Source organism: Tabrizicola sp. (genome assembly GCF_022842145.1).
Classification (GTDB): domain Bacteria; phylum Pseudomonadota; class Alphaproteobacteria; order Rhodobacterales; family Rhodobacteraceae; genus Tabrizicola.
Genome location: NZ_JALHQD010000004.1, coordinates 1 through 56925, shown reverse-complemented (window position 1 = coordinate 56925; position 56925 = coordinate 1). Strand labels below are relative to the sequence as shown.

49 protein-coding genes and 1 pseudogene (1 of these 50 only partly in view) are annotated in these 56925 nt (G+C 65.4%); 26 read left to right on the top strand and 24 right to left on the bottom strand.

Features of this window, described 5'->3' with window-relative positions; genetic code table 11:
- The 4 genes from Q0C42_RS11330 to Q0C42_RS11315 form a co-directional block, all read right to left on the bottom strand.
- Positions 1-196, bottom strand: partial view of an alpha-E domain-containing protein gene (locus tag Q0C42_RS11330; protein WP_295075495.1) — the 5' portion only. 755 nt of this gene lie to the left of the window's left edge; only the first 196 of its 951 coding nucleotides appear in the window; its start codon is at positions 194-196; its stop codon lies beyond the left edge, outside the window.
- A 4-nt stretch (positions 197-200) separates the two neighbouring features.
- Positions 201-1592: a circularly permuted type 2 ATP-grasp protein gene (locus Q0C42_RS11325; protein WP_295076282.1), complete on the bottom strand. Its 1392-nt coding sequence runs from the start codon at positions 1590-1592 to the stop codon at positions 201-203.
- A 140-nt stretch (positions 1593-1732) separates the two neighbouring features.
- On the bottom strand, positions 1733-2464 hold the full coding sequence (locus Q0C42_RS11320) for an SDR family NAD(P)-dependent oxidoreductase (RefSeq protein ID WP_295075492.1): 732 nt from the start codon (positions 2462-2464) through the stop codon (positions 1733-1735).
- A gap of 17 nt (positions 2465-2481) precedes the next feature.
- Positions 2482-4113 (bottom strand): GMC family oxidoreductase, encoded by a 1632-nt coding sequence (locus tag Q0C42_RS11315; RefSeq protein ID WP_295075489.1) that lies wholly within the window; start codon positions 4111-4113, stop codon positions 2482-2484.
- Positions 4114-4612: 499 nt separating this feature from the next.
- Here Q0C42_RS11315 and Q0C42_RS11310 point away from each other — a divergent pair, with 499 nt between their 5' ends.
- Both Q0C42_RS11310 and chrA read left to right on the top strand, forming a co-directional pair.
- A complete protein-coding gene (locus Q0C42_RS11310) occupies positions 4613-5446 on the top strand; it encodes a sulfurtransferase/chromate resistance protein (protein WP_295075486.1) in 834 nt (277 codons plus the stop codon).
- Positions 5443-6807 (top strand): chromate efflux transporter, encoded by a 1365-nt coding sequence (gene chrA / locus Q0C42_RS11305; protein WP_295075483.1) that lies wholly within the window; start codon positions 5443-5445, stop codon positions 6805-6807. Before Q0C42_RS11310 ends, chrA begins: the two co-directional genes overlap by 4 nt.
- Before the next feature lie 35 nt (positions 6808-6842).
- Here the strand turns inward: chrA and Q0C42_RS11300 are convergent, their stop codons facing one another.
- From Q0C42_RS11300 to Q0C42_RS11275, 6 genes are all read right to left on the bottom strand, one after another.
- Entirely contained in the window at positions 6843-9221 is a 2379-nt protein-coding gene (locus Q0C42_RS11300) for a Hint domain-containing protein (RefSeq protein WP_295075480.1), read from the bottom strand.
- Between the two features lie 258 nt (positions 9222-9479).
- On the bottom strand, positions 9480-10985 hold the full coding sequence (locus Q0C42_RS11295; RefSeq protein ID WP_295075477.1) for a tripartite tricarboxylate transporter permease: 1506 nt from the start codon (positions 10983-10985) through the stop codon (positions 9480-9482).
- Between the two features lie 9 nt (positions 10986-10994).
- Positions 10995-11459: a tripartite tricarboxylate transporter TctB family protein gene (locus Q0C42_RS11290; RefSeq protein ID WP_295075474.1), complete on the bottom strand. Its 465-nt coding sequence runs from the start codon at positions 11457-11459 to the stop codon at positions 10995-10997.
- Between the two features lie 60 nt (positions 11460-11519).
- The gene (locus Q0C42_RS11285; protein WP_295075471.1) at positions 11520-12497 is read right to left on the bottom strand and encodes a tripartite tricarboxylate transporter substrate-binding protein; all 978 of its coding nucleotides are present in this window, start codon (positions 12495-12497) and stop codon (positions 11520-11522) included.
- A 203-nt stretch (positions 12498-12700) separates the two neighbouring features.
- Positions 12701-14044, bottom strand: a complete 1344-nt coding sequence (locus Q0C42_RS11280; protein WP_295075468.1) for a sigma-54 dependent transcriptional regulator — start codon at positions 14042-14044, stop codon at positions 12701-12703.
- A complete protein-coding gene (locus tag Q0C42_RS11275) occupies positions 14041-15831 on the bottom strand; it encodes an ATP-binding protein (protein ID WP_295075465.1) in 1791 nt (596 codons plus the stop codon). The genes Q0C42_RS11280 and Q0C42_RS11275 overlap by 4 nt, the downstream gene beginning before the upstream one ends.
- Positions 15832-16019: 188 nt before the next feature.
- On the opposite strand from Q0C42_RS11275, the gene Q0C42_RS11270 reads away from it, so the two are divergent.
- Positions 16020-17015 carry a LacI family DNA-binding transcriptional regulator gene (locus Q0C42_RS11270; protein WP_295076279.1) on the top strand — a complete coding sequence of 332 codons (996 nt, stop codon included), beginning with the start codon at positions 16020-16022 and terminating at the stop codon, positions 17013-17015.
- Here the strand turns inward: Q0C42_RS11270 and Q0C42_RS11265 are convergent.
- From Q0C42_RS11265 to Q0C42_RS11255, 3 genes are read right to left on the bottom strand one after another with little or no spacing between them, the layout of a single operon-like run.
- Positions 17012-18145, bottom strand: coding sequence for a Gfo/Idh/MocA family oxidoreductase (locus Q0C42_RS11265; protein ID WP_295075463.1), 1134 nt, complete (start codon positions 18143-18145; stop codon positions 17012-17014). The genes Q0C42_RS11270 and Q0C42_RS11265 overlap by 4 nt on opposite strands.
- A 7-nt stretch (positions 18146-18152) precedes the next feature.
- The gene (locus Q0C42_RS11260; RefSeq protein ID WP_295075460.1) at positions 18153-19043 is read right to left on the bottom strand and encodes a TIM barrel protein; all 891 of its coding nucleotides are present in this window, start codon (positions 19041-19043) and stop codon (positions 18153-18155) included.
- Positions 19044-19065: 22 nt separating this feature from the next.
- Complete coding sequence (locus Q0C42_RS11255; protein ID WP_295075457.1) at positions 19066-20178, bottom strand: Gfo/Idh/MocA family oxidoreductase; 1113 nt, start codon at positions 20176-20178, stop codon at positions 19066-19068.
- A 107-nt stretch (positions 20179-20285) separates the two neighbouring features.
- Here Q0C42_RS11255 and iolD point away from each other — a divergent pair, with 107 nt between their 5' ends.
- The 4 genes from iolD to Q0C42_RS11235 are packed head-to-tail and all read left to right on the top strand — an operon-like array spanning position 20286 to position 24840.
- The gene (gene iolD / locus Q0C42_RS11250) at positions 20286-22169 is read left to right on the top strand and encodes a 3D-(3,5/4)-trihydroxycyclohexane-1,2-dione acylhydrolase (decyclizing) (protein WP_295075454.1); all 1884 of its coding nucleotides are present in this window, start codon (positions 20286-20288) and stop codon (positions 22167-22169) included.
- A complete protein-coding gene (iolC, locus tag Q0C42_RS11245; RefSeq protein ID WP_295075451.1) occupies positions 22169-23146 on the top strand; it encodes a 5-dehydro-2-deoxygluconokinase in 978 nt (325 codons plus the stop codon). Before iolD ends, iolC begins: the two co-directional genes overlap by 1 nt.
- 12 nt (positions 23147-23158) lie before the next feature.
- Positions 23159-23998 (top strand): 5-deoxy-glucuronate isomerase, encoded by an 840-nt coding sequence (locus tag Q0C42_RS11240; RefSeq protein ID WP_295075448.1) that lies wholly within the window; start codon positions 23159-23161, stop codon positions 23996-23998.
- Positions 23995-24840, top strand: a complete 846-nt coding sequence (locus tag Q0C42_RS11235) for a class II fructose-bisphosphate aldolase (protein WP_295075445.1) — start codon at positions 23995-23997, stop codon at positions 24838-24840. The genes Q0C42_RS11240 and Q0C42_RS11235 overlap by 4 nt, the downstream gene beginning before the upstream one ends.
- A gap of 79 nt (positions 24841-24919) precedes the next feature.
- Here the strand turns inward: Q0C42_RS11235 and Q0C42_RS11230 are convergent, their stop codons facing one another.
- The 6 genes from Q0C42_RS11230 to Q0C42_RS11205 all read right to left on the bottom strand — a co-directional run bounded on the left by Q0C42_RS11230 (position 24920) and on the right by Q0C42_RS11205 (position 31885).
- Positions 24920-25927 (bottom strand): ABC transporter ATP-binding protein, encoded by a 1008-nt coding sequence (locus Q0C42_RS11230; protein WP_295075442.1) that lies wholly within the window; start codon positions 25925-25927, stop codon positions 24920-24922.
- Between the two features lie 3 nt (positions 25928-25930).
- A complete protein-coding gene (locus Q0C42_RS11225; protein ID WP_295075440.1) occupies positions 25931-27817 on the bottom strand; it encodes a beta-L-arabinofuranosidase domain-containing protein in 1887 nt (628 codons plus the stop codon).
- 11 nt (positions 27818-27828) lie between these two features.
- A complete protein-coding gene (locus Q0C42_RS11220; RefSeq protein ID WP_295075437.1) occupies positions 27829-28839 on the bottom strand; it encodes a LacI family DNA-binding transcriptional regulator in 1011 nt (336 codons plus the stop codon).
- Complete coding sequence (locus tag Q0C42_RS11215; RefSeq protein WP_295075434.1) at positions 28836-29705, bottom strand: carbohydrate ABC transporter permease; 870 nt, start codon at positions 29703-29705, stop codon at positions 28836-28838. Before Q0C42_RS11215 ends, Q0C42_RS11220 begins: the two co-directional genes overlap by 4 nt.
- On the bottom strand, positions 29702-30571 hold the full coding sequence (locus tag Q0C42_RS11210; RefSeq protein ID WP_295075430.1) for a carbohydrate ABC transporter permease: 870 nt from the start codon (positions 30569-30571) through the stop codon (positions 29702-29704). The genes Q0C42_RS11215 and Q0C42_RS11210 overlap by 4 nt, the downstream gene beginning before the upstream one ends.
- Positions 30572-30634: 63 nt before the next feature.
- On the bottom strand, positions 30635-31885 hold the full coding sequence (locus Q0C42_RS11205; RefSeq protein ID WP_295075427.1) for a sugar ABC transporter substrate-binding protein: 1251 nt from the start codon (positions 31883-31885) through the stop codon (positions 30635-30637).
- A gap of 606 nt (positions 31886-32491) precedes the next feature.
- On the opposite strand from Q0C42_RS11205, the gene Q0C42_RS11200 reads away from it, so the two are divergent.
- The 8 genes from Q0C42_RS11200 to Q0C42_RS11165 all read left to right on the top strand — a co-directional run bounded on the left by Q0C42_RS11200 (position 32492) and on the right by Q0C42_RS11165 (position 40752).
- On the top strand, positions 32492-33658 hold the full coding sequence (locus tag Q0C42_RS11200) for an ester cyclase (protein ID WP_295075424.1): 1167 nt from the start codon (positions 32492-32494) through the stop codon (positions 33656-33658).
- A 203-nt stretch (positions 33659-33861) separates the two neighbouring features.
- Entirely contained in the window at positions 33862-35109 is a 1248-nt protein-coding gene (locus Q0C42_RS11195; protein ID WP_295075421.1) for an ABC transporter substrate-binding protein, read from the top strand.
- Positions 35110-35221: 112 nt separating this feature from the next.
- On the top strand, positions 35222-36253 hold the full coding sequence (locus tag Q0C42_RS11190; protein ID WP_295075418.1) for a carbohydrate ABC transporter permease: 1032 nt from the start codon (positions 35222-35224) through the stop codon (positions 36251-36253).
- A gap of 1 nt (position 36254) precedes the next feature.
- Entirely contained in the window at positions 36255-37133 is an 879-nt protein-coding gene (locus Q0C42_RS11185) for a carbohydrate ABC transporter permease (RefSeq protein WP_295075415.1), read from the top strand.
- A 3-nt stretch (positions 37134-37136) separates the two neighbouring features.
- A complete protein-coding gene (locus tag Q0C42_RS11180) occupies positions 37137-38177 on the top strand; it encodes an ABC transporter ATP-binding protein (RefSeq protein ID WP_295075412.1) in 1041 nt (346 codons plus the stop codon).
- Positions 38178-38234: 57 nt separating this feature from the next.
- The gene (locus Q0C42_RS11175) at positions 38235-39251 is read left to right on the top strand and encodes a LacI family DNA-binding transcriptional regulator (RefSeq protein ID WP_295075408.1); all 1017 of its coding nucleotides are present in this window, start codon (positions 38235-38237) and stop codon (positions 39249-39251) included.
- A complete protein-coding gene (locus Q0C42_RS11170) occupies positions 39248-39397 on the top strand; it encodes a hypothetical protein (protein ID WP_295075405.1) in 150 nt (49 codons plus the stop codon). Before Q0C42_RS11175 ends, Q0C42_RS11170 begins: the two co-directional genes overlap by 4 nt.
- The gene (locus Q0C42_RS11165) at positions 39394-40752 is read left to right on the top strand and encodes an amidase (RefSeq protein WP_295075402.1); all 1359 of its coding nucleotides are present in this window, start codon (positions 39394-39396) and stop codon (positions 40750-40752) included. The genes Q0C42_RS11170 and Q0C42_RS11165 overlap by 4 nt, the downstream gene beginning before the upstream one ends.
- A gap of 180 nt (positions 40753-40932) precedes the next feature.
- Here Q0C42_RS11165 and hisD (Q0C42_RS11160) read toward each other — a convergent pair whose 3' ends face one another.
- Complete coding sequence (gene hisD, locus Q0C42_RS11160) at positions 40933-42228, bottom strand: histidinol dehydrogenase (RefSeq protein ID WP_295075399.1); 1296 nt, start codon at positions 42226-42228, stop codon at positions 40933-40935.
- Positions 42229-42434: 206 nt separating this feature from the next.
- On the opposite strand from hisD (Q0C42_RS11160), the gene hisD (Q0C42_RS11155) reads away from it, so the two are divergent.
- From hisD (Q0C42_RS11155) to Q0C42_RS11120, 8 genes are all read left to right on the top strand, one after another.
- Positions 42435-43745: a histidinol dehydrogenase gene (gene hisD, locus Q0C42_RS11155; protein WP_295075396.1), complete on the top strand. Its 1311-nt coding sequence runs from the start codon at positions 42435-42437 to the stop codon at positions 43743-43745.
- On the top strand, positions 43742-44506 hold the full coding sequence (locus Q0C42_RS11150; protein ID WP_295075393.1) for an SDR family oxidoreductase: 765 nt from the start codon (positions 43742-43744) through the stop codon (positions 44504-44506). The genes hisD (Q0C42_RS11155) and Q0C42_RS11150 overlap by 4 nt, the downstream gene beginning before the upstream one ends.
- A gap of 11 nt (positions 44507-44517) precedes the next feature.
- Complete coding sequence (locus Q0C42_RS11145) at positions 44518-45486, top strand: cupin domain-containing protein (RefSeq protein WP_295075389.1); 969 nt, start codon at positions 44518-44520, stop codon at positions 45484-45486.
- Between the two features lie 37 nt (positions 45487-45523).
- Complete coding sequence (locus tag Q0C42_RS11140; protein ID WP_295075386.1) at positions 45524-46645, top strand: cobalamin-independent methionine synthase II family protein; 1122 nt, start codon at positions 45524-45526, stop codon at positions 46643-46645.
- Between the two features lie 54 nt (positions 46646-46699).
- Positions 46700-47383: an alpha/beta fold hydrolase gene (locus Q0C42_RS11135; RefSeq protein WP_295075383.1), complete on the top strand. Its 684-nt coding sequence runs from the start codon at positions 46700-46702 to the stop codon at positions 47381-47383.
- A gap of 10 nt (positions 47384-47393) precedes the next feature.
- Positions 47394-48179 (top strand): aldolase/citrate lyase family protein, encoded by a 786-nt coding sequence (locus tag Q0C42_RS11130; protein ID WP_295075380.1) that lies wholly within the window; start codon positions 47394-47396, stop codon positions 48177-48179.
- A 223-nt stretch (positions 48180-48402) separates the two neighbouring features.
- Positions 48403-49101, top strand: coding sequence for a cytochrome c oxidase assembly protein (locus tag Q0C42_RS11125; RefSeq protein WP_295075377.1), 699 nt, complete (start codon positions 48403-48405; stop codon positions 49099-49101).
- Positions 49098-49607, top strand: coding sequence for a CopD family protein (locus tag Q0C42_RS11120; protein ID WP_295075374.1), 510 nt, complete (start codon positions 49098-49100; stop codon positions 49605-49607). The genes Q0C42_RS11125 and Q0C42_RS11120 overlap by 4 nt, the downstream gene beginning before the upstream one ends.
- Here the strand turns inward: Q0C42_RS11120 and Q0C42_RS11115 are convergent.
- Positions 49577-50089 (bottom strand): DUF2231 domain-containing protein, encoded by a 513-nt coding sequence (locus Q0C42_RS11115; RefSeq protein ID WP_295075371.1) that lies wholly within the window; start codon positions 50087-50089, stop codon positions 49577-49579. The two genes, Q0C42_RS11120 and Q0C42_RS11115, sit on opposite strands and share 31 nt — an antisense overlap.
- Between Q0C42_RS11115 and Q0C42_RS11110 the strand changes: the two genes are divergently transcribed.
- From Q0C42_RS11110 to Q0C42_RS11100, 3 genes are read left to right on the top strand one after another with little or no spacing between them, the layout of a single operon-like run.
- Entirely contained in the window at positions 50069-50767 is a 699-nt protein-coding gene (locus Q0C42_RS11110; RefSeq protein WP_295075368.1) for a cytochrome B, read from the top strand. The genes Q0C42_RS11115 and Q0C42_RS11110 overlap by 21 nt on opposite strands.
- Positions 50764-53259 (top strand): cbb3-type cytochrome c oxidase subunit I, encoded by a 2496-nt coding sequence (locus Q0C42_RS11105; RefSeq protein WP_295075365.1) that lies wholly within the window; start codon positions 50764-50766, stop codon positions 53257-53259. Before Q0C42_RS11110 ends, Q0C42_RS11105 begins: the two co-directional genes overlap by 4 nt.
- Positions 53256-53558 (top strand): hypothetical protein, encoded by a 303-nt coding sequence (locus tag Q0C42_RS11100; RefSeq protein ID WP_295075362.1) that lies wholly within the window; start codon positions 53256-53258, stop codon positions 53556-53558. Before Q0C42_RS11105 ends, Q0C42_RS11100 begins: the two co-directional genes overlap by 4 nt.
- On the opposite strand, the gene Q0C42_RS11095 is transcribed toward Q0C42_RS11100, so the two are convergent.
- The 3 genes and pseudogenes from Q0C42_RS11095 to Q0C42_RS21635 all read right to left on the bottom strand — a co-directional run.
- Positions 53555-55120: a sorbosone dehydrogenase family protein gene (locus Q0C42_RS11095; protein ID WP_295075359.1), complete on the bottom strand. Its 1566-nt coding sequence runs from the start codon at positions 55118-55120 to the stop codon at positions 53555-53557. The genes Q0C42_RS11100 and Q0C42_RS11095 overlap by 4 nt on opposite strands.
- A 12-nt stretch (positions 55121-55132) precedes the next feature.
- Entirely contained in the window at positions 55133-55567 is a 435-nt protein-coding gene (locus tag Q0C42_RS11090; protein WP_295075356.1) for a DUF2231 domain-containing protein, read from the bottom strand.
- Between the two features lie 1031 nt (positions 55568-56598).
- Positions 56599-56793, bottom strand: a pseudogene (locus Q0C42_RS21635) (DUF6538 domain-containing protein); the annotation flags it as partial.
- Positions 56794-56925: the final 132 nt, after the last annotated feature.

The following is a 56925-nucleotide window of genomic DNA, read 5'->3' as shown; positions in this document are numbered from 1 at the left end:
CCGGGTCGCCGTATTTATGCGCGAAGGATTCTGCCATGCCCGTCGCGTGCAGAAGACTGTCCCATTCGCTGCGGTAGCCCTGCGCACTGGGCAGCAGGCTGATGCGGGAGCCGACCTCCAGCAGGCGCGCGACGGTGTCGGCGCGCTCCATGTAGCGGGCGATCCAGTAGAGATTGTCGGCGGTCCGGCTCAACATGACATCACTCCGCCAGAACCCAGGTGTCCTTGACCCCACCGCCCTGCGACGAGTTCACCACCAGCGAACCTTCCTTCAGCGCGACACGGGTCAACCCGCCCGGAACGAGTTCGATCCGCTCCCCGACCAGGCAATAGGGCCGCAGGTCGACGTGTCGGGGGGCGACCCCCTCATCGACGAAGGTCGGGACGCTGGAAAGCGCCAGCGTCGGCTGGGCGATGTAGTTCGACGGGTCCTCGATGATCTTGTGGCGGAAGGCCTCGACCTCGGCCTTGCTGCATTTCGGCCCGACCAGCATCCCGTAGCCGCCCGAGCCGTGGACCTCTTTCACGACGAGTTCCGGCAGCTTGTCCAGCACATAGCTCAGGTCATCCGGTTTGCCGCATTGCCAGGTGGGTACGTTGTTCAGGATCGGCTCTTCGCCAAGGTAGAAGCGCACCATGTCGGGGACATAGGTGTAGACGGCCTTGTCGTCTGCCACCCCTGCCCCGGGTGCCGAGCAGATTGAGACGCCGCCCGAGCGGTAGACGTCCATCAGGCCGGGGATGCCCAGCATGCTGTCGGGCCGGAAACAGAGCGGATCAAGGTAGGCGTCGTCGATCCGGCGGTAGATGACGTCCACCCGCTGCGGACCTTCGGTCGTGCGCATGTAGACGTATTCACCGTCGACAAAGAGGTCCTGCCCCTCGACCAGCTCCACTCCCATCAGGTCGGCGAGAAGCGAGTGTTCGTAGTAGGCGCTGTTGAAGTGACCGGGAGTCAGGATCACCACGGTGGGTTCGCCCCTGCACTTCGCCGGGGCCACGCTGGCCAGAGTCCGGCGCAGTTTTTCCGAGTAGTTGTCGACGGGTTCGATCCGGTTCTCGCGGAAAAGGTCGGGGAACATCCGCATCATGATCTCGCGGCTTTCCAGCATGTAGCTGACCCCGCTGGGCGTGCGGCAGTTGTCCTCCAGCACGTAGAATTCGTCCGGCCCGGTGCGGACGATGTCGACGCCGACGATGTGGGAGTAGACGCCCTTCGGGGGCACGAAACCGGCGACGGCCTTTTCATAGGCCTCGTTCTGGTAGACCAGACGCGCGGGGATGCGGCCGGCACGGATGATCTCGCCCCGGCCATAGACGTCGACGAGAAACGCGTTCAGCGCACGGGCCCGCTGCTTGATGCCACGTTCCAGTTTGGCCCATTCAGCGCCTGAGAAGACGCGGGGGAACATGTCGAAGGGGATAAGCCGGTCAGGATCGCCCCCTTCGCCGTAGACGGCAAAGGTGATGCCGATGCGGCGGAACAGGGCCTCGGCCTCGGCCTGCTTGAGGCTGCGCAGTTCCTGCGGCATCTGCGAGACCCAGTTCTGCAGGCGCGCATAGGGCGGGCGGACTTCGACCCCTTGATACATCTCGTTGAACTGGGTCACTGGTTCCCCCGGACTGCCTTCCGGATGACTAGAGCAGAGCCCCGGGGCGTCGAAAAGGCCCGCGATGCGAAATCCGCCATGCCCGTGATCAACTGCACAAGTTTTGTGCAGACCCGGCGTGATCAGAGCCGGATGCGCACCCGTCCCCGGCCCAGCACCCGGTCCTTGACGCGGCCCTTGAGCGAACGGTGCACCAGATGCTCGTGGTCCCGCAGGAACACCCGGCCGTTGATCTCGGGATCGCGCATCAGCGCGAGGGTGGCGCCCCATTCGGCGGCGACGGCGGGATCGACACCGTCCGGGATGCCCTTGCGGGGCCGGTGGGTGCCCGGAACCCAGTCGTTCACGACGATACCGGGAAAGCGGTCGCCAAGGTCTGCGACCAGCGCCCGCGTCAGGATGCGCAGCGCCCCTTTCGAGACGGAATAGCCGGCGGCAAGCGGCGCGGGACTGACATCGGCGAAGGTGACGACATTGATGATCCGGCCCGTGCCCTTCTGCACCATCGCGGGCAGCACCTCGTGGCAGCAGTTGAAGGCTCCGCCAAGGTTCAGTTGCACGGTGTCCATGAAGGAGGCCGGGGTTTCGTCCAGGATGTCGCGGTCGGGATAGGTCTCGGCGTTGTTGACCAGGATCGTCGGTGAGCCGAGCCGGTCGCGGATCACACCGAAGGCGCGGGCGACCTCTTCGGGCTGGCGGACATCGGCGGCGATGGACAAAACCCCCTCGGTCTCGAACGGCTCACGCGCGATACCGGCGACAGCGATGCCCCTTCGCACCAGCGCCAGGGCCAGTTCCTTGCCCAGGCCCCAGCTGGCCTCGGTTATCACGGCGATTTCGGCGAGTTCATGCATTGAATGTCCGTTCTGCATCAGCTCGCTTTGCGCCGGGAGGCGATGAGCCGCGCTGCCACGATGTCCCCGACCCGGAGCGCATTCGCAGCAATGGTAAGGCTGGGGTTAACCCCCATCGAGGTTGGCATGAAGGACGCATCCGCGACGTAGAGGTTGTCGAGGTCATGCGCCTTGCAGTCGGCATCCAGGACCGAGGTCGCGGGATCCGATCCGAAACGCAAGGTGCCGCTGGGATGGCCGAAATTCAGCGCCGGACCGAAGTTGAGAAACATCAGCCGATGCTGGGCCAGCTTCTGCCGCATCAACTGCCGGAACAGCGCCCGGCGGGCCTTCAGCTCGGTCGAGACCTGGTAATGGATCAGCGGAATTTCCGGATCCTCGGGATGCGGCTCGACCCGGTTGTCGGCATAGGGAAGATCCTCAAGCAGCCCGACAAGAACGGTGGCCGATCCGAAGACATCAGCGCCGATCCTGGCCGCAAGCGTTGCCAGGCGAGAGGCCCCCGGAATGCGGCGGAGCCTGCTGCGCGACAGGATCCCCTTGAGGTGCCCCGCGATCTGTCCGGCATCCGCCGCGACGCCCATCGACTGGACCAGACCCAGGCGCTGGTCCTCATGCGTGTAAAGATCGCGGAACGAAAGCGTCCGGGTGGCGCCGACTGCCGGGCTGCCGCGACGGGGCCAGAACGCCACCATCTCGGACAGGTGGAACATCAACCCGCGACCCACCATTCCGCTGGAATTGGCGCATCCCGCGGCATGGCTGCCGGTCGACCGCAGCAGGAGGTTGGGCGAATTCAGCGCGCCGGCAGCCAGCACGACGACATCCGCCACCAGCCGGTATTCGTGCCCGTCGACCCTGACGCGCACGGCGGTGATCCGGCCATTGGCCTCGATCAACTCCTCGACCGTGCAGTCGGCAAGCAGGGTCGCATTGCCGGTTTCGAGTGCTGGCTCCACCCCGGCCGAGCGGCCATCCATCTTGCACAGGCGCGGGCATTTGCGGCCCAGACAGTCGGTGCAACCGGGCAGCCGCCGCAGCGCCTCATGCGCGCGGTACGGGTTCAGGCCCGCGGCGCGCAAGTCGGTGAACATGCGCGCTTCGGCGGCAGTCAGCGGCGGAGCGGGCAGTTGCGGCCCCGGCAGGTCCGAGAGCGGGTCCTTCTCGCCCCGGACGGACAGCAGGTCCTGGGCCTGGGAGAAGTAGGCCCGGAACGCGTCAAACCCCACCGGCCAGCCGCCCGTCGGGTGCGGTATGGTGTTGGTCGCTTCCAGATCATGGCGTTCGGGCGCTTCGGCTGCAGCAGCGTAGAAGACCGAGGACCCCCCGACACCGCTGCCCAGCGGGCCGAAAAAGCGTTGCGGTCGCCCGCCGTCGATCCGCGTCTCGATCGGGGTTGGCCAGTAACCCCAGGCCTGACGGGTCGCATAGTCGGTCAGATCACCCCGCAGGTCCTGGCCTTCGGTCCGGTGGCCGACGGGACCCTTTTCCAGGAAAAGCACAGACAGTCCGCGCTCGGCCATCTTGCGACCGATGATGCCACCACCCACGCCGGTGCCGATGACGATGACGTCCCAGGTGCGGCCTGCGGCCCAGGCTGCGGGAGCCTGTCCGGCAGAGATCGCCCTTTGTGCAGGCGCCAACGCCATTACGAGACACCCAACCTGTACCAACCTACATGCCTGTCGGCCATGCCTGCCATCCTGCCCTTGGGCTCGGATCAACCCGTCCGTTACAGCGCGGGCCGCAGCTTGCCCGACGCCTCTTATATCCGGATCGGGGGTGAAGCCGCCCGACCGTGCAAATCAGAATTCGTTGGCCAAGACTGCCAGCGCCCAGCCCAATGAGTGTTCCAACCCGTCTTCGTCGTCGGCGGACCCTTGCCTGTTTTCCTGTCTCCAGCAAGCGTTTTATCTGAAGTTTTCCACAGTCCGGCAACGATCCGCGGGGTTCAGGTCACTTGTTTTGCAATGTGCTGCCTGCAAGCCACAAGAGATAAACTTCGTGCAAAACCGGACTGTTCGTCCGCATTGACAAATTGTCGGACCCACGCGAGACATTGTCCATGGGGACTTCGCGCTCCCCACGAGGCGACAGCCGAAGTTCGCGTTTCACAGTCCTGATACACTCTTAGCCCAAGGACCGCGGATGCCTGCGCCTGATGCCATCTCCTGCGAGAAGCTTGTCAAACTGATTGGAACCTCCAAGGCCCCGGTCATTCTGGATGTCAGACGCCATGCGTTGCGCCAGTCGGATCCGCGCGCCATTCCAGCCGCGCGGCTTCTGGAGGAAGCCGCCTTGCACCCTGCCGGCGCTGCCGCTCTGGCACCGGGGCTTGCGGGACAGTCGATCGTTGTCGTCTGCGCTGCAGGACACGGGCGCAGTCAGGGTCTTGCGGCAGTTCTGCGCGCCGAGGGACTTTCGGCGGAGTATCTGGAGGGTGGGCAGGAGGCCTGGATTGCAGCAGGTCTGCCAACCATGGACACCACCAAGCTTGGCGGGCGCGATCACCAGGGACGCAGTCTTTGGATCACCCGGTCGCGGCCGAAGATCGACCGCATCGCCTGCCCCTGGCTGATCCGCCGCTTCATCGATCCGCGGGCGGTCTTCCTGTTCGTGGCCCCCGCCGAGGTCCAGTCGGTTGCCGAGGCGATGGGCGCGGCCGCTTTCGACATCGAGGATGTGTTCTGGAGCCACCGGGGCGAGCTTTGCACCTTCGACACGCTGATTGCCGAGTTCGGCCTGCGGCTTCCGGCGCTGGACCGGCTGGCGACCATCGTCCGGGGGGCCGATACGGACCGGCCCGAACTTGCACCGGAATGTGCGGGGCTGCTTGCGGTCTCGCTGGGGCTTTCGCGGATGTTCACCGACGACCAGGCACAACTGGAGGCGGGGCTGTCGCTTTACGATGCCTTCTATCGCTGGGCCCGAGATGCCACGGACGAGACGCATGGCTGGCCCAAGAACGGGAAGACGAAATGAAGGAAAGACCCGAACATCCCTCACTGGCCGAGGCCACGCGGGTCTGGGCGAAGATTGCAGCGCTTTCCTTCGGCGGTCCCGCCGGCCAGATCGCGGTGATGCACCGCGTGCTGGTCGAGGAAAAGCGCTGGCTTGGCGACGGGCGGTTTCTGCATGCGCTGAACTTCTGCATGCTGCTTCCCGGACCCGAGGCGCAGCAGCTTGCGACCTATATCGGCTGGCTCATGCATGGCGTGCGCGGCGCTCTGGTGGCGGGCCTTCTGTTCATCCTGCCCGGCGTCGTGTCGATCATGGCGCTGTCATGGATCTATGCGGCCTATGGACAGGTGGGCTTCGTCGCGGCTCTGTTCTTCGGGCTGAAGGCGGCCGTGCTGGCGATCGTCCTGCAGGCGGTGGTGCGGGTCGGGCGACGGGCGCTGCGCAACGGGGCGATGCGCGCCATCGCGGCGGCCTCGTTCCTGGCGATCTTCGCGCTGCAGGTGCCTTTCCCGCTGATCATCGCCGTCGCCGCGCTGATCGGCTGGGCGGGGGCCAAGGCCGGGCTTGCCGCCTTTCGGCCCGGCGGCGGGCATGCCGCGGTGGGCAATACCCATGTCGACGATGCCGCCACGCTTCTGGGCGAGGAAGCCGCCCTGCCCCCGACCGCCCGCCGCGACGCGCTGCGTGCCGGGCTTGCCGCGCTTGCTCTTTGGCTGCTGCCGGTCGCAGCCATTCTTCTGTTGGCGCCTGGCAGCGTCTTTGCCGACATCGCCACCTATTTCTCGAAGCTTGCGGTGCTGACCTTCGGCGGGGCCTATGCCGTGCTGGCCTGGGTCGCGCAGGAGGCGGTCGGGACCTATGGCTGGCTGGAGCCGGGCGAGATGCTGGATGGTCTGGGCATGGCGGAAACCACGCCGGGGCCGCTGATCATGGTGTTGCAGTTCGTCGGCTTCATGGGTGCCCTGCGCGAGGCGGGCTGGGCGCAGCCCTACCTGGCCGGCACGCTGGGCGGTCTGCTGACAACCTGGGTGACCTTTGCACCCTGCTTTGCCTGGATCTTCCTGGGCGCCCCCTTCATGGAAGGCCTCCGCCGGAACGTGGCCCTGTCTGCCGCACTGTCCGCGGTCACCGCGGCGGTGGTGGGGGTGATCCTGAACCTGGCGATCTGGTTTGCGATCCACGTGGTCTGGAGCGAGGTGACCCGCGTCACGCTTGGCCCGCTGGCGATGGAACTGCCGGTGCCGGGGTCGATCAACTGGATTGCGGCGGCCCTGTCGGCGCTGGCTATCCTTGCCGTGTTCCGGCTGAAGCTGGGCATGGCGACCGTGCTGCTTGGGGCCGCCGGTCTGGGACTTGGACTGCATCTAGTCGGGCTGGCCTGACCCCTGCGGCGAGGATCGGCGAGGCGTCTCAGTGGTCAGCCAGCAACCAGGATCCGGGCTTCGTGGGCCTTGAGCGAGACGCGGGCGCTGGGGAAGGCCGCGGTGTCGGCTGCCAGCTGGGGGAATAGTTCCAGCACTTCCGCACGCGCCGCGCTTTCCAGGGCGTCGATCGTCCGCTCGGCGGGCTGGAAGCTTTCGGTCCATGCGCCGTTGGACAAAAGGATTTCATGCCGGTCGAACAGGACGTGGACATAGGTGACGCCGTCCTCGGGACATTCCCGGGTCACGCCGGCCAGCCCGACCAAGTGCTTGGCCGGTACCAGGACCTCGTCCTCGGCGAAGTAAAGCTCGGCCGCGGCGCCCTCGACCAGCAGCCGGTGCTGTGGCGAGACCAGAAGCGCGGTTGCGGGACCGGACCCGAACAGCGCCCCCGGTGCGATCCGGATCGGTTGCAGGGCGGGCCTGGCGATGAGTTCGCGCCGCGAAAGCTGCCGCTGACCGACCCAACGCAAGGGTTGCAAGCCATGATCCCGGGTCTGGACCAGATCGCCCGGCCGCAACACCTCGACCGCCACGTCGCCCCGGTCGGTCAGGATCCGGGTGCCGAGGGTGAAGCAGACGATGACCAGGTTTTCGATGTCCGAGAAGGACAAGGTGCCAAGAACCGTGACCCCGTCGGCCGCGAAGAAGGTGATCACTCCGTTCTCGGCGTTCAGCGGGTCGTAGGCGATGTCCAGCCGATCCCAGCCGAAGCCGGTGATGTCGATGGTCTGGCTGTCGTTGTCCGAGCCGCCAAGACCGCCGTCGATCGTTTCGGCCCCCACGACATCCGAGAAGGCGAAGAAGAACTGGTCCTCGTCGTCTCCGCCGAACAGGCGGTCGGTGCCGGCCCCGCCATAGATGGTGTCCTGGCCCGTTCCACCAGAGATGATGTCGTCGCCGGTGCCGCCCGCCAGGATGTCGCGCCCCACGCCGCCGTCGACCGTGTCATTCCCACCGTCGCCGGAGATCGTGTCGTCGTCTGCCCCGCCGAACAGACTGTCGCCACCGTCAAGGCCCGCGATGCTGTCGTTGCCGAGGCCACCGTAAAGGACGTTGGTATAGGCATCCGCCGGGTCGGTGCTTGATCCGTCGAAGCCCACCAGCGTGTCGTTGAACACCGACCCCAGAATACCGTCCACACCGGCTCCGGAGTCGCCGACCGCAAAACCGCCGGAAAAGCCCCCGGTCGCAAGGTTGACTGAAACGGCGGCATTGGAATCGCTGTAGTCCAGGAAATCCAGCCCGGTGCCGCCTTCGAAACGGTCGCCGCCGTCGCCCCCGCGCAGGGTGTCGTCGCCGTTTCCGCCGATCAGGCTGTCGGTGCCGTCCTCGCCCAAAAGGAAGTCGGAGCCGTCGCCGCCGTCCAGCGTATCCGCGCCGGCCCCGCCGTAGATCGTGTCGGTTCCGGCGTCACCGAAGGCGTTGTCATTCTCGGTTCCGGCGTAGACCAGATCGTCGTTGTCGCCGCCGCGCAGCGAGTCCACCCCCGCCCCGCCGTACAGCGTGTCCAATCCCGTGCCGCCGAAAAGGGTGTCCGCCTCGGAGCCGCCGTCAAGAATGTCGTTCCCGGCGTCGCCGTACAGCGTGTCGGTCCCGGCATCACCGAAAAGGGCGTCGAGGCCGTCGTTGCCGAAGATCAGGTCGCCGTCGTTGCCGCCGTAAAGCGTGTCGGCATCCGCACCACCGTAAAGCGTGTCGATGCCGGCCTCGCCGAACAGGCTGTCGGTTCCGGCGTCGCCCCAGAGAAGATCGCCATCGCCGCCGCCAAAAAGCTGGTCGGCATCGTTGCCGCCATAAAGCCGGTCGAGACCTGCTTCACCGTAAAGCGTGTCGATGCCATCATTTCCGGCAAGAGTGTCCGCTTCGATCCCGCCGAACAGAAGGTCGGCGTCGGCCCCGCCATAAAGGACATCCAGCCCCGCACCGCCGTAAAGGCTATCAAGGCCCGCAGCCCCCGAAATCAGGTCTCCGCCACCTTCGCCCTGCAGGTTGTTGCCAAGAGTGTCTCCGGTGATGGTGTCGGCACTGGTGCCGCCAATGACGCCCTCGATTCCCGAGAGGGTATCGCTGCCCTCGCCCGTGGCCGTGTTGGTCCCGAGATTCACAGTGACCGAGGCGCCAACGCCCAGATAGCTGGCGAAATCAAACCCGTCGCCGCCGATCAAGCTGTCGTCGTTGGACCCGCCGTAGAGCGTGTCGTTGCCGGTCCCGCCGTCGATCAGGTCAGAGCCGGTGCCTCCGTAAAGGATGTCATCGGCCGTCAGCCCGCGCAGCGTGTCGCTACCGCCGCCACCATAGATGATGTCGTTGAAGTTTCCGTCGTTGTCACCGACCAGGCTGTTGCTGCCCGACCCGCCGTAGATCGTCGCCATGCACGCTCCGGTCCTGCGTCGCGTCCGGCCTCGACCTCGGTTGCAGCCGTGGCGCATTCAAGGCCGGGGAAGCGGAATATGAACGGAAGGTTAACAAATCGTCGGAATATCACCACTGCGGATAGCAGATTTACGCCAATTAGTCACCACATCTATGCAACTGGGCAACAGATCGCTCAAAAGGTTAGCACTCGCCCATTCATTCGGCTGCACTCCGATCTGACCTCGGTCAGTTGCAGTCGCTGCGGGGCCTCCAGGTCATTCGGCTTCAACGAAGACCTCGTTCCGCTTCTTGCGGATGGCCGGCAAGAGCATCACCACCAGCACCGCGACCGTCAGAAGCAAAAGCGTTAGGCTTATGGGACGGGTCACGAAGGTCGAAGGATCGCCACGCCCCAGGATCATCGCCCGGCGCAGGTTCTCTTCCAGCATCGGGCCAAGGACGAAGCCCAGCAGCAACGGTGCCGGCTCGCAGCGCAGTTTCAACAGCGCGTAGCCCATGAGGCCGAAGAAGGCGACAGTGTAAAGGTCGTAGACGTTCGAATTGACGGAGTAGACCCCGATGGAACAGAAGGCCATGATGATGGGGAAAAGGACGTGGTAGGGCACCTTCAGAAGCTTCACCCAAAGCCCGATCAAGGGCAGGTTCAGGATCACCAGCATCAGGTTGCCGATCCACATGCTGGCGATGATGCCCCAGAAAAGCTCGGGCTGCTCGGAGGCGACGTTTGGTCCGGGCACGATGCCCTGGATGATCATCGCGCCGACCATGAGCGCCATCACCGGGTTGGCGGGGATGCCAAGGGTCAGAAGCGGAATGAAGCTGGTCTGCGCGCCGGCGTTATTGGCTGATTCCGGTCCCGCGACCCCGGCGATCGCGCCATGGCCGAATTCCTCGGGGTGGTTGGAGAGGCGCTTTTCCACCGTGTAGGACGCGAAAGAGGCAAGGACCGCCCCGCCCCCCGGCAGGATGCCCAGGACCGAGCCGATTGCCGTGCCGCGCAGCATGGGGGCAACCATGCGTTTCAGATCCTCGCGCGACGGAAAGAGACCGCCCAGTTTCGTACCAAGGACGGTGCGGCCCTGCTCGCCTTCCAGATTGCGCAGGATTTCGGCGATGCCGAAGACCCCTACCGCCAGCGCCACGAAAGACAGTCCGTCGGCGTATTCGGTGACACCGAAGGTGAAACGCGGCGCGCCGGTGTAGATGTCGGTGCCGACAAGGCCTAGGATCAGACCCAGGACGACCATCGCCAGGGCCTTCAGGATTGACCCGTGCGCCAGCGCGATGGCCGACACAAGGCCGAGGACCATCAGGCTGAAATACTCCGCCGCGCCGAATTTCAGGGCGATGGCGGTCAGAGGCGGAGCGAAGAGGGCGACCAGAAGCGTGGCCACGGTCCCTGCGAAGAAGGACCCCAAGGCGGCCACGGCCAGCGCGGTGCCCGCCTTGCCTTTGCGCGCCATCTGGTAGCCGTCGATGGCGGTCACGGCGGATGAGCTTTCTCCCGGCATGTTGATCAGGATCGCCGTCGTCGAACCGCCATACTGCGCGCCGTAGTAGATGCCGGCCAGCATGATCAGCGAAGAGACGGGTTCCAGCTGGAAGGTGATCGGCAGCAGCATCGCGATGGTCGCGGTGGCCCCGATCCCCGGCAGGACGCCGATCAGGGTGCCCAGGATGACACCGATCAGGCAGAAGAACAGGTTTTCCGGCGAAGCGGCGGTCGCGAAGCCGAGCGAGAGGTTGGAGATCAGGTCCATTGGATCGCCTTAGAATGGAAGCCAGGGGCCGAAGCGCCGGAACGGCAGGCCGAGACCATAGGAAAAGACCACGGTGGCAAAGACCGTGACGCCCGCCGCAAGCAGCAGCGCCCAGTGCAGGCGCATCTTGAACGACGCCAGCGCCGCGATCAGCGTGGTCAGGAAGATGGCGGGCACGAAGCCAAGGCCGCGGACCGTCAGCCCGAAGAAGATCGGGGCGGGCAGGATGAAGAAGACCCCGCGCCAGGCCAGCGTGCCGATCCCCTCGCTGCCGCGGTCATGGACGGACTTCGCGACAATCGCCAGACCCAAGAGGATCAGGATGCCCGACAGCACCAGCGGGAAATAGCCCGGGCCCATTCGGAAGGCGGTGCCGATCTCCAATCCCAGGGATTGCACCCCGAAGAGAAGGCCGAACAGGATGAACAAAAGGCCGGCAAGCGCGTCGGTCCAGTCGATGGTGATCTTGTGCATGGCATGGCGCCTCCCCTCGCCAAGGTGAAAGGGGGCGCCGGTCGCGCCCCCTTTGATCCGTCAGTCTGCGTAGACGCCGGCAGTCTCGATGATCGGCTTCCAGCGGGTGATCTCGGCTTCCAGCTTGGCCTTCAGCGCCTCGGGCGTCGCATCGGCGGCGGGAGACGGGGCGGTACCCAGCTCGGCCAGCTTTTCGGCGATGCCAGGGTCTGCAAGCGCGGTCTGCAGCGATGTGCTAAGGCGCGCAATCACCTCGGGCGGGGTGCCCTTCGGCGCGTAAAGCCCGTGCCAGACCGAGACCTCCATCCCGGGGAAGCCACCTTCGGCCACGGTCGGCAGGTCAGGGAAGATGTCCAGACGCGCAGGCGTCGTGACCGCATAGCCCTTGATCGTGCCGCCCTTGATCTGCTCGGTCGTGTTGGTGGTCTGGTCGCACATGATGTCGATCTGGCCGCCCAGAAGTTCCGTCATCGCGGGGCCGGTACCCTTGTAGGGAACGGTCACGATCGGCGCTTCGACCGCTTGCATGAAAAGCATCCCGCACAGATGCGAGGCCGCCCCGATCCCGGCGTTGGCCATCGTGATCGTGTCGGCGTTTTCCTTGACGTAGGTGATGAGCGAGGCGAAATCGGCGGGTTCAAAGTCCTTGCGGGCGACGATGGTCATCGGAACCTCGGTGACGAGGCCGATGTATTCGAAGGCTTCGGTCGGTTTGTAGGCGAGGCTGCGGTACAGCGTGGCGCTGGTCGCCATGCCGATGTGGTGCAGAAGGATGGTGTAGCCGTCGGCCTCGGCCCCGGCGACGTTGCCAGCGCCCAGCGTGCCACCCGCACCGCCGACGTTCTCCACGATGATCTGCTGGCCAAGGTCGGCCGACATGCGTTCGGCGATCAGGCGACCGACCGTATCGGTCGGGCCGCCTGCCGCGAAGGGGACCACCATCGTGATCTGGCGGTCGGGATAGGTCTGCGCGAGTGCGGCGGATGCGGTCAGGACCGCGCCGGCGGCAAGGCCGGCAAGTCTCGTTGTCAGTGCCATGATGTCCTCCCAGACGTGGCTTGGTGTCCCCGGGCGGCTTCCTCCTCCGCCCGGGCTGCGGACAGGGGGGCGTGAAACCGGGGGCCGGACAAAGGAAACCATGGCGCTGCAGGAATGTTTCGCGGTCTGGAGTGGCGGCCTTGGGTGGAAATGGCCCCATAGCGCCCGTGGTCATGGGTGGATTTCCACCCATCCGGGGCGGATCATCCCTCGGTGTCGTCGCCTTCGACGATCAGGCGGCGGTCGAGCCCGTGCTTCTGCATCTTTTCGTAAAGGGTTTTCCGGCTGATCCCGAGCGATTCGTAGACCTTCCGCAGATGGCCCCGATGCGCCGCGATGGCCCCGGCGATCACGCTGCGCTCGAATCCCGACACGCGGTCGACCAGACGCGGGGCCGCGGGTCCCGCCCCTTGCAGCCAGTCGAAGCCCAGCACGAAGCGGTCGGCGGCGTTCCGGAGTTCGCGCACGTTGCCCGGCCAGTCGCGGGCAGACAGTTCGACCAGAAGTTCCGGGTCGGGCGTGCGGTCGGGGACATTGTGGCGGGCAGCAGCCTCACGGGCCAGTTGCAGGAAGAGAAGCGGTATGTCCTCGCGCCGGTCCGAAAGCGGCGGCACGCGGAGGGTGGCGACAGCAAGACGATAGAGAAGGTCCTCGCGGAAGGTGCCCGCCGCAACCGCCGCAGCGAGGTCGGCCTTCGAGGTCGCCAGGAACCGGACATCCAGCGGGATCGGGTCATTCGACCCCAGCCGGGTGATGGCCCGGTCCTGCAGCACGCGCAGAAGCCGGGCCTGCAGGTCCAGGGGCATCGAGCCGATCTCGTCCAAGAGGATCGTGCCGCCGCGGGCGTGTTCGAAGCGACCGAAGCGGGGGCGCAAAGCGCCGGGAAAAGCGCCTGCCTCATGGCCGAAAAGCTCCGATTCGATCAGTTGGGCCGGAAGGGCCGCGCAGTTGATGGCGATCAGGGGTCGGCCCGCGCGCGGGGAAAGGTCGTGCATCGCCTGGGCGACAACCTCTTTCCCGGTCCCGGTCGGGCCGGTGATCAGCGCATCCGCCTCGGACGGACCCAGCGTCCTTACCTGGCGGCGCAGGTCGATCACGGCGGGGCTGCGGCCTGGAAGCCGCGCTTCCAGGTCGTCGCGCTGGCCCGCCACGGCGCGCAGGCGGCGGTTCTCGATCACCAGGGCGCGGCGGTCGAGCGCGCGGCGCAAGGTGGCGGCAAGGCGCTGCGTCGTGAAGGGCTTTTCGATGAAGTCGTAAGCCCCGCGGCGCATCGCCTCGACCGCCAATGATACCTCCGCATGACCGGTGATCAGGATCACGGGCAGATCGCGGTCCGAAAGCGTCAGGCGTTCCAGCAGTGTCATGCCGTCCATGCCGGGCATCCGGATGTCCGAAATCACCGCGCCGGTGAAGGCCGGGCCAATCAGCGGCAGGGCCGCCTCGGCGCTGGCGAAGGACTGGACGGTGAAGTCGGCCAGTTCCAGCGCCTGTTCGGTCGACCGGCGCATCGCCTCGTCGTCGTCGATAAGAAGGACGGTCTGCTTCATTCGGCCGCCAGGGCTTCGCGCTGCGCGCGGCGCAGGACCAGGGTGAACACCGCCCCCCCGTCGGGGTGATTGGCGACGCGAAGGTCACCCTCGAAATCCTTCATGATGTTGTAGCTGATCGACAGACCGAGACCGAGGCCCGAGCCGACCTGCTTTGTCGTGAAGAACGGGTCGAAGATGCGGTCCGCGATGGCGGGGGCGACGCCCGGCCCGTGGTCGCGGATGGACAGCGTGACCTCGTCGCCCTCGGTTCGGGCCACGACCTCGATCCGGCGGTCGGCCAGGCCCTCGACAGCATCGGCGGCGTTGGACAGCACGTTGACGATCACCTGTTGCAACCGCACCGGCCCGCCCTGCACCGTGGGCAGATTGGCGGGCAGGTCCAGCAGGACCTCGGCGCGGGCAGCGGTCAGTCGGGCCTCGGCGATCGCCAGCGAGTCCTGGACGACCGCGGCCAGGTCCACCACTTTCAGCGGCTCGTTCGGCTTCCGCGCCACGTTCCGCAAATGGCGGGCGATTGCGGCCATACGGTCGATCAGCCCAAGGATCTGGCCGATGTTTTCCCGCGCACGCGGCAGATCGCCCCGGTCGATCAGAAGGCCCGCGCTGTCGGCATAGTTCCGGGCGGCAGCAAGCGGCTGGTTGATCTCGTGGCTGAGAGCCGCGGACATCCGCCCCAGGGCCGCCAGCTTCCCGGCCTGCACCAGATCCGCCTGCATCCGGTGGAGGTCCTCGTTCGCCCGCGTCAGGTCCGCGGTCCGTTCAGCGACCTGGCGTTCAAGGTCGGCCTGGGCTGCGGCCTGGATCGCCAGCCGTTCGGCCAGCCGTGCGCGGCGCTGGATCAGGGTCCAGGCCAGCAGCAGGCCCACCAGCAACAGCAGCGCGAAGGCCAGGACGGCCAGCCGGGCCTGGGTGCGGAGCGGCGTGGTCTCGAGCAGCACGCGGACCGTCCACCCCGCCCGGGGCATCGGGGTCGCAGCAGCGATGTATTCCCGCGTGGTCCCTGCCCCGTCGGCCAGCCGCAGCAAGGCCACGCCACCGGCTGTCGTCTCGACCGCCTGAATCTCGTCCAGCGCCGCGTCGGAATAGCGGCGAGTGGTCGCCAGCCGTTCGATCCGCTCGGGGGTCAGCGGCAGGAGGCCCCGGTAAAGCCAGCCGGGGTCGGTGGACATGAAGACGACGCCTTCCGGGTCGGTCACGAGGATGCGGTAATCGCGGGCGCGCCAGCCAGCCTCGATCGCGTCGACGCCGATCTTTAGCGCAAGGACGCCCTGCACCCGCCCTGCCCCGTCACGGACCGGCGAGGCGAAGTAGTAGCCGCGCACGCCCGAGGTGGTGCCAAGCGCGAAGTAGCGGCCCGAACCGCCGTCGCGCGCGGCGGTGAAATAGGGCCGGTACGAGAAGTTCTGGCCGACAAAGCTGTCGGGCCGCGCATGGTTCGAGGCGGCGATGGTGTCGCCGGCAAGGTTGATGAGGTAAAGGTCCGAGGCTTCGATCAGCGCATTGGTCTCGGCCAGCCAGCGGTTCATCGCCTGAAGCCGCTGCTCATCCTGCGGACTGGCCAGAACTGCCAGCACATCATCGTCCTGTGCCAGAAGCGCAGGCAGCGCCTCGAACCGGCCCAGGTGGCTGTCCAGCGCATTCACCGTCTGGCGCAGCGTCGTCTCTGCGCGCACCTGGCCGTCGCCAAGCGCAGTGCGGCTGGCCATCCGCTCGACCCCGAGGACGAGAAGGACCGCCCCCGCCGCGAGGAGCCAAAACCATGACTTCAGCCTGCGCTCCATCATGAACCCGCTGTCCTTTTGGCCCATCCCTGCCCTTACCATGACGGGTCCGGGGGTGGGAGATGAAAATCGCCGCCGCCGTCCTGCACTGGGCCGGGGGCGGAAACCGCTTGCAAAAGGTGGCGATCATGGCTTGGGTTGCCGCAAGGCGCGGGCTTTCCCTCGTGCAGTCAAGGGTGTGCGGCAGTACGATGGGCGTGACTCTGAAAGACGTGGCAGAGCGCGCCGGGGTCTCGCGGTCGGCGGTGTCGCGCACCTTTACCGACGGCGCCTCCGTATCTGCCAAGACACGGGCCAAGGTGGAAAAGGCGGCAAGCGAGCTTGGCTATGCGCCGAACGCGCTGGCCTCCAGCCTGACAACCGGTCGGACAAAGCTAATCGGACTGATCGCCAACAACTTCCATAACCCGCTGATCCTGGAGGTATTCGACCTGTTCACCCGGGGCTTGCAGGACCGCGGGCTGCGGCCCCTGCTGGTCAATCTGAGCGATGCGACGGACCCTGCTGCCTCGGTCCGGATGCTGCGCCAGTATTCGGTGGACGGGGTGATCGTGGCGTCCTCGACCCTGCCCACCAGCTTTGCCGAGGCGTTCAAGACCGCCGGCTTCCCGGTGGTGCATGCTTTCGGGCGCTGGTCGGCCGCCCCGGATGTGCCGGTGGTCGGGATCGACAACGTGGCATGCGGACGGATGGCGGCCGAAGCGCTGATCGCACGTGGCTACCGGCGCATCGGGTTTCTGGGCGGTCCGGCGACGGCGACCTCGACGCAGGACCGGGCGACCGGCTTTCTGGAGGCGGTCCGGGCCCATGATGGCATCAGCGCCCGGGTAACCTATGCCGAAGCCTACACCTTCGACGCCGGACGCGCCGAAATGCAGCGGCTTCTAACCGAACCGCAGGAGGCCTATTTCTGCGGCGACGATCTTCTGGCGGTAGGTGCCCTGAGCGCGATCGTCGATGCGGAGCTGAACGTGCCGGGCGACATCGGGCTGATCGGGCTGAACGACATGGAGATGTCGCGCTGGCAGAACATCGGCCTGACCACGATCCACCAACCGGTGGCGCAGATCATCGAAGCGGCGATCAATCTGGTGGTGGCCACGATAGAAGAACCGGACCGCCCTGCGGAGGTCCGGCTTTTTGCCTGCCACGTGGTCGAACGGCGGACCCTGCGCGCCCTGCCTTAGCGGAACATCGGCGGGCGGGCGTCCATCCAGGTGCCACCAGCCTTGGCCGAGGCGACCGCCGTGTGCACCGCTGCCATCGAGCGCACTCCGGCAGCAGCCGTGGGCAGCCCATCGCGCTGTTCGCCGCGGATCGCATCGGCCAGGTCACAGTAGATGTTCGCCACAGCCAAGGGAAAGCCCTCGGGATGCGCGATGGCCACGCGGGACAGGCGCTTGGCGTCGTCGTAAAGACCGCTCTCGCCCTTTTCCATGATCTGGGTGCGCCCACCTACGGGCGTGTAGATCAGCTGGTTCGGCTGTTCGGACGCCCAGCGGAAGCCGCCGGTTTCGCCGAAGACCTGGATGTCGAAGCCATGCTGCCGCCCGATGGCGACCGAGGAGGTCCAGAGCCTTCCAACGGTGCCCTTCGACATGCGGAAGTTGACCATCGCGTCATCCTCCAGCTGGCGGGAGGCGATGGTGGAGGCGAAGTCGGCGGACAGCTTTTCCACCTCGTCGTCGCAGATGAAGCTGGCCATGTGCAGCGCGTGGATGCCGCAATCGGCAAACTGGCCCGAGACACCGGCCATCGCCGGGTCATAGCGCCAGCGGACGCGGGGGTTGTCGGCGTCGGTCGCGTCGCCGTGGTGGCCGTGGCTGAAGTTGGTGACGACCAGGCGCACCTTGCCGATGTCGCCGTTGCGCACCATCGCGCGGGCCTGGCGGACCATCGGATAGGCGGAATAGCAGTAGTTCACCGCGCAGACCTTGCCGGTCTTTTGGGCGATGCGGACGATCTCTTCGCCCTCCTCGACCGTGACGGTCATCGGCTTTTCGCACAGCACGTTGAACCCGGCCTCAAGGAAGGCTTTGGTGATCTGGAAATGGGTCGAATTCGGGGTGGCCACCGTCACCAGATCGCAGCGGTCGGGACGGTTCTTCTCGCCCGCAAGCATTTCCTCCCAGTCGCCATAGGCGCGGTCCGCGGCGACACCCAGACGCTGCGCATATTCGCGGCCCACGTCGGCCCGGTGGTCCAGCGCCCCGGCGACGAGGTTGAAATGTCCGTCCGCCAAAGCGCCCAGACGGTGGGCCGGGCCGATCTGGCTACCCTCACCGCCACCGATCATGCCCCAGTTCAGTTTTGCCATGATGCCCTCAGAAGCCGATGGATTGCAGATAGGCGCGGTTCTTCCGCGCGTCGTCGATGGGATGTACGTCCAGTGTCGGGTCGCAATCCTGCTCGACGGTGCACCAGCCTTCGAAACCTGCGTCAAGCAGGATCTGGCGCACGGCCGGAAAGTCGACGTCGCCGGTGCCGAGGTTGCAGAAGATGCCCTGACCGCAGGCGGCATAGAAGTCGGTGGATTTGGCAATGACATCCGCTTTAACAACCGGGTCGATGTCCTTGAAGTGCATATAGGAAATCCGGTCGATGTGGCGGCGCATGAAAGCCACCGGATCGAAGCCCGCATAGGAATGGTGTCCGGTGTCGAAGCAGATTTTCAGGATATTTTCGTCCACCTCGTCCAGCAGCCGCTCCAGCTCCGGCTCGAAGTCGATGAAGCCCGCCGCGTGGGCATGGATTCCGACAGTCAGGCCATACTCCTCGGCGCCCAGCTTCGCCACGGTGGCGATGCGGTCGCGGAAGGCGCTCCATTCGGCCTGGTCCATCTGCTCGGCCGCGTCGGCCCGGCCCGCAGTCGGGGCGCGGCGGGGCGAGATGCTGTCGATCAGCACCAGGTGCTTTGCGCCATGCGCGGTCAGCGCCTTGCAGGTGCGGACCGCGGCATCCCGGACCTCGTCCCATTTCGCGGGGTCGTGGAAGGGGCGAAAGACGACGCCGCCGATCAGTTCCAGCCCGTTGTCGGCCAGCGCCTCGCCCAGAATGGCGGGGTCCTCGGGCATGAAGCCGATGGGGCCAAGCTCGATCCCCTTGTAGCCCGCTGCCGCACAGTCGGACAGCACCTGCCGCCAGGCCGGGTTGCGGGGATCGTCTGCAAATTCCACACCCCAGGAACAGGGCGCATTGCCGATACGGATGGTCATGGGGTCCTCATGCCGGGAAGGTTTACTGGGGAACGGCGTGCCAGCGGCCGTCGTCGGATGCCTTGAAGGCGGTGTCGATGATCCGGCTGACGGCAAGACCGTCGCGGAAGGTGGGCCAGACCGGTTTGCCGGTGGCGATGGCTTGCAGGAAGTCCTTCGCCTCGATGATGATCTGGTCCTGGTAGCCGGTGCCATGCCCCGGTCCCTGACAGAACGCGAGGTAGTCGGGATGCTGCGGCCCGGTCAGGATCCGGGTGAACCCGCGCGTCGCCTCTGGCCCCTCGGCGCGGTAAAGGTGGACGGCGTTCTGATCTTCCTGGTCGAAGCGAATGCTCCCTTTTGTCCCATGAATTTCATAGGCATAGCCCATCTTCCGGCCCGTGGCGACACGGCTGATGAAGAGGTGCCCCATCACCCCGCTGGTAAAGCGCAACATGATCTGCGCCTGGTCGTCGTTGTCCACCTTCACCGGGCCATTCGGGCCGGGGCGCGTGGCGTGGACGGTTTCGATACGGGCGGAAAGCTCGGTGACCGGACCCATCAGGGCAAGCATGCAGTTGACCGGATGCGGGGCCAGGTCGCCCATGCAGCCGGTTGCGCGACCGGTGGTGCGCCAGGTGGCGGGAAGCGTCGGGTCGGCCAGGAAATCCTCGGTATGTTCGCCGCGGAACCAGGTGATCTGACCGATCACTCCGTCCGCCAGCAGTTGCCGCACGAACTGCGTGGCCGGGGTGCGGACATAGTTGAAGCCGATCATGTTCGGCACGCCCGACGCCTCGGCCGCCGCGATCATCGCCTCCGCATCCTCCAGCGAGGCTCCCAGCGGCTTTTCGCAGAAGACCGGCTTGCCCGCGGCGAAGGCGGCCTCGGCAATCGCGCGGTGGGTGGATTGCGGCGAGGCGATGACCACCGCCTGCACCTTCGGGTCTGCCACAAGGTCCTGCCAGTCCCGCGCCGCGCGGGAAAAGCCATAGGCCTTTGCATAGCGCTGCGCCGAGGCTTCGCTGGTCGCGGCGATCACCTCCAGCCGGGGGCGCAACTGCGTGTCGAACACCGCGCCCACGGCGGAATACGCAACGGCATGCGCCTTGCCCATATAGCCGCCGCCGACCAGTCCGATCCCGATGTCCGTCACAGCCTACCTCCCCCGCTCAGCAGTATTGCAACCGGTTGCAAAACCTGTATCCTCACTCCGCAGGCCGCGCAAGTCCCGTTTGGATCGCGACGGCGGGGAGGAACGGAATGACGCATGCGGGGACCGGAATGGGCAAGACACTCCGGCTGACGGTGGCTCAGGCGATCGTGCGATGGTTGATGAACCAGTACACGCTGGTCGACGGTCGGGAAACCCGCATTTGCGGCGGCGGCTTCGGTATCTTTGGCCACGGCAACGTGCCCTGCCTGGGCGAAGCGCTGTATCCGGTCCACCAGGAAATGCCGCTTTACCGCGGCCAGAACGAACAAAGCATGGGCTTTGCCGCGGCGGCTTACGCCAAGTACCACCTGCGTCGCCGCTTCATGTTCAGCACCGCAAGCGCGGGGCCGGGGACGGCCAATCTTCTGACCGCCGCCGCGTTGGCCCACGCCAACCGCCTGCCGATGCTCATGCTCTGCGGCGACACCTTCCTGACCCGCCTGCCCGACCCGGTCCTCCAACAACTGGAGCATTTCGGAAACCCGACCTTCGGCGTCAACGACGCCTTCAAGGCGGTCAGCCGCTATTGGGACCGGATCACCCACCCCGCGCAGATCCTGCAATCCCTGCCCGCCGCCCTGGCGACCATGCTGGACCCCGCCGATTGCGGCCCGGCGTTCATCGGCCTGCCGCAGGACCTGCAGGGCTGGGCTTACGACTACCCCGAGGCATTCTTTGCCAAGCGCCTCCACCGCATCCGCCGCCAATCCCCCGACAGTCTGGAGATCGCCGAGGCCGCAGCCCTGCTAAAGGCCGCAAAACGCCCGGTGATCGTGGCAGGGGGTGGGGTGCAATACTCCGGGGCGGTGGCGGAACTGACGGCTTTCGCCGAGGCGCACGGCATTCCGGTGGTGGAAACCATCGCGGGCCGGGCGAACCTTGTGGCCGACCATCCGCTGAACATCGGCCCTCTGGGTGTGACGGGATCGGACAGCGCCAACACCGTCGCGGGCGAGGCCGATGTCGTGCTTGCCGTCGGCACAAGGCTGCAGGATTTCACCACCGGGTCCTGGACGGTCTTTGCGCCCGAGGCCCGGCTGATCGGGCTGAACGCCGGACGGCATGACGCGGCCAAGCACCAATCGCTGGCCGTCGTGGGGGATGCGCAACTTGGCCTTCTGGCGCTGGAGGCCGCGTTGACCGGCCACCGCGCCCCATCCGACTGGCTGGCCCGCGCGCAAGGAGAGCGCAAGACCTGGGACGCCTACGTCGCCGCCAACGTGGCACATGGCAACCGCCCGAACTCCTACGCCCAGGCCATCGGCGTGGTGAATGCGCTGTGCCATCCGCGTGACCGGGTTGTGACGGCGGCGGGGGGCCTGCCCGCCGAAGTCACCGCCAACTGGCGCACCCTCGGCATCGGCACGGTGGATGTGGAATTCGGCTTTTCCTGCATGGGCTACGAGATTGCCGGGGGCTGGGGCGCCCGGATTGCCCAGTCCGAGGGCGAGGCGGACCGCGACACCATCGTCTTCGTCGGCGACGGCAGCTATCTTCTGATGAACTCCGACATCTACTCATCTGTTCTGACAGGGAAAAAGCTGATCGTTCTGGTCCTGGACAACGGCGGCTTTGCAGTCATCAACAAGCTGCAGAACAACACCGGGCAGGCCAGCTTCAACAACCTGATCGCCGATTGCCCCACGGTGGCCGAGCCCTTCGCGGTGGATTTCGAGGCCCACGCCCGCGCGATGGGCGCCAATGCCGAGACGGTCGCCAACCCCGCCGCATTGGCCGAGGCGTTCCAGCGCGCCAAGGCGGCGGAAAAGACCAGCATCATCGTCATGCAGGTCGATCCTTACGAGGGTTGGACCACCCAGGGCCACGCCTGGTGGGAGATCGGCACCGCCGAGGTCTCTGCCAGCGACGATGTCCGCACCAAGCATGCCGAGGTGGAAGCGGGCCGCGCGGGCCAGCGGCGGGGTCTCTGATGGCCGATCTTTCGCGCCTGCAGGGTCGCAACTTCCTGGTCATCGGGCGGGCGGGCATGGACCTTTATGCCGATCCACCTGGCACCCGGATCGAGGAAGCCACCCGTTTTACCACGGCGCTTGGCGGATCGTCGGCCAACATCGCCGTGGCCCTGACGCGGCAGGATTGCCGGGCCGCTTTGCTGACCTGCGTGTCCGACGACGCCGTGGGCCGCTTCTGCCTGACACAGCTTGACGCCTACGGCATCGACCGCACCCATGTCCGCGCCGTCACGGGCGAGCCGCGCAATTCGCTGGCCGTGGTCGAGACGCGGGCGCAGGACTGCCAGTCGGTCATTTACCGCAACAACGCTGCCGACTTCGCCATGACCGTCGCGGATGTGGAGCCTGTGGATTACGCCGCCTTCTCAGCCCTCATCACCACCGGTACGGTGCTGGCCGCGGAGCCCTCGCGTAGTGCGGCGTTCCGGGCCTTCGAGTTGGCCCGCGCTGCTGGTCTGCCGCTGATCTTCGACGTGGACTACCGCCCTTATTCCTGGCCCTCGCCCGCCGTCGCGGCCGAGGTCTATTCCCGCGCCGGGGCGATGTGCGACATCATCGTCGGCAATGACGTCGAGTTCGGCTTCATGGCCGGACATGCCGACCTTGGACTTGAAAAGGCGCGCAGCCTGATCGCCGAGGGCGCCAAGATCGTAGTCTACAAGATGGGCGAAAAGGGCGCGGTGACGATCACGGCGGAGGGTGAGTTCGCCACCGGCATCTACCCGACCCAGGCGCTGAAACCCACCGGTGCGGGCGACAGTTTCCTCGGCAGCTTCATCGCGGGACTGGCTGGCGGTCTGCCCGTCCGGGACTCGGTCCTGCGGGGGTCCGCAGCCGCCGCGATGGTCGTGGCCCGCGTCGGCTGCGCCCCGGCCATGCCAACCCATGCCGAGCTTGACGCCTTCCTCGCCCACCACAGCGGCCCGTCCGCATAAAAGGGACCACCCATGCACATCGCCCCCCACGACAACCAGAACCAGCCCATCGTCGACCGGGAGCATCCGCTGGTTCCCTACGTCTACTTCAACATCGTCCACCTCAAGGCGGGGGCACATTTCGACTATCGCACCCCCGGCTACGAGACCTGCGTAGTCCCCGCCACCGGCACGGTGACGGTGGAAACGGCGGGCGAGACCTTTGCGGGCATCGGCAACCGGGACGTCGATGTCTGGGACGGCGAACCGGAGGGCGTCTATGTCCCGCAGGACACCGGCGCACGGATCACGGCACTGACCGATACCGAGGTCTTCATCGCGGGTGCGAAGTTCGCCGAGACCTTGCGACCCTTCGCCGTGCGCGTCGCGGACATCGACAAGGTGCAATACGGGTCCGACGACACCAAGACCCACCGCAAGATCAAGCATATCCTGGGGGCCGCCTACCATGACCGAGTCGGCCGCCTGCTCGTGTCCGAGCTTTACACCGTGGGCGCGGGCGGCTGGTCGGGCTTTCCGTCCCACAAGCACGACACCGACCGCCTGCCGGATGAGACGCGGCATGACGAATGCTACAACTTCCGCTTCCGGCCCGACTATGGGTCCGGCCTGCAGATGCTGCAGCGGGTGGATAACCAGCCCGGCGACGCCTATCACATCATGAACCGCTCCACGGTGCTGATCGACAAGGGCTACCACCCCTGCTGCGTCTTGCCGGGGTACGAGATGTACTATTTCACTATCCTCGGCGGCCAAAGCCAGCGCAGCCTGAAGCAGTATTTCCAGCCGACCCACGCTGCGCAGTTGCACACGATCCCCGGCATCATGGACATGGTGGCCAAGTTCAAATGACCATTGCGACCTTGGCCCAGGTGCTGCAACCGGCGCTTCGGGACGGCTATGCCGTCCCCGGCCTGGTCTGCCTCGGCTGGGAGGACATGCGCGCCTTTGTTGCCGCAGCCGAGGCGGAACGCGCGCCCATCATCCTGCAGGCCGGGCCAGCCTGCCGCGCCCACACGCCCCTGCCGATCCTGGGCCGGATGTTCCGCCACCTTGCCGAAGAAGCAAGCGTCCCCGTCGTGGCGCATCTCGACCACGGTAGCTCGCTGGACGAATGCCGCGCCGCGCTGGACGCGGGGTTCACCTCGCTGATGTTCGACGGCTCGCAATTGCCGCTGCAACAGAACATCGATCTGACCGCAGCGGTGGCGGAACTGGCCCATGCCGCCGGCATCGGGTGCGAAGGCGAGATCGGGTTCGTCGGCTACTCCGGCGGGGCTGCTTCCGCCGGAACCGACCCCGCCGAAGCAGCCCGTTTTGCCCGCGAGACCGGCGTCGACGCGATGGCGATCTCGGTCGGGAACCTCCATCTGCAAGAGGGTCCGGGCAGCGGGCTGGACCTTGACCGCCTTCGCGCCATCGAGGCGCTGACCGATGTCGCCCTGGTCATCCACGGCGGCTCGGGCGTCCCCCTGCCCCAGCGGGCCGCGCTGGCCGCGACCAGCCGGATCGCCAAGGTCAATATTGGCACCGAGTTGCGCATGGCCTTCGGGTCCGCCCTGCGTGAGGCAGTGAACCGCGACCCCGACCGCTTCGACCGGATCGCGATCCTGCGCGAAACCGAGGCTCCGGTGATGCAGGCCTGCCGCGCCATCCTGCGCAACCTCGGTGCCGCTGGACGGGCGCAAGGGTGATCAGCACGTCCGGGGGAGATGTCCCCGCGGGATCACGCCGCCTGCGGCACGTGCCGCTGCCCAGACGCTTTGCCGCCATTCAGCCCGACCGCCGCCGACCGCTTTCATCAAAGACCAGCGCCTGGTCCGCGTCGAAGGCGAGGCCCACGCTTTCGCCGACCGAGGCCGCAAGTCGGCCCGCACCTTGCACGCACAGCATGCCAACCGGCGTCGCGACATGCACAAGGGTCTGGTTGCCCAGCCGCTCGACCAGGCTGACCGTACCGGAGAGGCGTGCGCCGTCTGCGGGCACCATCTGGATGTGTTCCGGCCGCACCCCGATTTCATACGCCGTCACACCGACGGCGGCACCGGGCAGGAAGTTGATCGCCGGGTTGCCGATGAACCCCGCCACGAAGCGGTTGGACGGGTTTTCATACAGGTCCATCGGACCGCCGATCTGCTGCACCTCGCCTGCGTTCATGACCACGATCTTGTTGGCCATCGTCATCGCCTCGACCTGATCATGGGTCACATAGATCATCGTGGCCCCAAGGTCGCGGTGCAGGTTCGACAACTCGATCCGCATCTGGACGCGAAGCAGCGCGTCCAGATTCGACAGGGGTTCGTCAAACAGAAAGACCTGCGGGTTGCGCACCAAAGCACGACCGATCGCGACGCGCTGGCGCTGGCCGCCGGACAACTCGGCCGGGCGGCGGGCAAGAAGGGGATCAAGCTGGAGAAGCTTCGCCACCTCGGTTGCGCGGGCCAGCCGCGTGGCCTTGGCGACGCCGGCAGCCTCCAGCGAGAAGGCGATGTTCTCGGCCACCGACATGTGCGGGTAAAGCGCATAGGACTGGAAGACCATCGCGATCTGGCGGTTCGAGGGTTCCTGCATCGTCACATCACGTCCGGCGATCTCGATCCGGCCAGAGCTTGGTTCTTCCAGCCCGGCGATCAGCCGCAGAAGCGTGGACTTGCCGCAGCCCGAAGGCCCGAGAAGGGCGCAGAATTCGCCCTTCCGCACTTCCAGGTCAACGCCCTTGATCGCCTCGAATGCGCCGAAGCTTTTGCGCAACGAGGTCAGGCGCAGTTGCGCGTCGGCCATCGGCTACTCCCGGATCCAGACCTGCATCGGGTTCGGGCCCCGGTTGCACCAGATGTAATAGGGCACGGCCAGCAGCGGTGACGGCCCTTCCGCCGGTGGATGCGTGCGGTAGAGTGCGGCGTCCTGGTCGGCGATCGCGGCCCCTTCCGCCTTGAGGACGCTGATCCCGCCCAGAAGGTCGGCGCGGAAATCGTCGGACAGAGCGCACGCGCGCGGCAGGCGCAGACGGTGAAGCGGGGCGGCTTGGTCCTGGCTCTCGAAGCAGTAGACCAGCGGGCCGCGCCGCAGGGCCACGCGGCCGACGTCGGCCTTGATCTCGGGGTGCGGCCACAGGCGTTGGGCGGGCATGGGCAGGTCCAGTTCGATCACATCTCCGGGTTTCCAGGTACGGTCAAGGCGCAGGTAGCCGCGTTCGGGGGTGACGGGGACGTCCGCCCCGGCCACGCGGACCCGCGGCGCTTCGCACCAGGCGGGAATGCGGAGCGACAGGGTGAAGGCCTGTGGCGCCTCGGGCGTGACCTCGATGCGGACCGCCCCGGTCCAGGGGTAGGAGGAGCTTTCCGCGATGCGGACCTTGCCGCCTTGCAGGGCGACTTCAGTCTCGGACCCGCCGTAAAGATGGACGGCCACTTCGTTGTCCCCAAGTCCGTAGACATAGCCGCCGACCGAAGCGACCAGGCGGGCCACGTTCATCGTGCAGCAGGGACATGGGTGCCAGTCCCAGCGGCGGTGGCTGCCATCGCTGTCCAGCTTGTTGTCGTAGAAGTAGGTATCCCCCTCACGCGAGAGCCCAGCCAGCGCGTTGTTGTACAGCGCCAGTTCCAGAAGGTCGGCATACTGGCCGTCGAGGTCCAGGTTCAGCATCCGCGCCGCCCAGAAGATCATCGCGCAAGAGGCGCAGGTCTCGGCATAGGCGGTGTCGTTCGGCAGGTCGTAGTCCTGGGTGAAGCCCTCGTTCCGGGCCGAGGGGCCAAAGCCGCCAGTGACATACATCCGGGTCGAGGTGACGTCCTTCCACAGTGTCTCGCAGACCTGCTTCAACTCGCCGTCGTCATGCTCGGCGGCCAGATCGGCCATCGCGGTGTAAAGATACATCGCACGGACGGCGTGGCCGACGACCTTGGTCTGCTGGCGGACCGGCAGGTGGGACTGGCTGTATTCGTAGGTCCCCTGCCCGTACTTGCCCGCAGGCTCGCCGCGCGCGTCGCGTTCCTGGTCGAAGTAGTGGGGCTGCTGGCCCCGTTCGTCGACGAAGTAGGTCGCAAGGTCCAGATACTTGCGCTTGCCCGTGGCGTGCCAGGCCTTGATCAGCGCCAGTTCCACCTCGGGGTGGCCGCAATAGCCGCGCTTTTGCCCCGGACCGCGGCCGAACACGGTGGCGACATGGTCGAAGGCGCGTTCCATCACCTGCATCAGCCGGTCCTTGCCGGTGGCACGCAGGTAGGCGACCGCGCCCTCCAGGATGTGGCCAAGGTTGTAAAGCTCGTGGTTGTCGCGGAGGTTGGTCCAACGGTTCTGCGGCTCGCGTTCCAGATACCAGCAATTGACGTAACCGTCTGGCTCCTGCGCCTTTTCCAGGTCGTCGATGATCGCCTCGATCTGCGCCTCGATCTCCGGATCGCGGCGGTGCGACAGGGCGTATGAGGCGGCCTCGATCCATTTGCCGACGTCGCTGTCCCAGAAGATCTGGGTGCTGAACCCGTCGGCATGGGGCTTGAAGGTCAGCGGTGGGACGGGCTTTGGCAGCTTGAGGCTTTCCAGCACGTTGTACTTGGCAAGCTGGGCGTGCTGGCTGGGGATCGTGGTCTTCAGCACGGTGTCCAGCCGTTCGGACCAGAAAGCGCCGGTGATCTTCACGTCGGCAAAGGGGATGGATGAATAGCGGCGCATGGGGTCCTCCGTCAGGTGCTTTCACGCACGACAAGCGTGCAGGGCAGGCGCAGGGTGCCAGAGGCCTCTGCGCCCTTGATCATCTGGGTCATCTTCTGCCCGGCCTCGGCGCCAAGCTGGATCAGGTTCATGTCGACCGAGGTCAGCGCGGGGCGGCAGGCCTCGGCCATCACGGTCCAGTTGTCGAAGCCGGTCAGCGCGACCTCGCCGGGACAGGCAATCCCCGCCTCGCGCAGGGCGTCGGCGCACCCGCGGGCGATGAGGTCGTTGCCGCAGACGATGGCGTCCGGGCGCACCGGGTCGGACATCAGCTGCGCTGTGGCCGCGCGACCCCAGGCTTCGGACCAGCTGCCGTGCAACAGGCGGCCGGGTTCCAGGCCCGCGTCGGTCAACGCCTCGCGCCATCCTTCCGCGCGCAGCCGCACCGCCTCGAAGTCGCTTGGGCCGGTGACATGGGCGATGCGGCGGCGGCCGCGCTGGACCAGATGGTCGGTCGCCAGCCGCGCGCCGCCCTTGTCGTCCGGCAAAAGCGTCAAAGCTTCGGGCGCGTCCCCCTGGCTGAAGACATAGATCACCGGCACACCCAGGCCGCGCAGATCCACCGAGGGCCGGCGGTCCGCGCGCCGCGCCGTGACGATCAGCCCGTCGATCTGCTTTGCCAAGAGCTGGTCCAGGTGCGCCTTTTCGCGTTCCGCGTCGTCGGTGGCGTTGACCATGAAGACGCCCACGCCGGATTGCGACAGCACACCCTCCAGCCCCTCCATGATCGGCATGGTGAAGCGGCCGAAGCTGTCGTTCGAAATCAGCCCGACCGAACCCGACAACCCGGTGTGCAGGCTGCGCGCCAGCATGTTCGGGCGGAAGTGCAGCGCGCGGGCGGTCTCCATCACCCGTTTCCGGGTGTCCTCGGACAGCGAGCCCGTGCCATTCAGCGCCTTCGACACCGTGCCGATCGAAACCCCCGCCGCCCGTGCGACATCGTGGATCGTGGCACTGCCGCGCGGCTTGTCGTCTGCACTCATTTCACGGCTCCAGCCAGCAATCCGGAGACGTAGTATTTCTGCAAGGCAAGGTAGACCAGCAGGCAAGGCAGCATCGACACCACGACCGAGGCTTGCAAGGCACCCCAGTCCACCGACCCGAAATCACCCGAAACAACGCCGGTCAGCATGATCGGCACCGTGAAGGCGCTTTCCGTGTTCATCAGGATCAACGCGCCGATGAACTCGTTCCACGAGGTGATGAAGGCGAACAGCGCCACGGTGACCATGCCCGGCAGAGCCAGCGGGATGAACACCCGGCGCAGTTGGAAGGCGGTGGAGGCCCCGTCGACGCGGGCGGCCTCTTCCAGCTCTTTCGGCACGGCCTCGAAGCTGTTGCGCATCAGGTAGACGGAAAACGGCAGCTGCAGGATCGTGTGCAGGATCGCGAGGCCGAAGTGATTGGCGGTCAGCCCCAGCTTGGCGAACATCAGGTAGATCGGCACCAGAAGCGCCTGGTAGGGCACCATCATCGAGGCCAGGATCAGGACGAACCACACCTCTTTTCCCGGCACCGGGAAGCGGGCCAGCGCAAAGCCCGCCGGGACCGACAGGACAAGGCACAAGACAATGGTCATCCCCGCCACCAGGGCGGAATTGCGGACATAGGTCCAGATGCCCTGCTGGTAGTTCGCGACCTTCTGGTAGTTCTCGGTGCTGAGGGCCGAGGGCAGGTAGGTCGGCGGCACCGCCGAGGTTTCGGCCAGCGGCCGGAAGGAGGCCAGGAAGGACATCACCAGCGGCATCAGCATCAGGGTGATGACAGCGATGCAGATCGCGGCCACCAGCCACCCGCGCGCCTGGCGGGCCAATGGCTTGGGCGGCAGGGCAAGGGTCGCCATGTTCATCGCCGCCCCCGTTGCAGGCGCAGCTGGATGACGGTCATCGACATGATCACGACCATCAGGATCACCGACAGGGCGGCGGAATAGCCAAGGTCAAAGCGGACAAATCCGGCCTGATAGATCATGTAGACCGAGGTGAAGGTCTTGCCGCGGGGCCCTCCCCCCGTCATCAGGTAGAACTGGTCGAAGGCCAGCATCGACCCGATGACCGAGATTACGGTGGCCATCACCAGCGAGCGCGCGGCCAGGGGAAGCACGATCCGGCGGACCTGCAAGGCGGGCGAGGCGCCGTCGATGCGGGCGGCCTCGAACAGGTCGGCGCTGATCGACTGGATACCCGCCATGATCAGGATCATCCCGAAGCCGACCACTTTCCAGGTGACCGAAATGATGACGGCCGCCAGCCCGGTTTCCGCCTTGCGGAACCAGACCACCGGCTCGTCGATGGCACCCAGGTCGACGAGAAGCTGGTTGAAAAGCCCGACCTGCTGGTCAAAAAGCCAGAACCAGAGGAGCGACGACGAGGCGAGGCCGATCACCACGGGCAGGAAGACCACGCTGCGTGTCAGGCGGCGCAAGGGCGTGTTGGGCGAAACCAGAAGCGCCAGCGCAAAGCCGAGGCCCATCAGGATCGGCGTGATCACTGCGGTATAAAGCAGGGTGAACTTGAACGCCGCCCAGAATTTCGGATCTCCGAAAGCCGTGCGGTAGTTCTCCAGCCCCACCCACTCCCCCCCGCCCAGAAGCGAGGTCGAGGTGAACGACAGCCAGACAAGGTGCACCATCGGCCACAGCACGAAGAAGCTGACGAAGGCAAGCGTCGGGGCGAGCCAGGCAAGGCCGACAAGGGCGTTCCTGCGGGTGGACATTTGCGCGTTCCCGGGGTTGGCGAGGGCTGGAGACGGGGGCCGGACGGACCGGCCCCCGAGGGGTCACTTGGAGGCGATGGCCAGCATCTCGGCCCGGGCCGCTTCGATAGCGCCGTCGATGTCGCCATCGAAGATCGCCGTCTGGACCATGATGATCCAGGGCGACGAGTCCGAGTTCACCATGTCGGCGAAGTGGAAGACCCACGGGACATAGCCCACCGACAGCGCCTTCGCCGTGGTCAGCACCTTGTCGTTGCCCTTGGTGAACTCGTTGTCGGCCAGATCGGTCCGGGTGGTCAGGATCGAGTTCTTGGCAAGGCCCTGAAGCTGCGCCTCGTCCGACAGGACCCAGGCCACGAACTCCCGTGCAGCGGCTTCATTCTTGCCCCCGGCAGGAATCGCCACCACGTCACCTCCGACGAAGGCCGAAACCTGCCCCGGTTCGGCACCGGGCAGCAGCGTCAGGCCATAGTTGAAATCGGGGTGCTCGCGCTTCATCAGGCTGATGAGGAAGCCTCCGGTCCCGGCGATGCCGATCTTGCCCGAGGCAAAGGCCGAAACGAAGTTCGCCCCGGTATCGACTTCGGCATTCTCGGGGATCATGCCTTCGTCCCACATGGTCTTGTAGGCTTCCAGCACCAGCTTGACGCCGTCGCCGGTCAAGGCCTCATCCTCGCCGTTGCGGGGCAGCATCTTCGATCCTGCGGCAACCATCATCGGCGAGGTGACGAAGATGTTGCAGCCGGGACAGGCGCCGGAAAACCAGAAACCGTAGGTATCCCCGCCCAGGGCGCGAATCTTGCGCGCGTGATCGACGATTTCGGCGACCGTGGTCGGCCCCTTCTCGGGGTCAAGCCCCGCGGCCTTGTAAAGGTCCTTGTTCCACGCAAGAACCGACACGTCCGGCGTGAAACCGACGCCATAGATCTTGTCCTCATAGGTGGCGATGTCCTTGTAGGCCTGGACATGGGTGGCATAGTTCGTATCTGCGTTCAGCTGCTCCGTCAGATCGGTCAGCAGCCCCGCCTTCATGAAGTCTGGCATGTAGATCAGGTCAAAGGACACCAGGTCCGGGCTGTCGCCCCCCTGTGCCGAGGTCGCCAGCTTGGTCACCATCTGGTTGTCCGGAATGGCGGTCAGCGTGATCTTGTTCTCGTGGCCAGAGTTCCACAGCTCGACCATCAGCTTTCCGGGGTCTGCGGCACTTTCGCGGACCCACATGGTCAGTTCTTCGGCGTGAACAGGCAAGGCGGTCAGGGCCGCTAAAATGCAAGCCGCAAGGGGTCCCGAAATCCGGGGTCTACGTCTGGTCATCGTCCATCCTCCCTCATGTGCCATTCGGCACGGTGACTGGCTGGGTCTCCTCCCCAGTTTCGGAAAAGCTTTTCCGTTCCGATATCAACGCATCCCTAGGCCTATGGCCCCGGGCTGAAGTTGACGAACGGATGAGTCGGAAAAGCTTTTCCGCATCCATCGAAACACAGGGATGAATTTCCGTCAATGAGCATCAAGGCAGCGTGGTCTTCCGGCGGATACGCCCTTGAGCATCGCGCCCGATCCAAGTTAGGAGCACCGCACAAACAGCCCCGACGGCCAGATGCGGCAGGCACCTCGCGACGAAAGGCGACCCCCTGCCCTCAAGCATCTTCACCTGACGCTGCCCCCCGGTCTTCAAGCCGTGGAGTCGGGAACGCTTCCACAATCGCCCCTGCCCCGCCGCAGCGAAGGTCCCCGACCCAGCACCCGTCGGCCCAACTGAAACCCGCCTCTCAGCCGACGCCGCCACCGCAGGCTAAGCCACCAAGAATTTCCCCCATACCCAGATAGTGCTTGCATACGTATGCCAAACACATCACTTGTTGCGGCATCAGGAAGGATGCTTTGCTTTTCCATGAGTCGGGAAGCGGCGCAGGTGGAGAGATGACAATGTCGGACAAGTCGATGAACCCAAAGGGTGGCGATCTCACGCCCGCCACGACCGGCCGCGTCCTGCAGGTCGAGCGACATGATTACCCCGACCTCGCCCCCCAGAACGCCAAGCGCACCCAGCCCATGCGCGGCTTCGATCCGATCTACACCGACATCGTCGACTACATCGTCCGCTGCACCCACCTGATCTGGGACGAGCGCGACATCGGCCTGATCTACTCCCACTACACGCACAACTGCGTGCTCTACGGCACCACCGGCACGCTCTACACCCGCGAGGAAGTCGTCCGCGACACGATCCAGCGCCTCGTCTCCTTCCCCGAACGCCGCGGCATGGCGACCCACGTGATCTGGAAGGGGAACGAGGACGACGGCTTTTACACCTCGCACCTCGTCACCGGAACTGGGCGGCACAGCCAGAACGGGCATCTCGGGCCGGCCACCGGGCGCATGTTCACCAGCCGCACCGTCGCCGACTGCATGATCTATGAAAACAAGATCTACCGCGAATGGGTCGTCGCCGACACCACCGCCATCCTGCAGCAACTGGGCGTGGACGTGCAGGGTTATGCCGAGCGCATCGCGAAGTCCGCCTTCGACAAGGGCATGGTTTCGCTGGATATCGGCGAAAACCGCCACATGATCGGCCAGTACCCGCCCGAGGCCGAACCGGACCTCTCCCTCGCCTCGACCGACCTCGAACGCCACACGCTGCGCTGGCTGCACGATGTCTTCAATCGCAAGATGCTGGGCACCATCGCCAAGGTCTACGCCCCCACCGCCCAGTACCACGGCCCCCTGATGGCCGAACTGTACGGCCACGCCGCGATCATCCACCAGACGCTGGGCCTGATCGGCTCCATCCCCGACGCGGCCTTCACCGTCCACCACATCTGCTCCACCCCCTGCGAGGAGGGCGGCGAGAAGGTGGCCGTCCGCTGGATCATGGAAGGCCACCACATCGGCTACGGCATCCTGAACCACCTCGGCGCGCCGACCGGCAAGCGGGTGCAGATCATGGGCATCACCCACTTCCACTACAAGAACGGCAAGATCGTCGACGAATGGCGCGTCTATGACGAAGCCTCGGCGCTGGTCCAGGTCAAGCTGGCCCAGATGGCGGACGTCAAGGCGGCAAGTCTCAACCCCGACAGCTGACCTCGCGATCTGCAGGAATTCCGGCCCGCCCTACCTGGCGGGCCGTTTGCATTCCCGACGCGGGATTCGATCCCGACATAAATGTTTGCAATCGTATGCAAAGCGTGTTTAGAATTTGAGACCGAGCATGGGGGCCATGAGTCTCCTGCCGCTCCAACAGGTCAACGGGCGAAGATTTCGCCAGCAGAGGGGAAGACACGACGATGAAGATCACCAGAACCTTTGCGGCGGGCGCTCTCAGCCTGGCCGCGCTTCTTACCGCCTCGACCGCCTTTGCCGATTGCGGCATCCAGGGCGCGGGCTCGGTCCGCATCCTGTCCAACGACTTCGAGGCGCTGCGCATCGTCAATGACGTCGCTGCCTCCTGCGCCACCGCAGACATCACCGTGACCGCGAACGCAACCGCCGAACACAAGAACATCCAGGGCCCTGCCCTGACGGTGAACCCGGCGGAATACACGGTGGCCGTGGTCGCCAACAACTCGATCGTGCCGCTCCTGAACGACGACCTGATCCGCCCGCTGGATGATCTTGTCGCCAAGTACGGCCAGTCGCTGCAGCCGAACCAGCTGATCAAGATCGACGGCAAGGTCATGGCCATCGCCTTCATGGGCAACGGCCAGCACATGTTCTACCGCAAGGACATCCTGGAAAAGGCCGGCGTCGCCGTGCCCACCAGCACGGAAGAGGTTCTCGCCGCCGCCCAGGCGATCAAGGACGCCGGGCTGATGGACTACCCGCTTGCCGCCTCGAACAAACCGGGCTGGGACCTCGCAGCCGAATTCGTGAACCTCTACCTCGGCACCGGCGACGAATTCTTTGCGCCCGGCTCGGCAGAGCTGGCCATCGACAACGACAACGGCCGCAAGGTTCTGGAAACCATGCGCGCGATGACCACCTTCATGAACCCCGACTACCTGACCTACGACGCGAACGAGCTGAACAAGCTCTGGGATGCGGGCAATGTCGCAATCATGAACCAGTGGGGCTCGCTCGCTGGCGCCGCGACCGATCCGGCCAAGGCCAACCCCGAGGTTGCCGCGAATACCGGCTTTTCCGCAGCCCCGACCATCGGCGGCGGCACGATCCCGGGCGCGGCGCTGTGGTGGGACGGCTTCACCATCGCCAAGAACATCTCGGACGCCGACGCAGAAGCGTCGTTCCAGGCGATGGTCAAGGGTATCAGCCCCGAAACCGTCGCGGCGAACCCCAACGTCGCCACCTGGCTCGTCGCCGGTTATGAGCCCGGCCCGACAGCTGTTGGCGTGATCGGCAACGCGAACGGCGGCGCACGCGCCTATCCGATGCAGCCCTACATGGGCCTTCTGCACACCGCGCTTTCGGCCGAACTCGCCGACTTCATCGCCGGCAAGGAAGAGGCTGACCAGGCCCTCGCCGACGTGAAGGCGGCCTATGACGCCGCAGCCAAGGAAGGCGGCTTCCTGAAGTAAGCGCGCGTCGCAGCGCACTCGTCCGGCCGCTGAACGATCTTGCGGCCGGACGCCCTTCCCTTGCATGCATCCTCCCGGGGTCCCGCTGGCCCCCTAGCCCCGGAATTCGCCGATGCCGCACCGCACCTTCTTCGCCTTCATCTTTCCTTCGATCCTGGCGATGGTGCTCTTCATCACCCTGCCAATCGTCTCGGTCGTGGTGCAGTCGCTCTTCGTCCAGCATGAGGCGGTGCTGATCACCGTCGAAAACTGCGGCCCGTTCGGCTGTGAGAACGAGACGCGGGTCGACACCGCAGCGATGGAACGGTTGCAGGCCGAAAGGCCGCTGGGCCAGTTCGCGGGGTTTTCGAACTACCTCAACCGAAACCACCTCGCCTTTGACGAAATCGCCGTGATCCTGTCGGACAACGACGGACTGTCGGACATTGCCGCCCGGATCTTCAACCTGCCGCTCTACAAGGCACTGATCTTCACGCTGACCTTCTGCTTTCTGGTCACACCCCTGGCCATGGCACTGGGTTTCGCGATTGCGCTGGCGGTGAACACGCTGCCGTCGTTCTGGAAGGGGCCGGTGATCTTCGTGTCGATCCTTCCCATGATCATCACCCCGCTGATCGGATCGCTGATCCTGTCGTGGATGTTCAATCCGTCGGGTATCCTCGGGGCCAGCCTGCAAAGCCTGACCGGCGACCCCACGCTGTCGCTGCGCGCGTCCCCGGTGCTGACCTGGATCGTGCTTCTGGTCTACGGCGTCTGGACCAACGGGCCGTTCTCCTTTGTCGTCTTTTACGCGGGCCTCCAGACCGTCCCGCAGGACACGGTCGAAAGCGCCAAGATCGACGGTGCCTCCCGCTGGGAGGTGATCCACCACGTCATCATCCCCCACCTTGCGCCGCTGGCGACCTTCGTGGCGCTGGTGCAGCTGATGGACAACTTCCGCGTCTTCGAGCCGATCGTCGGTTTCTCGGCCGAGGCGAATGCGACCTCCCTCAGCTGGCTGGTCTTCAACGACCTCGTGGGCCAGGATTCCCAGCTGTTCGGCTCTGCCGCCGCCACCTCGGTCATCACCATCGTCGGCGTCCTGATCCTTCTCGCCCCCGTCCTCCGCCGCACCTGGCGCGAGTTCAATCAGAAGGTGGTGTAAGATGTCCGTCGCCAGCCGCCGCCCCGCCGCGCTGAACGCCCTGATCCTGATTTTCCTCGCGCTCTGGATCATCGCCGCCGCCTTTCCCTTCGCCTGGACCGTCTGGGGCAGCTTCAAGGTCGAGGCCGACTTCTTCTCGCGCCAATCCTGGTGGAGCGCGATCGAGGGCACCCGGACGCAGGCCCAGACCGGTTCGGCCTTCACGCTTGCCGGCTACGAAGGCGCCTGGGTGCAGAACGAATTCTGGAAGGCCGCGGTCAACACGCTGATCGTCACGGTTTCGGTGACCTGCATCTCGCTGACCATCGGCACGCTGGGGGGCTACGCCCTCGCCCGCTCCGGCTACCGCTATGCCTTCTGGATCCTGATCGCCGCCCTCATCTTCCGCGCCATGCCGCATATCACCCTCGTCTCGGGCTACATGCTGCCGTTCTTCCAGCTGAACATCTGGGGCGTGCTGCCCACGACGATCATCGTCCTCGTCGCCATCAACCAGCCGTTCACCCTGTGGATGCTGCACAGCTTCTTCCTGTCGATCCCCAAGGACCTCGACGAAAGCGCGATGGTTGACGGCTGCACCCGGTTCCAGGCCTTCCGGATGGTCATCATCCCCGTCATGTGGCCCGGCGTCATCACCACCGGCCTCTTCAGCTTCCTCCTGGCCTACAACGACTTTGCCGTGACCTCGATGCTCCTCAGCCAGGACAACCAGACCGTGGTCCCGAAGATCGCCAGCTTCCTCGGCTCGATCCAGAACGAGGGCAACGTGATGTATGCCGTCGCCGCCGTCGTCTCGGCGACCGCGCCCCTGTTCCTCCTCGTCCTCTTCTTCCAGCGCCAGATCGTTTCCGGTCTGACCGCCGGCGCCGTCAAAGGATAACCCATGGCCCAGATCCGCCTTGTGAACGTGTCGAAACGCTGGGGCTCCTACGTCGCCGTCGACAAGTTCAGCCTCGACATCGCCGACGCCGAGTTTCTCGTCCTTCTCGGCCCCTCGGGTTGCGGCAAGACCACCACCATGCGGATGATCGCCGGGCTGGAGGATGTGACCGAAGGCGAGATCTGGATCGGCGACCGCATCGTCAACACGCTGGAGCCGAAAGACCGCGACATCTCGATGGTCTTCCAGTCCTACGGCCTCTACCCCAACCTCACCGTCTACGAAAACATCCGCTTCCCCCTCCGCGTCCGCCGCATCCCGCAAGCCGAACACCACGCCCGCGTCATGAAAGCCGCCGAGATGGTCGAGCTTGGCCCCTTCCTCGACCGCCGCCCCGCCGCCCTCTCCGGCGGCCAGCGCCAGCGCGTCGCCCTCGCCCGTGCCATCGTCCGCGAACCCAACGCCTTCCTGATGGACGAGCCCCTGTCGAACCTCGACGCCAAACTCCGCGTCTCCACCCGCGCGCAGATCAAGCACCTGCACCACACGCTGCGCCGCACCACGATCTACGTCACCCACGACCAGATCGAGGCGATGACCCTGGCCGACCGCGTCGTCGTGATGAACCACGGCGTCGTGCAGCAGCTTGGAACCCCGACCGAGATCTACGACCGCCCCGCCAACACCTTCGTCGCCAGCTTCATCGGCTCCCCCGCCATGAACCTGATCGAAGGGCAGATCACCGACGGCACCTTCCACGCCGAGGGCATCGCCGTGCCTGCATCCGGCCAGGGCCCCGTCACCCTGGGCTTCCGCGCCGAGGATGTCCGCGTGTCAGCGGAACCCGCGCAACTCACCGCCCCCGTCTACTCGATGGAGCTTCTCGGCGACGCCACGCTCGTCTCGGTCCGCATCGGCGCGGCCCTTGTCTCGGTGCGGGCCCCGAAGGACTTCCGCATCGGGATCGGCGCGCCCCTCCATGTCGCGATCCCCACCGACAAGATTCACCTCTTCGATGCAAAGACCGGCACCCGCCTGCCATGACACCTTGCCCGCCCCGCCGATCTCCCCCAAGACTTGCCCCCGCACCTCGGAGGGCAAATGGCTGAAAAGGTAACCTCACTCGAAGTCGCGGCCCTTGCCGGGGTCAGCCAATCCGCCGTCAGCCGCGTCTTCACGCCCGGCTCCTCCGTCTCGAAGAAAACCGCCGACAAGGTCCTCGCCGCCGCCACCCAGCTTGGTTACCGCCCGAATGTCCTCGCCCGCGCGATGAAGTCCGGCAAGTCGCGCATCATCGGCCTCGTCGTCGCCTATCTGGAAAACTACTTCTACCCCGAGATGGTGGAACGCCTGTCGGTCGAACTGCAGAAGGTCGGCTACCACGTCCTGATCTTCCTCGCGCCCGTTTCCACCGAAAACGTCGACAAGGTCGTGCGCGAGATCATGGATTATCAGGTCGATGGCATCGTCCTCGCCTCTGTCTCGGTGTCCTCCGACCTCGCCGCGCGCTGCCAGTCCACCGGCATCCCCGTCGTCCTCTTCAACCGCGGCCACGCCGACCCGAACCTGTGCTCGGTCACCTCTGACAACTTCGCCGGGGGCAAGGCGCTTGCCGATTACCTCTGTTCGCTTGGCCACCAGCGTATCGCCTACATCGCCGGCTTTTCCGGTGCGACAACGCAGATCGACCGCGAAGCCGGGTTCCGCGCAGGTCTCGCCGAAGCGGGGAAGGAACTTTACGCCCGCGCCGAAGGCAACTTCGATTACCGCACCGCTCAGGCGGCCGCACGAGAGATCTTCGCCACCTCCCGCCGCCCCGATGCCGTCTTTGTCGCCAACGACCATATGGCCTTTGCGGTGATGGATGTCCTCCGGTTCGAGCTCGGCCTGAAGGTGCCGGAAGACGTGTCGGTGGTGGGCTTCGACGACGTGCCGCCTGCCGCCTGGCCCGCCTACAACCTGACAAGCTTCCGCCAGCGCGTCGATGTGATGGTGGCCGAGACGGTCTCGATGCTGACCGACTGGATCGCGGCCAAGGAACCGGTAACGACGCATGTCGTGTTGCAGGGCGAACTCATCATTCGCGGCTCCACCCGCCGCTACGGTGACGGGAAATGAAAGCCGCTTTCACCAAAGCCGATTTTCGCGCCCGCCTCACCGCCCTTGGCCTCACCCTCGACGCCAAGGCCTTCGCCGCCGCCTGGGCTGGGGCGCAGCACCTGCGCTCCGAAGTGGCAAAGGTAGAAGCCTACCTCAAACCATGACCAGCCCTGCCGACCTCTCCCTGCCCGAGGCTGCCGCCGCCCTGCGCGCCGGAACCCTCACCTCCCTCGACCTGACGCAAGCGGTTCTAGACCGCATCAGCGACCGAAACCCGCGCGTCCACGCCTTTACCCACATCGCCGCCGATGCGCTGGCACAGGCTGACCACGCCGACGCGCTCCTGCGCTCCGGGAACACTGGCCCGCTTTGCGGTCTGCCCATCGCGGTGAAGGACCTGATCGACGTGGCCGGTCAGCCCGCCACCTCCGGCTCCCGCGTCTTCGCCGGTCGCATCGCCGAAACGGACGCCCCGGCCATTGCCAGCCTTCGTGCGCAAGGTGCCGTGCTGATCGGCAAGGTCGCGACCTACGAATTCGCGATGGTCGGTCCCGACCAGTCGCTTCCGGACCCCTGCGCGCGCAACCCTTGGAACCCCGCCCACATCACCGGCGGCTCCTCCTCCGGTTCCGCCGCCGCCGTGGCCGGGGGCCTCGTCCGCCTCGCCATCGGCACCGACACCGGCGGCTCGATCCGCGCACCTGCCGCCTATTGCGGCGCGGTCGGGCTGAAGCCCACCTACGACCGCGTCAGTCGCGCCGGGGCCTTTCCACTGTCGCCCAGCCTCGACCACACCGGCCCCCTTGCCGCAACGGTCGAGGAAGTTGCGCTCGCCCTGGACGCCTTGACCGAGCACCCTGAAAACTGGCGCCCCGCCTCGGCCCGCATCGGTCACCCCATCACCGGCTTGAAGATCGCCTACGCCCGCGACTGGTTCGCGGACGACCCGCAAGCCGATCCTGCCCTGGTCCGCGCAATGGACGAAGCCGCCTCGACCCTGTCGCTCCTTGGCGCGCAGATCACCCTTGTGACGCTTCCCGCCTATGCGCCTTTCGAGGCCGCAGCCTCGGTGATCCTCCACGCCGAGGCTCTGGAGGAACATCGCGCCCTGATCCGCGACCACGCAGGCACTTATGGTCGCCCCACCCTGCAATGCCTTGCCTTTGGTGCCGCGCTGGATGCTGAAGACGTCGCCAAAGCGCGGCAGGCGCAGACCCGCCTGACCGCCGCGATGCTGGCCGCGATGGACGGCCACGACCTCATCCTCACCGCCACCACCCTGGCACCGGCCCTGCCCTTCTCGGCCTTCGACGGCGAGACCGCCGTCTGGACGCCGATGCGCACCATCGCGTTCAACCTGACCGGCCAGCCCGCCCTGTCGCTGCCCGCAGGATTCGAGTCAGGCCTGCCGCTCGGACTGCAACTGATCGGGCGGCACGGCGACGAGGACCTGGTCTGCGCGGCAGGCCACGCGTTCGAACGTGCCACCGACCACTCGGCACAGCGCCCGCCCCTCTGACGCACCGCTCCTCGCTTCCTTCGGTCGCTCCTCGCTGGACCGCCGACGAGGGCACGAAGTGCCGCGAGGAGGCGTCAGCGGGCGCACCTCCCCACCCCCGAAGAAAGTTAAGACCGCACTAACGCGCAACCCTAACCCATTGATTTTACATAGTCCAAAAGAGTGCCCACGCGCGGGCGCCTACCGCACCTGCATCCGGTCCAGCCGCAGCTGCGCCGCCCGCCGGTGCCCCTCCAGCGTCTCCGACGCCGCCTGCCGCGCCGCCGGGGGGGCCACCAGTTTCACCCCCTCCTCGGTCAGCCACTGATGGGTCGCGATCTTCACATAGGCCCCGACCCAAAGCCCCCCCGTATACCGCCCCGCCGCCATCGTCGGCAGGGTATGGTTCGTCCCCGAGCACTTGTCCGAGTAGACGACCGAAGCCAGCTCTCCGATGAAAAGCGACCCATAGTTCGTCAGCTTCTTCGCCATCCCATGCGGGTCCCGGGTATGCACCTGCAGATGCTCCGCCGCGATGAAGTCCGAGTAGGCGATCATCGTCGCTTCATCCTCGCAGACCGCGACCTCACCATAGTCCCGCCATGCCGGCGCCGCGACCGAGGCCGTTGACAGCCCCTCCAGCTGCCGCTCCACCTCGACGACCACCGCCTCGGCGAGCTTCCGGTCCGTCGTGATCAACCCCACCCGCGTCCGCACGTCATGCTCGGCCTGCGCCAAGAGGTCGGTCGCGATCATCTCCACATCCCCCGTCTCGTCAGCGAGGATATAGATCTCCGACGGCCCCGCCAGCTGATCGATCCCCACCGGGCCGAACACCTGCCGCTTCGCCTCGTTCACGAAGGCATTGCCCGGCCCCATAATCTTCATCACCGCCGGCACCGATTCCGTCCCATAGGCCATCGCCGCGATCGCCTGAGCGCCCCCGATCCGGAACACCCGGTCCGCCCCAGACAGATGACACCCCGCCACCATCGCCGGATGGGCGTTGGGCGGCAGACAAGCGATCACCTCACCCACCCCCGCGACCTTGGCCGGGACGATGGTCATGATCGGCGCCGACAACAGCGGGAACCTCCCCCCCGGCACATAGCAGCCCACCCGGGTAATCGGGATCACCCGGTGGCCCATATGCACCCCCGGCAGGCTCTCCATCTCCAGGGGCAGGATCGTCGCCAGCTGCGCCTCGGCAAAGCGCCGGACGTTGGCGATGGCGAATTCGGTGTCCTTGCGGGTCTGCGGGTCCAGCGCCGCGACCGCCGCCTCCCGCTCGTCCATACTGATCTCCAGCGCGCCGATTTCCGACTTGTCAAACTTTACCGAGTATTCGCGCACCGCCGCATCGCCGCGCGCCTTCACGTCCGACAGCACGCCCGCGACCAATTCGGCGACCGGCTTGTTGTCGTTCTCGGCGCTGCGCTCGGGGGACTTGACCCACAGGACTTTTGCGGAAGGATAAGGTTCGGACGAGGCGGTCATCTTGGCTCCTTTCAACCCGGTGGCCGGGCGTTTATCCGGCCATGTGTAGCGGTGTTTGCATACGTCTGCAATTCATCATTGCTGATACAGTCTGACAGGAAACTGCGCCTACGCAATCATGCATGTGTTGGAAAGGCAGTTGGCCCTTGCCATGCCATCCGCCCATGGATTAAGCATATTGCACACGTATTCATGATGAGGCTCCCATGGCCATCTCCTGGCTCAAGCGCGGCAAGCCCGAGACAGAACGGGCCGCAGACGATGCCCAGGTGCGGGCCACGGTGGAAACCGTTCTGGCCGATATCTCTGCCAGGGGTGATGCGGCCGTCCGCGACCTGTCGGTCAAGTTCGACAAGTACGACCCGCCCGCTTTTCGGCTGACAGAATCCGAGATCGAAGCGGCGGTCCAGAAAGTCGCACCACGCGACATCGCGGATATCCGGTTTGCCCAAGCCCAGATCCGCCGCTTTGCCGAAGTGCAGCGGGCCAGCATGACGGATGTCGAGGTCGAGACCCTGCCCGGCGTGATCCTTGGCCACCGCAACATCCCCGTGCAGTCGGTCGGCTGCTACGTGCCCGGCGGCAAGTTCCCGATGGTCGCCTCTGCCCACATGTCGGTCCTGACCGCCGCCGTCGCCGGGGTCCCCCGCATCATCGCCTCTGCGCCCCCGGTCAACGGCGCGCCCCACCCTGCCATCGTTGCCGCGATGCACATGGGCGGCGCGCACGAGATCTATGTCATCGGCGGCATGCAGGCCGTCGGCGCGATGGCGATCGGCACCGAAACCATCACGCCGGTCGACATGATCGTCGGCCCCGGCAACGCCTATGTGGCCGAAGCCAAGCGCCAGCTTTACGGCCGCGTCGGCATCGATCTCTTTGCCGGACCGACCGAAACCATGGTGATCGCGGATGACACCGTGGACGCCGAGTTGTGCGCGGCCGACCTTCTTGGCCAGGCCGAGCATGGCTACAACTCGCCCGCCGTGCTGGTGACCAATTCCCGCAAGCTTGCGGAGGGAACGATGGCCGAGATCGACCGGCTGCTGACGATCCTTCCGACCGCGGCGACGGCTTCCATCAGCTGGCGCGACTATGGCGAGGTGATCCTGTGTGACACGCATGACGAGATGCTGAAGGTCGCCAACGATATCGCGTCCGAGCATGTGCAGGTAATGACCGACCGCGACGACTGGTATCTGGCGAACATGCACAGCTACGGCGCGCTGTTCCTTGGGCCGCGGACGAACGTGGCGAATGGCGACAAGGTCATCGGTACGAACCACACCCTGCCGACGAAGAAGGCGGGGCGCTATACCGGCGGCCTCTGGGTCGGCAAGTTTCTGAAAACCCACAGCTACCAGCGCGTCACCACCGACGCCGCCGCCGCGATGATCGGCGAATACGGCTCGCGGCTGTGTATGCTGGAAGGCTTCGTCGGCCACGCCGAACAGTGCAACATCCGCGTCCGGCGCTATGGTGGCCGCAACATCCCCTACGGAACCGCCGCCGAATGACCCTGCCCCGCTCACCCTCCTTCCGCCTTGACGGCCGCCGCGCGCTGGTGGCGGGCGCGTCCTCTGGCATCGGTGCCGCCGCCGCCGTGGCGCTGGCCGAACAGGGTGCACATGTCACCCTCTGCGCCCGGCGCGAAACCGAACTCGCCGCACTGGCAGCCGAAATGACCGCCGCAGGCATGTCCGCGGACATCCTGCCCCTCGACATCACCGACGTCGCCGCGACGGAAGCCGCCCTTGGCCGCCTGCCCGCCTTCGACATCCTCGTGAACTCCGCTGGCACTGCCCGCCATGCGCCCGCCACCCAAACCACGCCGACCGACTTCGACGCCGTCACCGCGCTCAACTTCCGCGCCGCCTATTTCCTTACCCGGACCGTCGCCGCCCGGCTGATGGCAGACGGCAGACCCGGCAGCCTGATCAACATCACGAGCCAGATGGCGCATGTCGGTGGCATCGACCGCGCGGTCTATTCCGCCACGAAGCACGCCGTCGAAGGCATGACCAAGTCGATGGCGATCGAGTGGGGCCCGCACGGCATCCGCGTCAACACCATCGCGCCCACGTTCATCCGCACTGCGCTGACCGCCGCCACATTTGCCAACCCCGAACGCGCCGCCTGGATCGCATCCAAGATCAAGCTGAACCGCGTGGGCGAGGTCGAGGACATCATGGGTGCCGTCGCCTTCCTCGCCTCCGACGCGGCGGGGCTGATCACCGGAACCTCACTCATCGTCGATGGCGGCTGGACCGCAGACTGAAAGGAAGACCCATGACCCCCGCAGAAATGGAAAGCCGGATCGTCCGCTACGGCGACCTGCGCCCCTGCAAGACCGCCTTCATCGACGCCCATACCCCCGGTTCGGACCGGAAGGAGAACTTCACCATCATCGGCGGCGGTGTCTCGGAATCGCCCGACCAGCACGTCCACATCGTCGACACTCCCGGCTTCAACATCGGTGCGGCGGGCCAGCCCCCCGGCTGCCGCAACTCGCTTCACACCCACCGCACCGCCGAGGTCTTCTTCGTGTTGAAAGGCCGCTGGCGGTTCTTCTGGGGCCGCTGGGGGACGGCGGGCGAATTCATTGCCGAGGAAGGTGACATCTTCAACATTCCGACCGGCATCTTCCGCGCCTTCGAAAATGTGGGCACCGATTACGGGATGATCATGGCGATCCTGGGCGGCGACGATGCAGGGGGTGGCGTCGTCTGGGCGCCGCAGGTCATCACCGATGCCAAGGATTACGGTCTGATCCTTGGCCGTAACGGCAAGCTTTACGATAGCAAGAAGGGCCAGTCGCTGCCCGCAGGCATCCCGCCGATGCCGCTTCTGACTGAGGAAGAACTGAAGGCCTTCCCCGAACCCACCACCGCCGAGGTGATCCCGAACCACGTTGCCCGCTACTGGGACCTGATGGCACTCTCGGATCGCCAGCCCGCCAAGGTCATCGGCGCGAACGGCAAACTGCGCGACCGCCCCGGCTTCGAGGTGGAATTCCTGTCGCGCAATTCGATCCCCGACACGCCCTACACGCTGACGAAGCACGAGGTGCTGATGCCGATGCGCGGTCACTGGCGGCTGACGTGGTCCGAAGGGTCAGCCGTCCTGAACCCCGGTGACACGGCGGCCATCCCGCCTGGCCTCGAACACAGCCTCGCGCCTTCGATGACCGGCGAAGCGAGCCTTTACCGCATCGTCGCCACTGACGATCCCGCAGGCCCGACTGGTCGCCTTTTGTAAAGCCGCCCGCCCCTGACGCAAACCACACGAGGTTTCGATGCCCCTTCTCGCCACCCACGTCGGCTCCCTGCCCCGCTCGCAAGAGGTGGTGGATTTCATCTTCGCCCGCGAACGGAACGAGCCCTACGATCCCGCCGCCTTCGACGCCTGCATGACGGCGGCGGTGCGGGAAAACGTCCGTCGCCAGAAGGAAGCGGGCATCGACATCGTGTCGGATGGCGAGGCGTCGAAGATCAGCTACGCCACCTACGTCAAGGACCGCTACACCGGGTTTGACGGCGACAGCCCAAGGAACGCACCTGCTGACCTGAAGCTTTTTCCAAGCTTCCTGGAACGGCTGGCGAAAGATGGCGGCAGCCCCCGCTACGCCCGCCCGCGATGCGTCGGCCCAGTCGTCTCCAAGGGTCAGGGAGAGCTTCAGAAGGACATCGCCAACCTAACCTCGGCGATGGCCGCGGAAGGCGTGGAACGCGGCTTCATGAATGCCGCAAGTCCTGGAGTCATAAGTCTTTTCCTGCAGAACGCGCATTACAAGACGCGTGAGGATTACCTCTTCGCGCTGGCGGAAGCGATGCGCGACGAATACCGCACCATTCTGGACGCGGGCCTTGATCTGCAGCTTGATTGCCCCGACCTCGCGCTGTCGCGCCACATGCTCTTCACCCACCTGACGGACGACGAGTTCCTGAAGACCGCCGCTACCCATGTCGAGGCCCTGCGCCACGCCTTGCAAGGCTTGCCGCAAGACCGCATCCGCCTGCATATCTGCTGGGGCAACTACGAGGGCCCGCATGTCTGCGACATCGACATGGCCAAGGTCTTCCCCCTGCTGATAAGCGTCCCGGCGCGCTATGTGTTGTTCGAGACCGCAAACCCCCGCCACGGCCACGAATGGACCGTGTTCCGGGACCGCGCTGGCGAAATCCCCGAGGACAAAGTGCTGATCCCCGGCGCGGTGGACACGACGACGAACTTCGTCGAACACCCTGATCTTGTCGCGCAACGCCTTGAGCGGTTTACCAATATCCTGGGAAGCGACCGCGTGATCGCGGGCTCGGACTGCGGCTTTGGCACCTTTGCAGGCTTCGGTGCGGTGGACCCGGAAATCGCCTGGGCAAAGCTTGCAACGCTTAAAGAGGGCGCGCGCCGTGTGGGCTGAGGGCCAAAGCTCTTCAGGACGTTTCGCAAGCCCGGTTCCCGAAATCTGGTCCCGGTGACACCGCTGGTCCTCATTCCCGGCATGATGTGCGACGCCCGGATGTGGGGCGGGATCGACCGTGACCTTGCGGTCCCGATAGTCCACCACCTGCCGACCGAAGCCGACAGCATGGCAGCCCTGGCCAGGCAGTTTCTGGACAAGGCGCCGCCCCGGTTTGCCCTTGCCGGCCTCTCGATGGGCGGCATCCTTGCGATGGAGATCTTGCGGCAGGCGCCGGACCGGGTGATGCGTCTGGCACTTCTGGACACGAACGTCCGGGCCGAAGTGCCCGAGGTCCAGGCCCGCCGGGGTCCGCAAATCGACCGGGCATTGGCGGGTCATCTGGGGGACGTCATGCGCGACGACATGAAGCCGAACTACCTCGCCTCCGGACCCAATTCGCCCGCGATCCTCGATCTTTGCATGGACATGGCACTTGCCCTTGGGCCACAGGTCTTTGCCCGCCAATCCCGCGCCCTGCGCGACCGGCCGGACCAGCAGGCCACCCTTGCCGGCTTCACGGGCTCGGCGCTTGTCTTGATGGGAGCCGAGGACCGGCTTTGCCCGCTTGACCGGCACCAGTTGATGCACGAGCTGATGCCGCAGTCCCGGCTTCACATCATTCCCGGCGCGGCGCATCTTCCGCCGCTGGAACAACCCGAAGCCACCGCCCGCGCCCTGCGCGACTGGCTTGCTTGAAGGAACCGCCATGCCTATCACCGACCTGAAAGACCATTTCACTTTGGGGGGCACGGCCGTGAATGGCTGGTGCGCCATCCCATCGCCCATCACGGCCGAGATCTTGGGTCGCGCCGGGTTCGACATGGTCACGGTCGACCTTCAGCACGGCCTCATCGACTATCAGATGGCATTGACCATGTGCCAAGTGCTGCAGGGTCTGCCCGCCCCCGTCCTGTGCCGTGTGCCGTGGAACGAGCCGGGCATCATCATGAAATGTCTCGATGCCGGCTTCACCGGCCTGATCTGCCCGATGATCAACACCAAAGAGGACGCGCGCCGTCTGGTGGAGGCAGCGCGCTATGCACCGGTCGGCGGCCGCTCTTTCGGCCCCACGCGCGCGAACATGGTTCATGGTGCGACTTACGCCCGAAATGCCAACGAGAAGGTTCTTGTTCTTGCGATGATCGAAACCCGCGAAGCCCTATCCAATCTTGACGCGATCCTTGGGGTGGACGGAATCGACGGGGTCTATGTCGGCCCCTCCGACCTTGGCCTCTCGCTTGGCTATGAGCCGACCCTGGAACCCACCGAAGCGGCGGTCATCGAGGCCATTGCCGAAATTGCGGCGCGCACCAGAGCGGCGGGTCTGATCGCCGGGGTCCACACCGGCTCGGCGACGATGATCAAGGCGATGTTTGAAAGGGGGTTTCACTTCGCATCGCTTTTGACCGACGCCCGCCTGTTCACCAACGCGCTTGCCAAGTCGTTGGCCGAAGTCAGGGACACCACGGCACAGGTGGTCAGCGGCTACTGAACCTGGTGCAGGCAAGCCGACGGCGACGTTGGAGAACCCCTGTCCCGCCACCCGAAACAGGGACTGGACTTCCTTATCGACCACGTGGCGCCGCTGGCGCCCCCCGTCCCGACACGCGCAGGGAACGCACCCCAACCTTCGGAGTTGATCAGTGTCCCTTGAAGGGTTTTCGCGTGCATCGGTCACATCCAAAGCAACCCCGCCTTGATCCCGGGAGACCAGCTTGACCCGCTGGGACGGCATCTATTGCGGCTTCCCACCCGCGCCTGACGGGATTTTGCTCCGCTGGAACTTTGACCCCTGGGCAATTGCCTTACTTGCGATCCTTGCGCTGTGGGTCGGGCGCAGTCGTCCAGGCGCGACCGCCATCTTCGTTCTGGCCTTGGCCTTCCTCTCTCCCCTCTGCGCGATGTCTTCTGCGCTTTTCTCGGCGCGCGTTGTCCACCACATCCTCCTCGTGGTGATCGCGGCACCGCTGCTGGCGCTTTCCCGTCCGGAACAAGGTTCCACCGGGGCTGGCCTGCCTTTCGTTCTGGCAACGGCGACGCTTTGGCTTTGGCACGTGCCAGGGGCCTATGATCTCGCCCTGTCAGACATGGCGGTCTACTGGATCATGCAGGCCAGCCTGTTGGGCACGGCGGCGGTCTTCTGGCGGGCGATCTTCTCGCAACCCCCCGGAGCCGCGCTGGGATGGGTGTTTCTCGCCTATCTGGCGATGGGGATGCTGGGGGCGATCCTGACGCTCGCCCCGGAGGCGCTGTATGCGGCCCACGCAACGGCACCGCTGATGTGGGGCCTGTCGCCGCTGGCTGACCAGCAGTTGGGCGGTCTGATCATGTGGATGCCGGGGGCCATCCCGTTCGCGGTCTGGGGCGCCCTAATGTTCCGCCGCACCTGGCAGTCGATGGATGCCGCCTCATGACCTGGGCCGAGGTGCTGATCCCGCACATCAAGGCACTGCACCTGGGCTTTCTGGCACTGTGGATTGCCGGGCTGTTCGCCCTGCCCCGGATGCTGGCCCGGCACGACGATGATCTTGTTCGGGGGGAATACGCCGTGATCCGCCGCGCCACCCATTACGGGTATATCTGGGCGATTACGCCGGCAGCTGTCCTTGCCATCGCTTCGGGCGGCCTTCTCATCTTCCTGCGTGAGATATTCACCGTCTGGCTGTTCGCCAAGCTGGTCCTCGTCGCCGGGCTGGTCGCCGTGCACGCCTGGGTCGGGCACACGATCGTCGCGGTTGCGGAGAGCGAAGGAGAACACGAACCACCCGGCGCGATGGTGCCGGCGCTGATCACCTTTGGCCTGGTGCTGGCGATTCTGACGGTCGTCCTCGCCAAGCCCGAGCTTGAGGAACTGTCGATGCCATCCTGGCTGATGGCTCCTTTGGGCCGTCACCTGCCCTTCGACGTTCCCAGCCGATAATCGAAGACCAGCTTTCCCCCATGCCAACCTGTCACAATCACCACCAGGACCGCGAAGCCCGACAAAAGAAGGCCCCAGGGCAGGATTGCGGTCTCGTAGCCGGTCAGTCTCCAGCCCCAGTTGAGCCCGAGCAGCGACAGGAGCATCACCGCAATCACGAAATGCGTCCAGGCGGCCGCGCGCATGCGGATGCCGGGGACCATCAGCAGTTCCATCGTTCCGGTCGCCCCGGCCAGCAATCCGAAGAGGAATGCGGTTCCCGTCGCCCAAAGGGCCGCCCAAGCCCAGCGTTGTTCGCCCGACCACCAGTAGAAGAGGTCGGCCCCGAAGGCGCAGAAGGTCAGGGCCACAGGGAAGGCGACCGACATCGCGTGCAGCGGATGGCCAAGGATCGCCATCCGCGTTTCGGTCTGGTGGAAATCGGGATGGCTGGCGATGGGGTCCTGGTTAGAGCCTTCGCCTTGTGCCGCTTCGTCTGCCACGTCCGATTCCTCCGCATCATTTGCCTCGGGGCAACGCTCCCGGCCCTGTCCGGTTGCCAGGACGCCCTGTCGATCCTCCATCCCGCCGGTCCGGCCGCCGCTACCATCGCCGATATCTGGTGGGTCATGCTGGCTGGCGGAGTTGCGATCTTCGCTTTTGTCCTGGGGCTTTTGACTGCCGCGCTGGTCAGGCGACCCGCCCGTGAAGGCGATCCGGCCACGGGAATCTGGCTCTGGACGCTTGGGCTTGGCTTGCCGTTGGCCACACTGGCGGCGCTGACGGTTTACGGCCTTGTGATGGGAGAACGACTGCTTCCGCGGGAAACCCCCGACCTCGTAACTGTCGAGGCCGAGGCCAGACAATGGGCGTGGAGCTTTGCCTACTCCGATGCGCCCGGCCTAGTGACAGTGGATGTGCTGCACATCCCGGCCGGTCTCCCGGTGGATGTCCGGATCACCAGCGTCGATGTGGTGCATTCCTTCTGGGTGCCGCGTCTGGCGGGCAAGCTGGACGCCATTCCGGGCCACGTGAATGTCCTGCGGATCGAGGCCCAAGCCCCCGGCACCTACGCCGGCCAAAGCGCCGAGTTCAGCGGAACCGGCTACCGGGAACACACATTCACCGTCGAGGCGCATGGCCCAGCGGCCTGGAACGCGTTCCTGCAGGGGGCACCATGAACCAGACCGGACTTCACGGCACCGCCTTGCGCCTGCACAAGACGCTGGCCCGGATCTGGGCGCCCGATCCCGGCTGGCGCGGCTGGCTGACCACCAGCAACAACAACGACATCGGCCGGCTCTTCCTGTGCGTCGCCACTGCCTTCTTCGTGATCGGCGGCCTTCTGGCCATGTTGATCCGGGCGCAGCTTGCGACCCCAGGCTCGGCTTTCATGGGACCCGAGGCCTACAACCAGGTCTTCACGATGCATGGCACCGTGATGATGTTCCTTTTCGCCATCCCATTCTTCGAGGCGATGTCGATGCTCCTGTTGCCGGGGATGCTCGGGACCCGCGACCTCGCCTTCCCGCGGCTTGGCGCCTATGGGCTGTGGGTCTACATCTTTGGCGGCACGGCGGTGATCATCGCCATGCTGATGGGCCTTGCCCCGGATGGCGGCTGGTTCATGTACCCGCCTCTCACCTCGGCCGCCTTTTCGCCCGGCCTTGGCGCGGATGTCTGGCTGCTTGGCATCACGTCGATCGAGGTCTCGGCCATCGCCACAGCGGTCGAGGTCGTGGTCACCGTCCTGCGCTACCGCGCCGCCGGGATGAGCCTGTCACGGATGCCGATCTTTGCCTGGTACATCCTGGTGGTGTCGGTGATGATCCTCACGGCCTTTCCGCCGATGATCCTGGGGTCGCTCCTGCTGGAGGTCGAGCGGGCGCTGGACTGGCCGTTCTTCCAGGTGGAAAACGGTGGCGATCCCCTTTTGTGGCAGCACCTCTTCTGGCTTTTCGGCCATCCCGAGGTCTACATCATCTTCCTGCCTGCCGCCGGGATGATCGCCACGATCCTGCCCGTCATGGCCCGCACCACCCTTCTGGGCTACGGCTGGGTCGTGGCGGCGGCCATATCGCTGGCGGTGCTCAGCTTTGGGCTGTGGGTCCACCACATGTTCACCACCGGCATCCCGCATCTGGGTCTGGCGTTCTTCTCGGCCGCATCGACGCTGGTTGCCGTGCCGACCTCGGTCATGATCTTTTCCTGGATCGGGACTCTCTGGAAAGGCCGGGTGCGGATGGAGTTGCCGATGCTGTGGCTCATCGGCTTCTTCGCCACCTTCGTCATCGGCGGGCTGACCGGGGTGATGCTGGCCATCGTCCCTTTCAACTGGCAGGTCCACGACACGCATTTCGTCGTCGCGCACCTGCACTATGTCCTGATCGGCGGCTACGTCTTTCCGATGATCGCTGCGGTCTATTTCTTCCAGCCGCTGCTGACCGGGCGGTCCAGCTTCTTCCGACTGGGTGGCGTCGCCTTCTGGCTGGTGGTCCCCGCCTTCCACGTTACCTTTCTGGCGGTCCATGTCGCAGGCCTTCTGGGCCAGCGCCGCCGGACCTGGACCTACAACGAGGGCCAGGGGTGGGAAGTTCTGAACCTTGTCGCCTCGGTCGCGTCCTTCGTCATGGCGATCGGCTTTGCTCTGGTGATCCTGGACATCGCCATCAATACTTTTGCCGGGCTGCGCGGGCGGCGCAATCAATGGAACGCGACCACGCTGGAATGGGCCGCAGCCAACCCCTCGCCAAACTACGGCTTTGCTTCGATCCCTGTCGTCCGGGGCCGCTATCCCCTGCTGAAAGACCCGGACCTGGCGTTGCGCATCGCAAAGGGCGAAGGCTACCTTGCCGACACCTCACGCAACCGGCGCGAGACGCTGATCGTCGCCACCACGACCGGCGAGCCGTCGCAGGTCGTTGTTCTACCCGGAAACTCCATCCTGCCGTTCCTTCTGGCGGTGGTCACCAGCACCTCGTTCCTGGCGCCCCTCTTCAAGGCTTATTGGCTGTCGGGCCTGGCGCTGGTCGGCGTCATCATCCTTGCGCTGATCTGGGTCTGGCGACTTGCCCCGGCCCGAACGGAAGGGCTGGTCGACGCCGGCCACGGGTCCCAACTGCCCATCGCATCCGAGACCGCCGACCCGCCCGGATGGTGGGGCTCGCTGTTCCTCCTGTTGGCCGATGGGGTGCATTTTGGCTCCCTGCTTTTCGGTTATGCCTTCCTCTGGACCGTCGCGCCGAACTGGCCGCCACCAACCTACCTGAGCCCCGAACTCTGGCCGGTGGTGCTGGCAGTTGGGGGGGCGGTGGCCTTGGCTCTGGCGCCGCGCCTCATGCTGCGCGGGATCGAGCGGGGACGGGTCTGGCCGATGCTTCTGATGGGGGCGATCGGCACCCTTGCCCTCGGTGCGGCAGCCGCATCGGTGATGCTGGCGCGGCCAGATCCTGCCAGTCATGCCTTTGACGCAACTCTCTGGCTTCTGGCCGGGCATGTGGCGTTTCATGCGGCGCTGACGCTGATCATGCTGGGCTACCTGGGCCTGCGCCGCATTGCCGGGCACAGCCTTCGGGTTGGCGAAGCCCGCATCGTCGGCCTCTGGGCCGATTTCACCGCCGCGACCAGCCTTCTTGCCTTGGGCGCGGCCTGGCTTCCGGGAGCCTTCGGATGAGCAACATCCTGCGCTTGTCCCTGCCCTTCACGGTCTGGATAATCGGCTTCTGCGCAGTCTATGCGCTGCAGGGCATAGCCTGCTCACGCCACTGGCCGCCCGGACTGGACCCGCGCACGGCCCTGATCGCGGCAGCGGCCCTTTTCACCGCTATCCAGGGGCTGGTTCTCTGGCGCATCATTGCCGCCCCATCGCGCACGTCCTTCGTGCAGGCCACGGCAACGATCCTGGGCGCCGCAGCCTTGGGAGCGGCGCTCTGGACCTCGTTGCCAGTGCTGTCCCTGACGGTGTGTAGTTAGTCGCCTGGTGCCGTCTCTGCGGGTGCAGGTGTAGTGGGAGCCGGCTCGGCGGTCGCGGGCTCTTCCGGTGCGGAGTCGGTGGGCACGGGCTCCACTGGCGCAGGCACGGCACCCTCATCAAGTCCCCCGCTGCCTGATGTCCCAGTTCCAGACGCCGTAGCCGAGTTCGTCGCCACCCGGTCCGTCTCGACCGGAGCTTCCGATACCCGCTCATCCGCCGCGGCAACGCGCCAGACCGTGTTTCCCGCGTCGTCCGCGATCAGAAGCGCCCCGGTCCCGTCGATGCCAAGGCCCACGGGCCGACCGCGCACCTGTTCCTGTTCCGGCAGCAGAAAGCCGGTCACCACATCCTGCGCCATGCCGTCGGGCATGCCGTTGCGGAAGGGCACGTAGGACACCTTGTAGCCATTGAACTGCTCACGGTTCCAACTGCCGCGCTGCCCGACGAAGGCACCGCTGGCAAATTCCTCCGGCATCGCCGCGCCATGCGTGAAAACAAGACCCAGTGCCGCCACGTGGCTGGAGAGAGCATAGTCAGGCTGGACCGCCGCCGCCACCAGATCAGGCCGTTGCGGCCGGACCCGTTCATCGACATGAGTGCCGTAATAACTGTAGGGCCAACCGTAGAAGGCGTCCTCGACCACGGATGTCATGTAGTCTGGCACCAGATTCGGCCCAAGTTCGTCGCGCTCGTTGATCACCGCCCAGAGGACGCCCGTCTCCGGGTGGAAGATCAGGCCGTTGGGATTGCGCAAGCCCGTGGCGAACAGCTTCGAGGCCCCGGTTGCCCGGTCGATCTGCCAGATCGCGGCACGGCCCTTCTCGGCCTCCATCCCGTTCTCGGCCGCGTTCGAGTTCGACCCGACCGACGCGTACAGCATCGACCCATCCGGGCTAAGAGCCAGGTCCTTCGTCCAATGGTGGTTCAACGGACCGCCAGGCAGCAGAGTGATCAGCTCGGGCTCACCGGTGATCGAGGTTTCGCCAAGCGCGTAGGGATAGGCGACCACTCCATCCCCAAGGGCCACGTAAAGCGTGTCCTCGATCCAGGCGACGCCGAAGGGCGAATAAAGACCCGTCAACAGATCGTGGCGTTCATCCACCACCCCGTCACGGTTCGGGTCGCGCAACAGTGTGATAAGGTTGCTCTCGGGCGGCTTTCCGGACCCGCCACCGGCGGCCAGCTTCATGATCCAGCCCCGGATGTAATCCTTTGGCCGGTACTTCGGCTTGCCCTCTGGCGCGCGAGACTGCACGACCAGAACATCCCCGTTCGGCAGCGTGTGCACCGTGCGGGGGTTCACGAGGTCCGTCGCATAGGCCGTGATCGTCAGGCCCTCTGGAACCGAAGGCGTCTCGCCCCCCTTCCAGCCGATCACTTCGCCCACATTCATCCCGGGCCAGAGATCGCCATACGCTGGCTTTGGAAGCACCGGATCAGGCCCGATCTGGCTGGAGATATCGAAGTCGTCCTCCTGGGCCTGGGCTGCGGTCGCAGCGACAGCGCAAAGAACAATGCCGGTGATCCGGAGGGCACGTAGTGGGTGGGTGCTGCTTTTCATCTTGGTCTCCTCTCAGACGCGCTGCATCGGACGGAACGCCGTGCGGCGCAGCGTCGCCGAGACGAGCATCAGCAGGCAGGTCAGCAGGGACAGGCCGATGCCCCAGGGCACGATGGCCGTCCAACCGTCACCGGCATGGACGAGGCTGTTGAAGAAGGCTGCCAGGAGGACGAGGGCATTCAGAAAAACAACTCCCCACAGCGGCCTCTCGCGGTAGACCACAAGGCCGACCAGCCAAAGAAGGACCGCAATCCCGGCAGCGACGAGCCCGGCAAACAGCAGCCATGAGGAAAAATCCTTCCACATCAGAACCGTGGTTTGCGTGTAAGCCCAGTCGGTCAGCAGGGTCAGCGCGAAAAACGCCGCCGCGAAGTATCTGAGGGTCTCCTGACCTGGGATCGAGGCCCAGCCACGACGACCAGCAGAGGGTAAAGTGCGCACCGCCATGTGAAACCTTTCGCAGGATGACCGTGAAGCCAACCACCTGGCCCGCGATTTGGTTCCGGAAAACCGGTTCACCAAGGAGGGTGCGCAGGGAAATTGGAGGGGTTACACGGCTCTAATGCTACCGCGCCTCGCAGGGCCCGCTGCACATCTTGATCGACAGCACTGGGATCAAGGTCGAGGGCGAAGGCGAGTGGAACGCGTTCATCTGTGCACATTGCGCGCTTAGCTGCCCAAAGGGCTTCACCAACTAGAGGGACAATTCGAGCTGATGTCCTAGTCTTCAGTCGTCTCACATCATTTGGCTTGAGACGACTATGTGGGATTTCTGCCTCTAGAAATACTTCATCCTTGCGTAGTCCAATCACCTCCGACAACCGACACATTGAGTCGGACAGCATAGCAATTGCCCATCGCCTTTCATCATCAACGTCAATACACTTTCTTTGGATAGAACGCATCTCGTCATCCGAATAGGTGTAACGAGGCTTGCTAGGCCCGTTAAGCAAATTAGGAATTATGACTTTATCAAATGCATTTTTCAGACCCAGCTCAAACTCGAGAATGGCAGTTTGAATGAGGGGTCGGATTTGTGCGATGTATTTCCGGATTGTCTGACCCGTAACCCCCGTTTTTAGCAGTTCAGAAACAAAGCTGTTGGCATGGTCTCGACGAAGTTGCTCAAGGGGAATATCGCCTGTAATACCAATCAGACACCGCCAAGCGCGGTCAAACTGACCTTCAGCGGTTTTCCCTTTCGGACCTTTTCCTAGGTCGAAGTGCTTTTGTTTGGCATCCGAGAGAGTTCTGGGGATTGATGCTCCAAACAGAATACCGACTGTAAGCTTGTCTTGTGGTGACGCCTTGGCTGGTTGTTCCCACGGCTCGTAGCGCCCAAGCAGATTGTCAACGAACTCCGAAATTGCAGGTACTTCTGGATGATGGATCCCATCTCCTGGCTTGAGGCCATGTGCCTCCAGGAGTGCTAAGGACACTAAGGCACTTGTTCCCTCAGGCCGACCCTCCATCGATTTCCACAAGGCATCTAGCCTGCGTGTCTCGGCATCTGCCGCCTTACAAGCCATCACTTTATCATCGGTTTTTAGACTGAAGTAGAGCTGGGAAGGCCGTTTGGCAGTCAAGGCATTCCGGTAAAGCGCTTGAGCAAAAGTGGGTATGCGTCGGCGATAGTACCAAGTGTTCTTCTTCAGTTCGATGTGCTGACACATGACCTTGAAGGCCCCTGATCGGATGATGACGGCCACGCTTGTGTTACCTCTTGTGTAACCTGAGGCAACCCAATTTCCGGCCTAAGTATCTGATCTTTAGAGATAAATCAGGGGATTGTGGCGGACAGTGAG

What these genes read in the sequence shown, in the direction of transcription:
- Q0C42_RS11235 (WP_295075445.1), top strand. Translation starts at nt 23,995, where the DNA reads ATGACCATTGCGACCTTGGCCCAGGTGCTGCAACCGGCGCTTCGGGAC.
- iolC (WP_295075451.1), top strand. Translation starts at nt 22,169, where the DNA reads ATGGCCGATCTTTCGCGCCTGCAGGGTCGCAACTTCCTGGTCATCGGG.
- Q0C42_RS11120 (WP_295075374.1), top strand. Translation starts at nt 49,098, where the DNA reads ATGACCTGGGCCGAGGTGCTGATCCCGCACATCAAGGCACTGCACCTG.
- Q0C42_RS11180 (WP_295075412.1), top strand. Translation starts at nt 37,137, where the DNA reads ATGGCCCAGATCCGCCTTGTGAACGTGTCGAAACGCTGGGGCTCCTAC.
- Q0C42_RS11175 (WP_295075408.1), top strand. Translation starts at nt 38,235, where the DNA reads ATGGCTGAAAAGGTAACCTCACTCGAAGTCGCGGCCCTTGCCGGGGTC.
- Q0C42_RS11290 (WP_295075474.1), bottom strand. Translation starts at nt 11,459, where the DNA reads ATGCACAAGATCACCATCGACTGGACCGACGCGCTTGCCGGCCTTTTG.
- Q0C42_RS11190 (WP_295075418.1), top strand. Translation starts at nt 35,222, where the DNA reads ATGCCGCACCGCACCTTCTTCGCCTTCATCTTTCCTTCGATCCTGGCG.
- Q0C42_RS11140 (WP_295075386.1), top strand. Translation starts at nt 45,524, where the DNA reads ATGCCCCTTCTCGCCACCCACGTCGGCTCCCTGCCCCGCTCGCAAGAG.
- Q0C42_RS11095 (WP_295075359.1), bottom strand. Translation starts at nt 55,120, where the DNA reads ATGAAAAGCAGCACCCACCCACTACGTGCCCTCCGGATCACCGGCATT.
- Q0C42_RS11295 (WP_295075477.1), bottom strand. Translation starts at nt 10,985, where the DNA reads ATGGACCTGATCTCCAACCTCTCGCTCGGCTTCGCGACCGCCGCTTCG.
- Q0C42_RS11170 (WP_295075405.1), top strand. Translation starts at nt 39,248, where the DNA reads ATGAAAGCCGCTTTCACCAAAGCCGATTTTCGCGCCCGCCTCACCGCC.
- Q0C42_RS11240 (WP_295075448.1), top strand. Translation starts at nt 23,159, where the DNA reads ATGCACATCGCCCCCCACGACAACCAGAACCAGCCCATCGTCGACCGG.
- Q0C42_RS11150 (WP_295075393.1), top strand. Translation starts at nt 43,742, where the DNA reads ATGACCCTGCCCCGCTCACCCTCCTTCCGCCTTGACGGCCGCCGCGCG.
- chrA (WP_295075483.1), top strand. Translation starts at nt 5,443, where the DNA reads ATGAAGGAAAGACCCGAACATCCCTCACTGGCCGAGGCCACGCGGGTC.
- hisD (WP_295075399.1), bottom strand. Translation starts at nt 42,228, where the DNA reads ATGACCGCCTCGTCCGAACCTTATCCTTCCGCAAAAGTCCTGTGGGTC.
- Q0C42_RS11270 (WP_295076279.1), top strand. Translation starts at nt 16,020, where the DNA reads ATGGGCGTGACTCTGAAAGACGTGGCAGAGCGCGCCGGGGTCTCGCGG.
- Q0C42_RS11165 (WP_295075402.1), top strand. Translation starts at nt 39,394, where the DNA reads ATGACCAGCCCTGCCGACCTCTCCCTGCCCGAGGCTGCCGCCGCCCTG.
- Q0C42_RS11265 (WP_295075463.1), bottom strand. Translation starts at nt 18,145, where the DNA reads ATGGCAAAACTGAACTGGGGCATGATCGGTGGCGGTGAGGGTAGCCAG.
- iolD (WP_295075454.1), top strand. Translation starts at nt 20,286, where the DNA reads ATGACGCATGCGGGGACCGGAATGGGCAAGACACTCCGGCTGACGGTG.
- Q0C42_RS11215 (WP_295075434.1), bottom strand. Translation starts at nt 29,705, where the DNA reads ATGAACATGGCGACCCTTGCCCTGCCGCCCAAGCCATTGGCCCGCCAG.
- Q0C42_RS11325 (WP_295076282.1), bottom strand. Translation starts at nt 1,592, where the DNA reads ATGTATCAAGGGGTCGAAGTCCGCCCGCCCTATGCGCGCCTGCAGAAC.
- Q0C42_RS11280 (WP_295075468.1), bottom strand. Translation starts at nt 14,044, where the DNA reads ATGAAGCAGACCGTCCTTCTTATCGACGACGACGAGGCGATGCGCCGG.
- Q0C42_RS11275 (WP_295075465.1), bottom strand. Translation starts at nt 15,831, where the DNA reads ATGATGGAGCGCAGGCTGAAGTCATGGTTTTGGCTCCTCGCGGCGGGG.
- Q0C42_RS11100 (WP_295075362.1), top strand. Translation starts at nt 53,256, where the DNA reads ATGAGCAACATCCTGCGCTTGTCCCTGCCCTTCACGGTCTGGATAATC.
- Q0C42_RS11210 (WP_295075430.1), bottom strand. Translation starts at nt 30,571, where the DNA reads ATGTCCACCCGCAGGAACGCCCTTGTCGGCCTTGCCTGGCTCGCCCCG.
- Q0C42_RS11185 (WP_295075415.1), top strand. Translation starts at nt 36,255, where the DNA reads ATGTCCGTCGCCAGCCGCCGCCCCGCCGCGCTGAACGCCCTGATCCTG.
- Q0C42_RS11230 (WP_295075442.1), bottom strand. Translation starts at nt 25,927, where the DNA reads ATGGCCGACGCGCAACTGCGCCTGACCTCGTTGCGCAAAAGCTTCGGC.
- Q0C42_RS11320 (WP_295075492.1), bottom strand. Translation starts at nt 2,464, where the DNA reads ATGCATGAACTCGCCGAAATCGCCGTGATAACCGAGGCCAGCTGGGGC.
- Q0C42_RS11260 (WP_295075460.1), bottom strand. Translation starts at nt 19,043, where the DNA reads ATGACCATCCGTATCGGCAATGCGCCCTGTTCCTGGGGTGTGGAATTT.
- Q0C42_RS11310 (WP_295075486.1), top strand. Translation starts at nt 4,613, where the DNA reads ATGCCTGCGCCTGATGCCATCTCCTGCGAGAAGCTTGTCAAACTGATT.
- Q0C42_RS11225 (WP_295075440.1), bottom strand. Translation starts at nt 27,817, where the DNA reads ATGCGCCGCTATTCATCCATCCCCTTTGCCGACGTGAAGATCACCGGC.
- Q0C42_RS11315 (WP_295075489.1), bottom strand. Translation starts at nt 4,113, where the DNA reads ATGGCGTTGGCGCCTGCACAAAGGGCGATCTCTGCCGGACAGGCTCCC.
- Q0C42_RS11195 (WP_295075421.1), top strand. Translation starts at nt 33,862, where the DNA reads ATGAAGATCACCAGAACCTTTGCGGCGGGCGCTCTCAGCCTGGCCGCG.
- hisD (WP_295075396.1), top strand. Translation starts at nt 42,435, where the DNA reads ATGGCCATCTCCTGGCTCAAGCGCGGCAAGCCCGAGACAGAACGGGCC.
- Q0C42_RS11105 (WP_295075365.1), top strand. Translation starts at nt 50,764, where the DNA reads ATGAACCAGACCGGACTTCACGGCACCGCCTTGCGCCTGCACAAGACG.
- Q0C42_RS11300 (WP_295075480.1), bottom strand. Translation starts at nt 9,221, where the DNA reads ATGGCGACGATCTACGGCGGGTCGGGCAGCAACAGCCTGGTCGGTGAC.
- Q0C42_RS11090 (WP_295075356.1), bottom strand. Translation starts at nt 55,567, where the DNA reads ATGGCGGTGCGCACTTTACCCTCTGCTGGTCGTCGTGGCTGGGCCTCG.
- Q0C42_RS11145 (WP_295075389.1), top strand. Translation starts at nt 44,518, where the DNA reads ATGACCCCCGCAGAAATGGAAAGCCGGATCGTCCGCTACGGCGACCTG.
- Q0C42_RS11200 (WP_295075424.1), top strand. Translation starts at nt 32,492, where the DNA reads ATGACAATGTCGGACAAGTCGATGAACCCAAAGGGTGGCGATCTCACG.
- Q0C42_RS11285 (WP_295075471.1), bottom strand. Translation starts at nt 12,497, where the DNA reads ATGGCACTGACAACGAGACTTGCCGGCCTTGCCGCCGGCGCGGTCCTG.
- Q0C42_RS11220 (WP_295075437.1), bottom strand. Translation starts at nt 28,839, where the DNA reads ATGAGTGCAGACGACAAGCCGCGCGGCAGTGCCACGATCCACGATGTC.
- Q0C42_RS11130 (WP_295075380.1), top strand. Translation starts at nt 47,394, where the DNA reads ATGCCTATCACCGACCTGAAAGACCATTTCACTTTGGGGGGCACGGCC.
- Q0C42_RS11205 (WP_295075427.1), bottom strand. Translation starts at nt 31,885, where the DNA reads ATGACCAGACGTAGACCCCGGATTTCGGGACCCCTTGCGGCTTGCATT.